A 57,671-nucleotide genomic window follows, 5' to 3' on the forward strand; every position below is an offset into this window, starting at 1 on the left:
GATGCCATGAATGGAATCCTTTAATTTCATTTACAATTCAGACGCCAAGTATGGCGTCTCTACCTTACACAAACATTTTTTTGTAACAATCCTTTTTTGAATCTATTGTATTCCAAATTAGAATCTGAAATTTTTGATTGTTTTCAAAAATAACAAAATATGTAAATATTAACCTTATTAGATTCGATTTTTCAAGTAATTGCTGCAGTTCAGCAAAACGCGAAAAAATACAGAGCTAAAAGAAAAGTAAGGGATACAAAGCGTTCATTCATGAGACAAAAGAAATCTCATTTTCAAGCAATTCTAAACGGGAAGCAAAATTTTAGTTTATTCAGACAGTACGCGTGATTCACTTTGTACCTCAAGCAAACTCTTTGCAGCCAATACGCGATTCACAAAAACTTCAACAGAGTCTTCAGACTGTATGCACTGGTCGTCGACATACAAGGAAAATGGTTTTGGGGCATCTTTATTCACCTCCAGGCGGTTACTGTCGTCCGGATTTGCTTTTACAAGCCTAACTCCTTTTCGGGATAAGGCCCGCCGAAGTAAAACATATTCGAATCCATGACCTTTTACTGCTACCTGTGAGTGTTGCGTGTGCATCACTTTAAACAAACCTGTTTTATTGTCGAACACAACTCCTTTGTGCTGAAACATTTTTTGAAAGGCATTTTTAAGCAGTAAGTCTTCCGGACTACCTGTAATTAAAGGACCTCCATTTTGCAGCAACCACAAGCGATCCGATAGCTGCAAAGCCAAATCCAGATCGTGGGTCGACATTAAAATGGATTTTCCGGATGTATTGGCAATATCCCGTAACAACTGCATGATCTCAACTCTGGCGGGCAAATCTAAAAAAGCAGTTGGTTCGTCCAATATAATTAGCGGCGTATCCTGAGCAAGAGCTTTGGCGATAAAAGCTTTTTGTCTCTCTCCGTCGCTTAAAGAAGTCAACAAGCTGTCTTTTTTGTGTGCAATTCCGCATTGTTCCATGGCACGAGCAACAATAATTTTATCTGCTGCGTTCAATCGTCCCAACATCCCTGTGTAAGGACTGCGGCCATAACCTACCAATTCCTGCACATTCGCATTCGGAACAACAACTCTATCGGTTAACACCACTGCAATCTGTTTCGACAACTCCTTTTCGTTCAATTGATGAACTTCCTGATTGTCAATCAGAATTAAACCTCCTAAAACAGGCTGAAAACCACAAATACTTCGCATCAAAGTACTTTTTCCTGTTCCGTTTGATCCCAACAGGCAAATTAATTCTCCTGACGGAATAATGGCTGATAAATTGCCGGCCACAATTTTGCTGCCGTAACCTATCGAAAGATTTCTGATGTGCAGTAGGTTTTTATTCATGCTAAAGGGCTAAAAATTTTCTTTGCGTTTTTTCCAGATTACTGAGATAACAACCGGTGCGCCAATAAAAGCAGTTACCGAATTAATAGGTAATTCACTCTCCATTCCTGGAAGACGGGCCAGCAAATTACAAAGCAATGCTGTTGCTGCTCCTAAAATGCAGGCATTACAAATTAAATATAAATGATTGCTTGTGCGGGATACCAGTTTTGCCAGATGCGGAACGGCCATGCCAATGAATATGATGGGACCGCAAAAGGCAGTTACAATAGCAGTTAATGTTCCTGCACATAAAATGATCAGCAAGCGTGCCCGCTTGATCTTTAAACCTAAATTGCTGGCGTACCGGTCGCCCAAAGCCATTAAATTCAGCGATTTACTTAAAAACAAAGCAAGTAAGGAGGGCACAATGGTAATCATCGCAAACAAATAAGCCCGGTCAACCGACATGCGCGAAAAACTGCCCAATCCCCATATTACATAGTTGTGCACATCTTCTTCCATGCTGTAGAATTTCAATACACCCACCACCGAATTAGACAGATAACCAATCATCACTCCGATGATAAGCACACTCAAGGTGCCTCCAATTTTATGAGAGATGAACAGGATCAAAGCTAAAACAGCAAAAGCACCTCCCAACGAGGCTGTAATTATTGCTAAATCGCCCCAAATGCCCAATCGGGAAAACGAAAATCCCCAAACCTGCCCTGCCACCAAAAGCACAAAGCCAACTCCCAAACTCGATCCCGAAGAAATTCCCAATACCGAAGGTCCTGCCAAAGGATTTCGAAAAAGTGTTTGCATCAGCAGTCCGGCTACTCCAAGAGCCATACCTGCACCTAAAGCAACTATGGTTTGCGGCAGCCGGGTTCGCAGCAGAATATTCTCCCAAATTACATTGGATGATCCTTTTCCTGTTACAATATCAACCACCCCGGCAATAGGAATATTGACCGATCCCATTGCCAGATTTAAGGCAGTCAAAATCAACAAAATACCAAGAGATAAAGGAATAAGAACTGATTTTCTCTGAAAAATAGGTATCATAGGATTCACTTTAAAACTTCATAAAATTCCGGTTTGTAATCGGGCAGCAAATCGGGATGAAAGAAATGAATGTAATCTGCCAATATCACATCCGGTTTCATAGCATTTTGCTCATAGTAGGGTTTCTCTCTGATGTTGCACATGATTACATTTCCTTTTTTGTAGGCTTTAAAATCGGCATAGCGTACATCTTGCTCAATCAGTGATTTGCGCCCGAAACCTAAGGGTTCGGGAACCAAAATCCGCCAAAAATCGGCATTGGCAGCTTTGGTGTAAACACTTTCGAAACCCAAAGGATATGCTCCTTGTTTATCGTCCTCAATAATATATTTGGCTCCTGCATCGCGGAAATAATTGGCATAAAAACTTTTGCCTCCCGGCACATACCAGGTTCCCGACTTCATTTTTCCTGAGAATACTGTTGGTCGTATTTTCACTTTTTTAGTGAGGGTTTTAAGGGAATCATAGCGAAAGGCAATTTTCTGAAACAAAGAATCGGCCTGCTTTTCTTTTCCAACAAAAGGTGCAATCATTTTTACCCATTCGGCTCTCCCCAACGGTGATTTTTCATCGTAAGCCGCCATAGGAACCAATGGAATACCCAGATTTTTCAAGGCATCGTAACCACCCGATTTGTAAGGAGAAACGATAATTAAATCAGGATTTAAACCCGCAATCAATTCGGTATTAAAGTGCCCCTCTTTTCCAACCCGTTTCACACTTCCATCTTCTATTCGCTTGTTGATGCCTTCGTGAAACAAGTGCCGGCTGCTGTTGGTTGCCACAATGCGGTTAATATCTTGTAATGCAAAAAAGTAGGTCAGTTGAGTGGACGATAAACAGATGATTTTTTTACAAGGAACCTGAATGGTATTCGGACTCTTATCTCCTGCCAATTTCTCTCTCACCAATTTAAATTCCTGATAAGTTGAATCATTCGCTTTGCCATTATAAATTCTTAGAACCTGATCCTTATCGGAATTAAAAATCTCAAAGCCTTTAGCATACTCTAAATCTTTCTTCTGATACTTTTGTATAAACCTTGAGTCCACTTTTTTTGAACTTTGATTGCAGGAAGTCAATACAAATAAGAGTACTAATAAATAGCAACAAATGGAATAATATCTTTTCATCGTTCTTCTCATAATACTTCTATTCTATTACAATATATTTTATAAAACCAACTTTTCGTCCATTGGAATCATATTCGTAAATCCGTTTGGAATTGGGCCTTTTCCCTGAATGATAATAAGTGAAACTTGTGCTTCTTTGAGATTCTTTATTGTAATCGTAATGATTCAACTTCACCAACTTCCCATTAGTATCGCGTGTGTACTTCTCACTCAATCTGCCATTTTTATCATACTTGTTTTCAGTGTAAAACAAAGAGGTTTGCTTTCCTTCAGCATTATAAGTTGTGGATTCAATCTGATGACCAAATTCATTAAATGCGTACTTCACCGTTTTTAACAATGTTTTATTAGAATAATATTCTGTTTTAATATTTCTTCCCTTGTCATCGTAAGTATAACGTTTACTGCTTACCTTATTCTTAAGGTGATCTATTTTAGAGCTCTTTGTTTTCTGTTTCTTCTCATTAAATTGATATTCATAGACTGTAATCAATTTATTGGTCACGTTATATTTTTCAGTCTTTATTTTATTTCCTTGCTCATCGTAGAAATAAAGCACTTTCTTTTTCAGTCTTTTTGGGCTGTCGAAACTTAATTTTCCTGAACACAAACCTTCTTCATTATAGGTATATTGCCCACATCCTATAAATTGATATTCTTTCGTTACTGCCTTTTCTTGTATCGAAGTAAAAGACAATAAAAGGATCAATAAGTTCATCATTCTTATTTTGATTTAAGTTCGATTAGTACTTCTTTCAGGTGTTCAATCCAAATGCGGACAACATTATCCTGATCTGCCATTCCTCTCAAAACTGCTTCTGTTTTGTATCCTCTGGCTTCCAATACTGATTTCCAGCTTTCTTCCTCTTCACCCGCCATATCGTTTCGGGCATGATCGCCGGCAATGGTCATAAAAGGAAGCAACCATACTTTGTTTACCTTTCGGGTTTCCAATTTCTCAATCACCTGATTCAATTCAGGATATCCCTCTACTGTAGCCAGAAATACATTGGAATGTTTTTGCCATAAATAGTACTGCATTCCTGGATAATATACGTTTGCCGGATGATGCGTGCCATGCCCCATAAAAACAACAACATCGCCTTCCACCATTCCTTTCGGTAAGTTTTGCAGCAAAACATCGCCTAGATTTTCAATGTCATTTTGATGATACAACAAAGGTTTGCCCAGTTGAACCTGATCAATTCCTTTTGGCATCCCCGAAAATGCTTCCACCGTTGTTTTCAAATTTTCATATTCTTCTCCGGGAATTACATGCAGAGACTGAACCGCGACATTTGTGAAACCTTCCTCTCCCATTTTGGCCAAAGCTTCGGCAGGCGAATCAATAGTTTCGCCGCGTGAGCGAAGTTTATTGCGAATTATTTTTGATGTAAAAGCCCAATGTATTTCCAAATCTGGAAACGTGGCTTTCACTTCCGCTTCGATGTGTTGAAAGGTTGCCCGGGTTTCGGGATAACTGGAACCAAAGGAGACCAATAGAATTCCTGTTTTATTCGCTTTTTTTGTGTGTGCAGCAGCCATAAATGAAAATGTTATTAGGAGCAGGAACAAGCCTGTCTTTAAATATTTACTGAACTGATATTTTTTAATCATTGGATTTTATTTTAACCGGTTTCAATCTTACCGGCAGTGATTTTTTAGCTTTTCTCCTGATCCATTTTATTCCCAACACAAAGCCTGATACACTTACCACGGTTCCTCCCAACGAAAGGAATAACAGCAAAAACTTTCTTAACCATTCGTGTTGTTTTAAAAATGGGAAATCCAAAGTGTGCAAAGATTTGTACAACCAACGGCGTCCTCTGTCGTTGCTGTTGTAGCTTTTGATGACTTCTCCCGTTTTCGGATGAATATACATGCAGGTATGATCGGCATCGTGCAAATTCAATTGCCATGCCGGCAAAGGGCGTTTCCACATCCCGGATTTTTGATAGTAGGCATCAAATTCGTTCAACTCTTTTAGATCGTAATTGGTGCCTGCAAATGCACTTTTGCACCAACTGCTGATTTCCTTTTCTGAATAGTCCGGTTTTGCAAAAACACCATCAGCTGCGGCAACATACACATCCGGCAATTCAAACTGATCCCGATACACCCAAAAGCAAGCTTGATTCATAACGGTTTTCCAAACTACTTTCCGGATCGGTTTATTGTCCTCAATTGCATTCCATAAATCAGACATTGATATTGCGGCATGCTGTTTCACATCAGTTTTCTGATTCCATACTTTTTTAGCAGAAACTTTTGCATGTACCGGCACCAGGCTTTTGGGAATGTCTACAACAGAGAAAAAACCACTCAAAATAAACGTGAATACAAAAAAGCCAAACAGAAAACCTGTAATGTGATGCCACTTGTACCAAAACTTTTTATAAGGACTAAATTCTGTCCACTGTGAATTTTTCTTTCGCTTCTTCAAACGAATAAAGCCTGCCACTAAACCCGTAATACTTACCAGAATACCCAGAAAAGAAATCCAGGCCACCACCTTCAACCAAAGTCCTTTTTGCAGACGCAGCGATTTAAAGTAAATCCAATGAGGAATGGCTCCCAATCGTGCGGCCCAACGGCTTTTTCTTGTTGTTTCCTGAATGATACTTCCTGTTTTTTCTGAAATATAAATCCGTGTATGATCCTTATCGTTTAAATAACACTTGTAGATAGGAAGTAAGGGATTGTAGTAGTCCCAAGGAATCCACTGATCTAATTCTTCAATCTTTTCAACTGATTGAAGCTTAGCACCCGTAAAATTCTCCGCTAAATTTACTGCCTCTTTCTTTGTTGTTTTTTCACTTTCGTTCAAAGAAACAGCATTGTATACTTTCTGCGATTTTCTTCCGGAATAAACTCTGTAAACCGGATTTCCATTCATTTTCTCTAATTCTATTTCGCCTGTAAAACTCTCCGAAGGAGCTTGAATGGAATCAAAATCAGACTTCGTTAAAAAAGACAAATGCAGAAACCTTTCCTCTTTTGAAGCATGAGGAAAACCTGCGAAAATCAGGACAAAACCTGATAAAAACCAAATCACAAACATCAGGCTGAGTACACTTCCCGATAGATTGTGAATTTGGAGGATAATATTTTTAAATCTGCTCATGATAGGGTATCAAAATTGGCAAAGAGCAAATCCCCTGATCAGGAATTTCTAATTTTTAAACAGTTCAGGGAATTTGCCTTATGCAGATAAATGTGTATTCTATTTTGCAAACTTGATGTTACAGCCAATAAATACGGTTCGTCCCGGATTTAAAGTACCGTAATGAGATCCGTACGGACTGTCATCTACGTAGTCGAAAATATTATCAACTCCGGCAGTTATTTCAAGAGATGTTCCTGCACTTGTAAACCGATGTGAAGTTGTTAGTTTCCATAAATTATACCCGTCGGCATTTTTTTCACCTTCATAAAATTTCTCATCCTGAATTCTGCCAATCAAGCTTACATTTAAAGCATAATCTTTCCAGTTTCTGTCATACAGCAAACGGAAATTGGCATAATTTTGAGCTGCATTCTCCAAACGAATGTCATCTGTCTCATTCATGGCATCTACATAGGAGTATCCTCCGCCAAGGGTAAAGCCTCCGCCAACTTTCACATTAAAAAGAAAATCGATTCCTTGTGATTTTGTTTCTCCAATGTTGTAATGCTGACGTGTTTTTTTAATTCCATCGGCTTTATCTGCAGCACTCGTTTCAACTGTCTGATAGGCAATCATATCATCAATACTATTTTGATAGGCCGATAAACTAAGCGATAATTTGGAAACAATGTATTCTGCCGAAAAAGAATAATAATCCGATTTTTGCGCATCAAGATCGGTATTTCCCAAATAGAGATTCCCTGCTTTTTCGTAATGATAATACAACTCTTTTAATGTTGGAGCCTTAAAACCTTTTGCATAAGTGGCTCTAAAATTAAAATTGTTGAATTTGTAAAGTGTGGATAATTTTGGCGTAAAATCATTACCGAATTCTTTGTGCTTTACGTAACGAACACCAGCTACCAAAGAGAGGTTCTTAATTAGTTTGATCTCATCCTGAGCAAATGCAGAAAGGGTATAAGCATCTTCTTTGGCATTTACCAACCGACCTTCCGATTTCAGACTTTCGTTTACGTATTCTCCTCCCAATGTAAATTGATGTGCCTTTTTTAGACTAAAAACATATTTTAGATTTACATCTTCGCGTTTTTGATCCGTATTAAGAACTTTTTCTCTTATTGAATGAAGGGTTTTCCCTGATTTTGAAGAGATATCATTCTGATTGTATTTGTAATAGTATTTAAATTGATCAGAATTAAAATCTAAAGTGATGTAGTCCTTCTTATTAATTAGGTACTTGGCTCCTGCCGAATAAGAAAAATCGTTGTAGTAATAACCATATTTTTTTACTGTTATTGGCTGCAGTACATCTTTCTCGTATTTCGATCCCATTGCATATACGCTTAATTTATTGGTTGCGGCAAAATCAAAGCGCTGACTGATGGTGTAATCTTCGAACGCATTCACTTGTTTAGCGTCTGTAACAACAAGTACATCATCCGAAGGATCATCATTACCCATATCATCGTCAATTTCGAACTTGCTTAGCTGCCACCCGTCCGATTCCTTTCTGGAATAAGTTGTAAGAGATGAAAAACGCCCTAGATTCAAACCTACTTTATTGAAGTACTGTCTGTTTCCATGTTCGCTTAAACGGGAATTGCTTTCCGCGTAGATTTTTCGTTTCGATTTTTTGGTTATCACATTAATTACACCAGCAATGGCTTCCGATCCGTACAATGATGACGATGCACCTTTAACCACCTCAATTCGTTCAATATCATCAGGATTAATGCGGTTGATGTCATTCTGACCTCCAACATCTCCGTACATTCTTTTTCCATCAACAAGTACCAAAATGTAATCGTTCCCCAAACCGTTTAGCTGCATAAAAGCTCCCATGCTGCCCGGAGTAAAATCAAATGATGGACTGATTCCAGTCATTAAATCATCAAATCCGGATGCCGAAACAGCCTTCACCATCTTGCTGCTGATTAGTTCGGTTTGAACGGGAGCACTTTTTAAATGATGCGGTGTACCGGTACCTGTAACAACCACTTCGCCCAATTCTCTCTCGGATTTATTCAACTGAAAATCAATAGTATTTGCTCCTTCCTTAATTTCGATGATTTCTTTTTTTCTTCCATATCCCGAATAGGAAACAACAATTTCGTACTCTCCCACCTTTAAGTTTCGAAACGAATAAAACCCATCGCTGTTGGTGGCTGCTCCAATGGTTGTTCCATGAAAATAAACATTGGCACCAATTAAAGGATTTGTCCCGTCCTTTTCTGTAACTGCTCCGGACAATGTCCCCACCTGAGCAACTAAACTCTGACTTACCAATATAAAAAGGCCAATCAAAATGTAATTTTTAAACTGCATGATCGTTTTGTTTTTTAAATTTTAAAACATCACATCTTGCTGCCAAATGTTTACACAAACAAAGAAATTGGAATAATAAATACTGAACACGCGCGTAAGTTCAATACATATACTTCGATTCCCGGAAGCAAAATGTTCTTTAGTTACGACTTGGCAGGTCTCCTGACTTATCTCAGTTATTACAGCCTTCCCCCCATTTCTGAGAGTGGCTTGCGGTGTAAAAACCATATTTTGCGCATGACAAAATGAGATTTACAGTAGCGGGTACTGTTCCGGATTCTCACCGGATTCCCTTTTCATTCCCTCAGACGATAGCCTGAGCAGAACACCAAAATCGATACAAATGTATTATATATATTTTTAACAACGGTCTAAACAGCTCTTCTAATAAATGTTTTTAAGCACATATCGTAATAACACATTATTTGAATAGCAGTGCCGTGAAAATTTTGCCTGAAAATCTGTTTCTTTCTAACCTACCCTCTTTGGCAAATTCTTATGTTTTTTTTAAGGAGCTGTTAAAGTATATATTAAACATACTTTAACAGCCTCACTATTGCTACAACTTAAATCCAACTGTAAGCATAACATTCCGTTCTTGTCCAGGAATGTACTGATTAGAATAAACCGAACTTGAATAATATTTTCTATTTAAAACATTATTGATTTTCAAATGCAGATAAGTTCTGTCTAATCCATAACCCAATACAGTATTAAACAGCCAATATTCAGGTAAACTATACTCATTAGACGAATTGGTATATAACTTATCAGTATAGTCAATACCAGCACCTACACTACAATTTTTTAACGCTCCTTTAAGCACCAGATAATGTGCCCATACAAACACATGGTTTTTAGGATTGTTCCGAATGTAATTCCCCTGTTTTGAGTCATGATATCCATTCGCTGAATACTTCCTGTATTTTGCCGTATTATAAGCATAACCAGCTTTTATACTTATCGAATTTACTGGTTTAAAAGTAGTTTCAACATCAAATCCTTTGGAATCAACAACGCCGATTTGTCCGTAAATTTTATTTCCCTCACCGGTTTTTCCAAGGTATTCTACAATGTTGTTCTTTTTAATGTAGTAGGCACTGGCATTTACAAACAGTTTCGAATTATAATTGTATTTCACACCCAACTCGGCTTGATAACCATTTTCGGGCTCGTATACTTCTTTACCATCATTTGGATAAAATTGATTCCCATCTTTATTTAAATACACATAGCTCTCATCGTAAACAGAACGTTTTGGTTTAAAGAAACTTGAATAAGATGCATACAATGCCAATGGCTCAATAGGTTCATAAACCACTCCGGCCCGATATGAAAAAGATTTATTTACAATCTCATTTTCTTTTGATTTGGATGTAATATTTCTTCCATTACTTACTATTCCAGACTGATACCTCATGTTAAAATAATCAAAACGCATCCCCAGCATGAATTTAAATTGTTTTGAAATCTCAATTAAATCCTGTGCATACAAAGCATTCACCATTTCGTGATAAATACTTGCACCTGAAAACTTTGTTGTTAAACCTCCTTGATTTAGTACAGGGTTACGAACAGCAATTTTTGCAAACAAACCTGCTCCTGCTACATCTCCTCCATCAAAATCATACCCTTTGTAAGAAATTCGATCGATATACATGAAAAAACAGCCCATTGTAAGATTGTGCTGTAACAAACCTGTTTTTATCTGAGTTGAATAATACAAATCATTTTGAAAAGTTTTTGTGTGATGAGAAAATCGTAAAGGATAAGTACGTTGCAAAGTATCTAAACTGATATGTATTTTTTCTCCTCCTTTTAAAAAATAAGTATCGTATATTGGATTTTCCGAATGCAAATAACTCAGCTCTTCTGTTGAAAAATAATCAATCAAATCGTCAGAATAGGAAGCTTGCATTTGCAATTTGGAATTCCCGGAGGTTTTCCGGGTGTATTTTATTGATGCGTTAACATTTTCATGATCCAAAAAATCAGCAGGATCGTTATAACGTTGTTTACGGTCGAAAGAAGTTGGTAAATCACCTTTTTTGTACAATAATTTGCCTTCTTTCGTATAAATATCATTTGTTACAGCTGGTAATCCTGTTTCGGTTCCGTAAAAATCGTCATTTACTCCCACCCTAAGTTCAAACTGATTTTTGTCATCCAAATCATAATTCAAAGCAAGGTAAGCATTGGATGTTTTATCACCTGCGTTTCGCCATCCCTTCTGATCGGACAATGCAGCATCAAAGCGATAGCTCAGCTTATTACTAATTCGGTTTCCTACACCAACATTAACTCTTTTGCTTTCCCAACTTCCGTAACTTGTCGAAAAATTAGCCCGTAAATCTTTCGACGGTTGCTTACGAACAATGTTAATGATACCTCCAACTGCTGAGTGCCCGTAAAGCACTGAAGCCGGGCCCTTTAAGAATTCGATTCGTTCTACTGCTGCCAAAGATGTTACAGGAGCACTGTTTGAAAAATTCATTCGTTCATCCCTTGCTCCATCCTGCATAATTACAGGAGCTCCAAAACCTCTCATCGTAAATGTCTGAAAACCGCCATAATTAAGCATCGGTTTTATTCCTGTAGAGTAATTTAAAGCTTCGTTGATGCTATTTACCTGAGTTTGCTCTATCAATTCAGCACCAACACTTGATGTTGTTAACGGAATATCTTTAAGTGGAACCGGTAGTTTTAAGGCTGCTTCCGTTTTTCGAATACATTCAGCAGAAATTTCGACACCATCAAGCAAAGTTGCTGTTTTTTCCAATTCAAACTCCAGCATTGGCATATCAGGTTTTACTTCAATTTTACTGATTTTTTTTTGGTAGCCAACAAAAGTAATCTCGACAATATGCTCACCTGGAGTAATGCCAAAAATTTGAAATATTCCTGAAGGATTTGTAACTGAACCATGATCAATATCTTTCACATACACATTTGCGCCGACAATTGGGACTCCATTTTCTTTAATAATTCCTTTTACATTCACATTTTGTGCTTTGGCCACAAATAGACTAAGCAAAACACAAAGCAGTAAGGACAACATCTTTTTTTGCATGATTGAGTTGTTTTTGATTTTAAACATCACATCTTGCCTCCAAATGTTTACACAAACAAAGAAAGAAATTAGAAAAATAAATACCGAACACGCGCGTAAGTTCAATACATATACTTCGATTCCCGGAAGCAAAATGTTCTTTAGTTACGACTTGGCAGGTCTCCTGACTTATCTCAGCTTTTACAGCCTTCCCCCCATTTCTGAGAGTGGCTTGCGGTGTAAAAACCATATTTTGCACATGACAAAATGAGATTTACAGTAGCGGGTACTGTTCCGGATTCTCACCGGATTCCCTTTTCATTCCCTCAGACGATAGCCTGAGCAGAACACCAAAATCGATGCAAATGTATTATATATATTTTAAGATATCGTATTCACATCAAACAAACCAAAAGTGTTTTATAGCATAAATATTCTGGTTTCCGAAAATCAGCACATAATTTATAATCCTCATTACAAGCAAATTAAGCTTCTGTTATTTTAATCAACATCCCAGAAAATCAAATTAGCTTCAGCAATAGATTACTTGTAAAATCCATACCTCTGTAAACGATCAGTTTCTTTACTTCTCCTTTTTTAATTGCCATGAAATCAAATTGATTCAACTTAAAGGAAATTTAAATTTGTTTTTTAGATACTTTTTTTGATAACTTTGCTTCCGAAAATAATTAAGATACCCCGTAAAAAGGGTTTAATAGGGAATCACGTTAAAATCGTGAGCTGACGCGCAACTGTAATTCCAAAACAGTTTGCAACATCAAGCCACTGTTCCAACATATGGAATGGGAAGGCGTTGTAAATGGAAAAGCCAGGAGACCTGTCTTATTTAATTAGATTGATGCTTTCGCGACATAAAGCTAAAAATCAGGACTCGCTAGTGAATTAAAAGTTCCTTTTTAATTCTATTATTCCTGTTTTTTTATTGATTAACGCAAAGCATACAGTTTTACCATTTAAAATGTATTGTTATGCAAAAAGTAAGCAGCACTCCTCGCGAAATGGAGAAAACAGTTAAGACTAAATACGACATGTATTTTGGCTTTACAACTAATCATTCCGAAAAAAATATTTTATTCTCCTTTCAACAAGTTTATAACATTCCTTATTGATTCCTGACCAGCCTTTGGATCAATTAAGTTGAGCCGGCACTTTCATTTGCCAATTCATAATATCCTGACTTCGTATCAAGGTAGATGGGAGTTCCGGCTCTTTTCATATCCCTTTATTTCTCACTAAAAAATGATCTTCTTTTGAGATCATATCGTTTAAAACACCAATAATTCAACATGAACATTATAGAACTATTAACTACACCAGGAACAGCATCTACAATTGTCATCATTTGTCTGGCCGCTGTTTTAGGTATTCTATTTGGAAAACTAAGGTTTTTCAAAATTAAATTGGGCATTGCAGGCATACTGTTTTCCGGTCTGTTAATTGGTCATTTGGGAGCTGCTACCGATGCACACGTATTGCACTTTATCAAAGAATTTGGCTTGATATTATTTGTTTATTCCATTGGTTTAGAGGTGGGGCCACGCTTTATCACTTCACTTAAAAATAATGGATTAAAGATTAACCTGCTCGCTTCAGGAATTGTTATTTCAGGTTTCTTTATTGCAATTGCCATAAAATTTATTTTCGATGTTCCCACTTCCGTGATCACCGGAATTATGTGCGGAGCTGTTACCAATACTCCAAGTTTAGGTGCTGCTCAGCAAACCATTGGCGATGTTATGGGCGCAAGCGAAAATATCGAAATTGCGGGCATGGGCTATGCTGTTGCTTATCCGTTCGGAATTTTTGGAATCATTATCAGCATGATATTACTGCGTGTAATTTTCAAAATCAATGTAAAACAGGAAGAAGAACGATACAATAAAGAAATTACCGGCCTCGATGGAAAACCAATTGCCATAAATGTTGAGGTTACCAACCAAAACCTTTTTGGCAAAAGCATACTTTTTCTGAAAGATACCTGCAGTAATAATTTTGTTCTCTCAAGAATTAAACGAAACGATGATTTTATAGCTGCCGATTCCGAAACAGTTCTTGAAAAAGGAGATGTTCTTTATGGAGTATCGGTAGAAGCAAATTTTAAATTCATTCAACTTAATTTGGGCAAAATAAATACAACCAAAGATGTTGAGGTGTCTGGTAAACTTGGAATGAAACAAGTGATGATCACCAATAAAAAGCTGGCGGGAAAAAGTATAAAGCAAATTGGGATCTCACGCCAATTCCCTGTAAACATTACCAGAATCTACAGAAATGGTATTGAGTTAATGCCGAAGGAAGAAGATAGTATTGAATTTGGTGACACCGTACGTATTGTAGGAGAAAAAAAAGCTCTGATTAAAGTTGCCTCTCTGCTTGGCAACTCTGTAAAAGAACTATCACACCCTAATATCCTCCCCATTTTTCTGGGAATATTACTAGGTGTTATTATTGGCTTGCTTCCGATAAATATTCACGGCCTTCCTGCACCTGCCAAGCTTGGTTTGGCAGGCGGACCACTATTAATTGCTCTTATACTTGGGCACAAAGGCAGAATTGGTAAACTTGATTTCTACATGACTCCAAGTGCCAATCTGTTTATCAGGGAACTGGGTATTGTTCTCTTTCTGGCATGTGTAGGAATTTCGTCGGGGAAATATTTTGTACAAACGCTTCTAAACGAAGGTTACATCTGGATGCTTTATGGCTTTGCCATCACCTTTATTCCTCTCCTTATCGTTGCCGTTATTGCTCATACCCTAAAAATCAATTACCTCACTATTTGTGGTTTACTGGCCGGATCCATGACCGATCCTCCAGCTTTAGAATTTGCCAATTCAATCGCTCCGATTCAGGCACAATCGACTGCTTACGCCACTGTATACCCTTTGGTCATGTTCTTACGGGTTTTACTCGCACAAGTACTGGTATTACTTTTTACCTAAATTCTATTTATTTGGAAAATATGCTCACAATGAATTCATTTAAATTTTACAACTAAAAATAATGAAAGACAACAGAATACCATTTCAAAAATATACAAGCCGACAAGAACAGTTAGCAGCACAATACAATTGGGAATATTTCTCGAAACAACACAAAAAGGGAAAACTAACTGCCAAAGAAAGAATTGAATTGCTGTTCGACGAAAACAGTTTTGAGGAAATAGACGCATTTGTTAAACCTTCAGGCAACATAGAAACGAACATATATGGAGACGGTGTAATTTGCGGACATGGCAAAATAAACGGTCGCAAAGTATTTGCCTTCGCTCAGGATTTTACATTTATGGGAGGTTCACTGGGATCTGTTCATGCCGCCAAAATCATGAAAGTTCAAGACATGGCCTTAAGTATGGGTCATCCAATAATCGGACTAATTGATTCCGGCGGAGCAAGAATACAGGAAGGTGTGGCAAGTTTAGCAGGATATGCCGGAATTTTCCACCGCAATGTAAAAGCATCAGGTGTAATTCCTCAAATTTCAGTCATACTTGGACCTGCTGCCGGTGGTGCCGTTTATTCTCCGGCTCTTACCGATTTTATTTTTATGACCAGACAAACTGCATACATGTTTGTAACCGGTCCGGAGATCGTAAAAGAAGTCTTAAATGAAGAAATAAATTCAGAAGATTTAGGAGGTGCGGATATACACGGTTCCAAAAGTGGGGTTGCTCATTTTGTTTACGATGATGAAGAACATACTCTTTTGGGGGTCCGAAAATTATTGCAGTATTTACCCTCTAACAATGTAGACTTTCCTCCTGTATCGGCTCAAGAAGCTTTAGCTCCTAATAATCCCCAAAAACTTGGTGTAATTATCCCTGAAGAGGCCAACATTCCTTACGATATGCTGGATATTATCAACAATATTACAGATAAGAACAGTTTTTTCGAAATATCTGAAAATTTTGCCGGTAATATCATCATAGGATTTGCACGCCTTCAAAACAAAGTAATAGGATTAGTTGCCAATCAGCCTAAGGTTTTAGCCGGAGTTCTGGACATTAATTCGGCAGAGAAAGCCGCCCGTTTTGTTCGTTTCTGCGATGCTTTCAATATTCCTATTTTGGTTCTGGAAGATGTCCCCGGCTTTTTACCTGGCAGCAATCAGGAACATTCCGGAATTATCCGGCACGGTGCAAAATTATTGTATGCATTTAGCGAATCTTCTGTTCCTAAAATAACAGTAATAGTAAGAAAAGCTTATGGCGGAGCTTATATTGTGATGAACAGTAAAAATATGGGAGGAGATTTTAATTTTGCCTGGCCTACTGCCGAAATTGCCGTTATGGGTCCCGAAGGTGCAGTAAAAATCCTTCATCGAAAAGAACTAATCCAATCGAAAAATACCGATGAACTAAAAGCAAAATTAATTGCTGACTATAAGGAAAATATTGCCAATCCATACATTGCTGATGAAAAAGGATATGTTGACGAAGTAATTGAACCCGCCAACACACGTAAAAAATTAATTTCCGCTTTCGAAGCTCTGGAAAACAAATACATGGAGAAAATTGCTAAAAAGCACGGAAATATTCCTCTTTAAATACAAACAAATTTGAACTGATATCTTAAAAATGATCAAATCAATATTAATCGCAAACCGTGGTGAAATTGCAATTAGAATTGCAAAAACAGCCACAAAAATGGGGGTTTTAGTGTATTGTATTCAGACAAACAGAGAGGCAAATGCTTTGTATCTCGACTTTGCCGATGAAATTATTACTCTTGAAGAAAATCCAAACGGATCCATTTTCTTAAATGCCGAAGAACTAATTCGTCTGGCAAAAGAACACCAAATCGAAGCCATTCATCCGGGCTACGGTTTTCTTTCCGAATCGCCTTATTTGGCAAGCAGATGCAAAGATGAAGGTATTCTGTTTATCGGCCCAAGCGAAAAAGCCATCTATACGATGGGAAACAAAGGGATGGCCCGCAATATTGCTCAAAAAAGCGGAATCCCCGTTTTGGCTGGCAGCACTACAAACATTACTAATTTTTACGATGCAAAAGCCTGGGTGGAACAAATTGGCTATCCGGTGATTATGAAAGCCGTTGCCGGAGGTGGCGGCAAAGGAATGCGCATTGTCCGTTCGGCTGATGAATTGGAACTGATGTACAAATTGGTTACAAACGAAGCTAAATCAGCTTTTAACGACGACTCTTTGTTAATCGAAAAGTACATTGAAAGTCCTAAACACATCGAAATACAGGTATTGGCCGACCAGCATGGAAATGCCATTCATTTATTCGAACGTGAATGTTCCATTCAGCGCAAACATCAGAAATTAATGGAGGAAGCTCCCTCAGTTGCTGTTTCCGATGATTTGAGAAATAAAATGGGAGAAATGGCTCTTTATCTTTGTCGGAAAATTAATTACCACACACTAGGTACGGTAGAATTCTTATTGGACAAAGATAATCGTTTCTATTTTCTGGAAATGAATACCAGAGTGCAGGTAGAGCATCCAATTACCGAGGCAATAACCGGAATCGACTTGATTGAGCAACAGATTAAAACAGCAGTTGGTGAAAAACTGGAACTTCAACAAGGCGATATTCAAAGAAAAGGCTGGGCAATTGAATTGCGTATTAATGCCGAAGATGTGCAAGCCGATTTTTCTCCTAATCCGGGAATTATTGATAGAATGGAATTTCCTGAATGCAGTTTCCTGCGTGTTGATACAGGTTTTGAAAACGGCAAATTAATTCCTCCCAGTTACGATTCTATGATTACTAAATTGATCATTACGGGAGATAACAGACAAGAAGCCATTAAGCATGCTTTAGCGGTAATTGAAAACACGGTAATAAAAGGTGTAAAAACAACAATTCCATTTTTTAAACTGGTGCTTAATCATCCCGATTTTATCAATGGATCATACAACACATCGTTTATATCAGAAAAACTTGATAAACCTTTCTTTCAGGAACAGGATGAAGAAAAAGCTGCAGCCATAATGGCTCTTCAGGCTTATTTAAACGAAAAACAAAAAATCGAAAGTAATTTGACTCACAAGGAGGATTCCGCGTGGGCTACTAAAATGAGAAATAAACTTTTTTAGCCATGATTACACTTAAAAAAAACAAGAACTTTGTGCTTTCCGGAGATCAATCGTACAGCTTAAAAACACAAAACTATCAGGTACTTTCTTCCCGGTCAAAAAACGAAAGATTTACATTAAAAGAAAAAGACAATGAATTTATCATTCAATACAAAGACAAAAATTTCATTGGTGAAATCGTTGAATTAAAACAGAATAAATGTACTGTATTAGTAAACGGAAACACCTATAACTTTACAATTGATACCGAAGCTACTTTTCAAAGAAAAGAGAAACTTCGTAAAAATAATCTCATCAAGCCCAATTGTAATTTACTTGCTCCTATGCCGGGCAAAATTACAGAGGTATTAACATCTGAAGGATGTATAGTTGAAAAAGGAAGTCCTCTGGTGTTGCTCGAAGCAATGAAAATGCAGAATCAGATATTGGCCGCACAAGATGGTACAATATCAAAAATCCTGGTTAAAGACGGCGATAGTGTAATGTCCAATCAGGTTTTAATCGAAATAGACTAGTTTTGGCAATTAGTTAAATCCCCTGCCGTAAAGGTATGTCCTTTGGCAGGGGATTAACCACAAACTAAAAAAACTTATATCAATTAACCAATCTGGCTAATATTACCATTTAAATCCTGGTTGGATTTAATGATCTCTTCTACCTCCAAATGAGTATAGCCTGAATAATTTGCAAAAGATGAATCCAATACTTTTACGGGTGAAAACGACTGTAAAGTGTATTTGTAATCTCCTTTAAGCACTTCGCACATTTTACGAATATCGGCTTCGGAATGACACTCACGAATTAGTGTTGTTCTAAACTCAACATCAATCGGCGAATCTTTGAGAATAGCAATCGACTTTTTCACATTCATCAGTTGAATTTCTGTAAACTGATTTCCAACAATTCCTTTATATGCAGATAATTCAGGCACAGTCTTCAAATCCATTGCCACATAATCAATCAGATTCTGCTGCATCAGAATTCTTAAAAGCTTGGGATTGGTCCCATTCGTATCTAATTTTACAAATAGTCCCAATTCCTTCACTTTACGTATAAATGCGACCAAATCTGACTGAACAGTTGGTTCACCTCCGGTAATAACAAGGGCATCAATAAATCCCTTCGCTTTTTTTAAATAATTCAACACCTCAGTTTCACCAACTGAATCTCCCATAGGGTGATATTTCGAAATCAGCTCCCAATTGTGACAAAACCTACATGCCATATTACAAGCTTGAGTGAAAATCACCGAAGATACCTTTCCAGGATAATCAATTAAGCTGTTCTTTATAAATCCTGATATTTGCATTGAAATAAATTAAGATGGTGAAAAATCAGCTAGCAAACGACCTGTTCTTCTTCCTCAACATGAGCCTTTTTGTCAAATAATTTTCTTTCCTTAAATTCCTGTCTTTTGCCGTCATTCCACTGATGTATGGGACGCAGATAACCAACAATCCTCGAGAACACTTCACATTCCGTCCGTTGACCGGAATTAGCACATTTCGGACACAATTCATGTTCTCCGTAAATGTATCCGTGTTCGTGGCAAATACTAAATGTAGGTGATAAGGTAATATATGGGAGATGATAATTATTGGTTATTTTTTGCAGCAACAACTTTACGGCATCAACAGAAAGCTGTTTTTCTCCAATAAATGTATGAAACACAGTTCCTCCGGTATATTGCGTCTGCAACTTGTCCTGCAATGTTAAAGCTTCGAATAAATCATCGGTATATGCAACCGGAAGCTGCGAAGAGTTGGTATAATAAGGTGCTGCCCCTTTTCGGAAGTTTTCCTGATTGGCAACAATTATATCATCGTAAGTTTTGGTATCAAGCTGAGCCAAACGATAGGTTGTTCCTTCGGCCGGAGTCGCTTCCAAATTATAGATGTTACCTGTTTCCTCTTGAAAACTAACCAGTTTTTGCTTCATAAAATCAAAAATCCGAAGTGCAAAAGCATTTCCCTCTTCCGAAACCAAATCACTTCCAATAAAGTTCAGGCAACACTCATTCATTCCAACAATGCCTATTGTTGAAAAATGATTTTGCCAAAATTTGCCATTCCTGTTTTTCAAATGACGCAAATAAAATTTTGAATAAGGGAACAATCCTTTTTCCGTTAAATTTTCAATCATTTTTCGTTTGATCTCCAGACTATTTTTCGCCAAATTCATCAGATGCTCCAACCGCTTAAAAAATTCGGCTTCGTTACTTGCTTCGTAGCCCAAACGAGGTAAATTTACAGTTACCACTCCAACCGAACCGGTTAACGGATTTGCACCAAACAGACCTCCTCCACGTCGTGCCAGTTCACGTTTATCCAAACGCAGCCTGCAACACATACTTCGCACATCATCAGGCGACAAATCAGAATTTACAAAATTAGAAAAGTACGGAATTCCATATTTAGCAGTAATTCTCCAAATGTTTTCATACGCTGGTTTATCCCATTCAAAATCGGATGTGATATTATAAGTTGGTATTGGGAAAGAAAAAACACTTCCATTGGCATCTCCTTCTTCAATCACCTGTGCAAAAATTTTATTAAAAAGATCCATCTCAACCTGAAAATCCCCGTAAACTTCGTTCATCAATTTGCCGCCAATAATTACCGGCTGATCACTCATAAATTTTGGAACATTTAAATCCATGGTCACATTGGTAAATGGTGTTTGGAAACCTACCCGGGTAGGAACATTCATATTATAAAGAAACTCCTGAAGAGCCTGTTTAATCTGATTTTCATCCAATTGATCGTACCTTATGAAAGGAGCCAATAAGGTATCGAAATTCGAAAATGCCTGGGCTCCGGCGGCTTCTCCCTGCATGGTATAAAAGAAATTGACCACTTGTCCGAGAATGGTACGAAAATGTTTGGCCGGCCGGCTAACCAATTTGCCCGATGCGCCTTTAAAACCTGTTAATAAAAGATCTTCCAGATCCCACCCTACACAATACACACTTAAGAATCCAAGGTCGTGAATGTGAAACGCTCCTTTCTTGTGAGCATCTCCAATTTCCTGCGGGTAAATCTTATTCAGCCAATATTGTGAACTTACAATGGTCGAAATATGTTGATTCAATCCCTGCAGAGAATATGACGAATTCGCGCTTTCTTTTATTCTCCAGTCCTGAAGATTCAAATAATCGTCAACCAAGTTTAAATTGGAAAATAATTCCTTGGTATCGCGAGCCAATTCATGCTGTTTCCGGTATAAAATAAATGCCTTCGCAACTTCAAACAAATCATATCTGAATAATGTTTTCTCTACCAAATCCTGAATTTCTTCCACATTGGGAATTCCCGAAAAATCAATCTCTTTCATGATCTGACTGACACAAAATTCGATTAGTTCAACGCGTTCTTCACCTACTGCCTGAAATGCTTTATTGATTGCATTTTTAATTTTATCAGGCTTGAATTTAACAACCTGACCGTTTCTTTTCCGAATTTGAGATTCGGATACACTACCATTCATTTTCATTTTATTGTTTTTTGATTTTGAAAAAAATGATAGCTTCTGAGGAAAATATAGAATAGGAAGATACATTTAATTGTGTATCCTCATTCTCTGCCTTTCTCCCGAAAGCTACGAATAATCATTACAGGCAGGTCTTCTGGCTTGTCCTCTTTTGGTTTGCCTTCCCATTTTAGTTGAGATAAAACAGTGGCTTCAGAAACCAAAAATATGAGGATTTACAGCTGCGGGGACAGCTCACGAATTAAACGTGATTCCCTATTATTCCTTTCGGAACCTATAAATCAACACAATAGTAAGAAGAAAAAATATGATAATCAATCTGAGTTATTAACAGTTATTGGTCAATAAGCTATGAAAGAGGAAGAAACACGGTTCAATTCTTTTTCAGGAAAGAATATCCTCAATAAAGAAAGCTCAGTAAATTGAATTTATCTACTACTATGCAAGGAAGTATTTGAGAATTCATCTTATAAATGAGATTTAAAGCAAACCAATTTGTATCCTACTTTTTGAATTTACCTTAAAGAAAAACTTCAAATACGAATTTGTCTAAGTACAAACTAAGTGAAAAAATACAAAAGTACAGGTATAATAAAACCAATCATCATTAACCAAATGCCTCTTTTCTTAAATCCATTTTTCCCTTTCACCATAACAGCTCCGGAAATGGCAAAAAAGATTAATACAATTGCGTAAATAATGGCTATTGATGAAAACCTTTTGCCTGAATTGTAGTGAATATCATTCACAAACTTATACACCGGCACCTTTTTATATGTTGTTAGTAAAACCTTACCGTTATTAGGGTAATACTCTCCCAACCCACCTTTAATATAGATATTATAAATTCCATTTGCCGGAATTACCTGTGTTAACTTTGGCAAGTCTTTAAAATGGTTTTGAAAGTATAACTTAAATTCCTTTGGACTTAAATTTGGTTTAGCTTTTTTCTCCAAAACTATTTCCTGATACGAAGGATCTTTCTCATTTTTTTTCAAGATTAATAAGACTCCCGACACAGCATAAATCAAGGTTAATCCTATAAATAAATAGCCAAGATCTCTATGCAGAGACCTTATGCTTTTATTCAACTTTTTACTATTCCACAATTTCATACGAAGTTCCGTTTACGAAATAAACTAAATAAAAATTTCTATTTGCCTTTTTCATCCATTCGCGCATTTGATTAATATTTATCATTTCTGAGGCACAATGTTCTCCCCCTTCTTCGGCATCTTCTTTAGCCTTTACTTTTGCTTCCCAATCGTTAATAAACTTTTCAGATAAACGGTTCTCTTGAAGCGTTCCTTTAACCGCAATTGTAGAACCTGATAATTCCCGGTTAAAACCCTTAATATCTCCCGTAGCTTCAACTCTTAACGACAGTTTACCTGTTTCATCCAGTAATATCACTCTACGACCCGAATGAGCACATACATGTTTTACTATTCCTTCAAAATAAACCTCTTTCCCTACATTCTGCTCTGCTGTTTCCATTATCTGAGCAATGGTTTTAGCGGCATGTTCCTTCCCATTTTCTTTTTTTAGTGCCTGTTTTTTATTGATTTGATTACAAGAAACCAATACACTTAAAGCAACAAATGCTGTAAATATTAACTTTTTCATTTCTAAATTGTTTAACGATTAAATATAATGTTTGCGATAAAACCATAAATACCTGTAATTGCAATCCAAACCACTGAAAACAATTGTATTTTTTGTTTCCGATATCTCGTAATGAAAACAAATACCAATGTCAATAGTAAATTGGTTAGTAATACCCAATAAGATCCAAAATAAACCATAGGTTTGATGTATTTGGTATTGGCATTTGTAAATCCAACTGCGAATGGTAAAATAAATTTACTATAAGCAGATTCTGTAATATCCTGCTTAAATGTTACTTCATCAACCACCTGTTTTGTATCTGCATTAAGAGCTAAAACTGTTTTCCCTTTCGATGATATTACATTGACATTCCAGAACAAAGGATTTGCCATAATCAACAATTGATCTTTATTGATATCGAAAGCTGATGTTGGAATTTCCTGTAGTTTGTAAGCTTCAGTTGTGATAATGTAGAGCCTTTTATTTGTATCAAATACAAAGGCATAAAAGCTTCTGTCGTCTGGTTCCATTGTTGCAATGTATTCCGGAACTACACCTGCAGGTAAAGAAACTTTCCTCAAAAAAGGCATTGCATTCACCATTTTTAAGTGGAAAATCTGATCGTCATTATCGATAATAAAATAGCCTTCATCGTAGGCTTTTCTGGTTGATGGATTACCCGCTGCCATTTTAGCAGGAAATCGGAAACCCCTTTTCTCAAAAATCTTATTAAAACATTGACTTTTTTCTTCATTTACCCGATTGGTTTCGGGATTGATAAACTCAATTTTAGAATTTAAACGAAAAACATCACCAGGCATTTCAATTCTAACTCGTCCCGACATGGACTCAAACAAAGTATAAAGACCAATGTGCGGCTTATTTTTATCAGTAGGATTTACTTTAAAAAAGAATTTCTTAGAATTCACTTCCCTTGGATTAATAAGCTTGCCATGAATACTTTTTGGCATTCTTCCGTCTGCCATTAATTGTCTGGAATAAAACATTGGTAGTATACTGTCGAATTCTGATTCAGAATACACTCTATTGGTATTCATGTTTTTGCGAATCAAACGTTCTTCCTTATCATCAAAATCGATGGTGCAGAAAGCTTTGTCAACAGAACTATAATAAGTAAATATATTTTTTGAAGCTGTATCGGTAACCAGATGATAAGATTTAGGCAACAACCATGCTAATAGCAGGGTGCCTAAAATAACTATTAAATAATTTATTGAATATCTATTTTTCATGCGTTTCTATTTTCTCAGTTGCAGCATACTACTCTCATGAATATTTAATCACTCTCTTGTGTGAATAATTGAATCATTAAATTTCGCATGCTTTTTTTATATCTATTAAAAGCGAACATATTAATCCTGAATTCCAACTTTAAAACGTTGAACCGAGAAGTAGCCAAACGGTAAGACATAAAATGGAATAATAACAACACTTACCACTACAAAACTGTATGCTCCGGGGAAATCGGTCAGATAAAACAATTGAAGGCTTGCAAACATGATTAAAGTATTGAAGATCCTTCGTTTCCAACTTGGCTCCAAACAAATCCATGACATCATTGCATAAGCCGCTAATCCGGCAATATACCATGGCAGTAAAGTATATATCATGCTCGCGGTTATTTCCACAGGAAAATAAATTCCAGAGAATGTCAGAAGTATTAGTAAGTGCATCGCAAAAATTATCATCAGCAATGTCATTCCAAATCCTAACATTGTGAAAACAATTTTACGATTGGACAATGGCAGATGTAAACTTAACTTGATTCGCTTTTGAACCATTTCAGGAACAAACTGTGCTAAAGCCAAACAAAATCCGACCGCAGGAGGAAAGAATTTTAAATCTCGGAATAGAAACTGATCTCTGTTTACAATTACATCCCAAAGATGTTCTAAACCTACCATGCGAAACGACCTGCCTAGTTTTAAAAACAGATATGTCAAAAGAATTACTCCGGCAATAAATGCACCTATGGCAAACCATTTGGTTTTTTTCCATTCTTTAAATAATAATGCTCTTATCATCTCTTAATATTTTCCGGTTAATCCAATAAATGCCTCTTCTAAACTCAAACTTTCTTCCTGTATAGAATTGGTTACCTTAACATTACCGCTTAGTAATTTTTCCAATTCATTTTTCGACAGTAATGAATAAAGTTCTGTTTTCCCTTTAATGCTTACTGAATTATAAATGTGATTGCTATTGTCCAACAACTCAGGCTTTTCGCATGTAAATCTGTATCGTTTAAATGACTCAAGAAGTTCACTAACTGGCTTTTGCATCACAATACGACCATAATCCATAATCAAACAATCATCAATCAATCGTTCCATGTCCTGAATAATATGAGAGGTGACAAAAACGGTTTTATTTTCCGCTTTAGCATATTCACTTAAATAGTCAACAAACAACATGCGGTAACCAGGATCCAAGCCCATCGAAAAATCATCGAGAATTAAAAGCTCTGGATCTTGTGCCAGAATTAACCCCAAGGCTACTTGCGATCTTTGTCCGCACGACATTCGGGATATTTTCTGTTTGGGATCAATTTTCAGCAGTTTCATTAACTCATAGTAAGCATCCTTTCTCCATTTGGGATAAAAGGCAGAATAAAACTTCTCAATCTCCGAAATGTTCATGAAAGAATATTGAACATGCCCTTCAATTAATAAACCAACTTTTTGTTTGGTTTCTGGTGAAAGGTTTGCCGAGCTTTCGCCAAACATTAAGCATTCTCCGCTTCGTGGTTGTAAATAGCCGTTTAAAATGTTGATTGTAGTGGTTTTTCCTGTTCCATTTTTTCCTAATAATCCTAAAATTCGTCCTTTCGGGATTTCAAAATTCAAATTCTCATAAATACAGCGTTTGCCGTAATAGTGAGTTAGGTTTTTGCATTCAACAATAGCTTGTTGCATAAAATATATGTTTAAAGTGTTAATCCAATTGCAAAATTGAAACTGTATTGTGATTTAGAATTTTCTATTATCATGTATTGATAAGCTAGTTTGGTATAAATACCATAAGTATTTTTTGTGTCGAAATCGTATCGAATATTCGAAGCCAAGCTCAGCCAATCACTTTTTAAATACTCATAGTTTGGAACAATCAAACTTTCATTTGCCTTTCCTTTTGCCAAAGATGAAGTTGTTAAATCACTATTAATGCAGTATTGGGCTAATGCCTCGAGTTTTATATTCAAGCTAGATTTACTAAACTGAAAGTTTCTTCCTGTATTTAGCCTAAGCGTTACATGTTCTACTTCTTGTTTGGGATTTTTAGAATTAGCTATCTTATATTCTGACTCATCAGAAGAGTATTTAATTTCCATTTGATACAAAGAACTGTGCTTAATACCCCTTACCAATAAAATACTTGTAAAACCTCCATCTAGATACTTGGCTGAATATTTTTCGATGACACTTAAAAGTTGTCTATTATAATTATAGTTGTAATCAGACCCTGTTTTACTTTGATAAGATGCGAAAGAATTTATTTTGAATATTTTATTAGTGAACTGATACTGCTTTCCTAAAGTGAATTGAAACTCCTTAGCATCTAAATCATTCACAATATCATAGCCTGTCCCAACTATTTTTAATAATTCCAGTTTCGACTTTTTGTATGAGAATGACTGATACCATCCTGTTTGGCCAATAGGAATCAATTGTGTACCCAGTGAATACCCTTTCTTTTCATAAATATTACCAACACCTCCACTATTGGTTACAACCGTTGAGAAATTCTCATCGCTAATACCTAATCCTCTCAGATAAAAAACTTTAATCCCTGTACCAGGTCGCAACGCATCTACTTCATGATCTTGCTGATAATCATGATATCCTGCATACAGACCAATCATATATTTTGAATTGATTTCTCTTGTACCTCCTAATTTTATTTCTAAATCAGAAACGGTAGATTTTGGTCGTGGATCTAATTTTCTGTAATCTTCTGAGGATCTATATTTGGCCTGAAGGGCATAAGTACTTTTCTTTTGAATCAGACTGTATATTCCTTCGAATGAATAATTTTCGCCGTACGTTTTTCCACCAATAGTATCCGCCACGATATATGGAGCCAATTCACTGTAATCGCTTACTGTATTCCATTTAATATTATCCATATTGTTTTTGCTGTAACTTGCTCTTCCAAACACAAAGTTTTTCTCACGTCTTTTAAACGAATAAGCATCAAAATCAATTGAGGATGTTTTGTTTCCAGTTTCAATTCTGTACAAGCCATTTGCTTTCCTCTGTTTCCAAGCCAAAGAAACATCGGTAAAAGATTTATTGTATTGATGACCTAGCATAGCAGGATTATCCCAAATCCCACTTTGTATTTGAATTAATTCCTTTTCAAAATCAACGGCATTCGCATTTCTATCTTGAGCAAATGCTGATGCTGTTAAATTTAAGAGAATGACAATTCCAAGAATGGATTTTAACTTTTGTGTTAGCATGTAAACAATAAAATTAAAGAAGACCCTCAGAGACAAGTCCAACGGATCTTCTTTAAGGTTAATATTGGATTATTCCTCTTCGATTATACCTGGTGTAGGATCAGCAGTAGGAATAAAGTCGAATTCTGAGTTGTTGGTATCCAATAAAACAATACGATTACCTTCTTTGTGACTTACCTTACGCTTCACACATTTTCCGTAACGAGCATCATCCCCGTCACCAGCATGAGTCCAGGTAAGGTCTAATGATGGATCGAGAGCTTTCCATTCGTAATCAGAAACAGTAGAACATTCTACTGCATCGATAATTATATTATTTGGAACTTTCCAAGCATCAAAATCCATAACTTTCACAAAGTCACCCCATACAAAAGTATATTGATAGTGGTAAGCGTTATCAGTATTAAATTTCTCTGGTGTCATATCATCCATCTTAAAGATCACATAAGAAGTAAATCCACGATTGTGAAGTCCCCAAACAGAAGCTGAAGTAGAAACCATTTTTTCCATATTAGGAACTTCCGGTACGTCTACATCAACATCAGCACCATCGAACCATTCAAAATCTGCAATCGATAAATCAAATGAATTCGCATTCTCAGCAGAGTGATCAATGGCTACGTCACATACAATAATAGATTTTCCAGGTTCAACAGGATATTCTTTTCCTGATCCGGGAATTCTATAAACTGAACTAACAGGTGTATATTCTTTTCGTACATCAGGAGTATATTCATTCAATGACTGAGCTGTATTTAGTTCAGATTCCGCAATACATAAACCATCAGCATATAAGATTTTATCCGTATTGTTATAAATTTCAAAGTATTTATCATCATTATACTGTTTTCCTTCTGGTGTTTTTGTTCCACTGAAGAAGATTTCTGAAATCACAAAACTGGTATTCTTTCTGTACTCAAATAAGTCGATAGTAAGATCGAAAGATCCTCCTGTAACTTCAACATTCTCGCTAAAGCCTCTAATCCCCGTGGTAGCATAAATTATTTTATCATCAACATCTCTAGTAAAATAATCCACTTCGGCTTCTACAGTAAAATTGTAAAGACCATCTTCCAGGTTCAATGTTGGAAGCATGAATCCATATAAATCCTTGGAAATTTCTTCTCCGGAATTAACATTAGTAACAGTTACCGTACCATTCTTAAATGTTGGTGCCTTTAGTTTTGCAGGTGGATTCAACACCAAATTCAAATCTGATTGCAATATTGGATCATCATCATCGCTGCAAGAGAACAAGGATACTACCATTAAAAGGCTTAAACCGAATATCAGTTTTTTCATTTTTTATTATTATTTAAAGATTAATATTAAGTTCCATTCCAAAGTATGGAGATACTTTTCGAGTTACTTTAGTGCCATCACTACGCGTATAATCCGGATGATAATCTAAAATTCTATTTACATAAAAGGATAGTTCCATCTGATCACCTATGCTCTTTGATACGGTAAGATTCACATCAATACCAATAGGAGTTTTATACAAGTCAAAGTCATTTGGACTTGGTTTGTGATATAAGAATCGCAATAACGGATCTGTTGTGTGTGATTCATTGTATTCAAACTGATTTCCATCCATATCAAAATAATACTCAGGCATACCATCATGAGGATTATATCTAAATTGATGATACCACATACACTGTATGGCTGTTGAGAACATTAAACCAAATTTTTCAATATGAGTATCCGCTCTAAAATTGGTATTGAACTGTTCATATTCTTTCCCTCTGTCCCAGTTGTAATATCCTATGTATGGATAATCCTTTCCATCGATTACTGTACTTGGGTGTTTGTAAGTTGCATCGCTTAAATCGTATTTAGCTCTCATCCAAGCACCATTAATTGAGACCCTTGAGTGTATGGCATCAATTTGTCCCAAATCAATTTGATACTCAACACCTACTTTCTCTTCTCGTGCGCCGTTTGCTCTTTTACTATAGTAGATAAATTCTTTTCTTGATTCATAATCGAATTGTTCTACTGTTGGTGGTCCACTTAATTCATCGGGATGAGGTCCTGATGATACATCGTATAATTTAAAACCCATTGTTTCGTAATATCCCAATCGCTTAAATCCATTCTTAAGCAATTCGTGATATGCTGTTACATAAGCTCTGGCCTTTCCCAATTTTAAATTAAATCCAAATTCAAACTTTTCATTTCTATTGGGTTTCAACTGATAATTGATTGGATCAATCATTTTGGTTTTATACTGTACTTGTCTTAAATCTTTATTTTGAGAAAAATAATTTAGCTGAACGATATCGAGATAAAGCATATCTGGATATAGGTGTGTCAGCCCTGGGAATTTGGTATGCATCCCATATCCACCAGTTAACTCAACATATCCACTTCTATTAAATAAATTGAACTTAGGAAAGCGCCATCTCATGTTAGCTCTGGGATCGAAATAGAGTTTCCCTGAGAGAGCATAATCCGATGCCATATTCAAGGCCTGTGTTGCTCTTACACCCCCTTGTAGATTTAACCTGTGATTCGCAATAGGAATACTTAACTTATCTTCCATATAGAATGACAGTCGTTGAATAGAAGGAATATCTTTTGAAACCCTTGATCTGCCATTTCCTGGATACAATGGACGGTTTACGTCATACACCTCTCCATCTCCAAAGTTTTTGTTGTATCTCCATTCTGCTCCGATTAGAATGTTTTGCTTTACATTGAAAATATCCAATTGGAAATCCGATGAAACATCTGCAAACAAATAAATAGGTTTGCCATCAACCACAAGGTGAGACAAATAGGATGAGGGCAAATACTCACTGTAAAATTCTCCTTCCTCTCTATTGGTCATGATGGGTGTATTATTTCCCAGTACCGACTTATCTATGACCTTTTGATTGTGTGTGTAACTACCATTGACTCTAGCCTCAATTCCTTTAAAGATTGAAGATTTATAAGACTGCCATGAAAGAGTGGTACCTGCACTCACTTTATTGTATTTACTCTTATACTTATCAGTTTCTGGTAGGTCTATCTCCGGGTCTTTCTTAGTTTCATCAAACGATCCAGTATAATCAATATTTGCATTAAAAGTAAATAAGCCATTTTCGGATTCTGATCTGCTTCCATAACGCACTGATCCAGTTATTCTACTGTAATTTACCTTCGGATTTCTGGGATCGGATTTATAATCCAAATAATCAATATCGGCATTCAAGCTTTTACTTCCTCCCAAATTCACACCTTTTCCTATCGAGAACAATTTAGAACCTGGATCTGCTTTAATTCTTGCAGTCAAGGGCTTTGCTTTATAAGCCCGTGTGATATTGACCAAACCACTGGTGAGATCCCCATATTTTACAGAAGGAATTCCTCGAACAATTTCTACAGATTCAATATTATCTGTAGAGATCAATCTCATATCAATACCTTTACCAGTCGTATTTCGTCGCCTTATGTAACGATCTGAACTATAAGATCCGGTTACATTTTGCAATTCTGCATCATTGGAAATTGCCTGTCCGTCAATCACAAATGATGTTCCAAAGGATGAATTATAATCATATGAATCATTACTAAAGCTAGAGGCACTACCAGGCTCTCTCAATGAAATCAATTTCATCGTGGTCATCGAATTCTTTTGGCTTACGCCTCCGGGAAGCAATTCCAAAATATCTGCAAAGCTGGAAGGCTGTAGATGTTTTAAGGCCTCTTTCTTAATGGTGGAAGATGTTCCGTTCTCTCTCGATTCTTCCGCAATTACAATTACCTCTGATAAATCCTGCGATTCTACACTCATTTGCAATGTGAATGGCTTTCTTTGTGCTGTAAGTGAAATGGTATCTTGTATTTTTTGGTACCCCAAGCACGAAACCATAATGGTATATTCTCCATTAGGTACATTGTCAATGCTAAACTCTCCATTTAAATTGGTGGTTGACCATTTTAATGATTCTTTCAGCACAACCGTTGCAAAAGCAATGGGTTTGCCCGATTCTTTTGCCACAAGCCTGCCCTTTACAGCTGGGTGTGTTTGAGAAATAGCTTGTGAAGGTATAAATGTTATGCCAAGCACAAACAATACAATAAGAGAACTTAATTTCATGTCAATCCAACATTTTTTGCCATTAGTTAGCCCTTTATTCATGGGCTTTCATCTTCTTATTAAGATTTACTCTTAATAAGTGGGACAAAGGTATATTGGATTACAAGTCTGCACAATCCTCATAAATAATGATATTACCTGAGGTTACTCATTGTTTATGATGATTTAATAAAAATCCCAGCGAGAGCTTAATCCAACAGGGACTTTCATATACAACTATAAAGAAAATAGCATTAATTATTTATTCGGTTCAGCATACACCTCATAATAAGTGTAATCATATCTTTCCACATGACATTTAAGCAACGCTATTCGGGAATTAGAGGTAATCCACATGTTTGTTGGACTCGCATCATCTTTTTTATAATGAAACAATTCATTGTATTTCTCCATTAAAAGTTCTTCGTCTTCAAGTGTGTAATCCGGATCAGAATACAATTCTTTCATAAAATCCAAAAAGATATGCTCATGGATTTCATCTTCATCTCCTATCCCAAAGGTAACAGATGGCACATCATCATGTTTATCTTGATAGGTAGTAAATCGAAGCATATTTGGGAACATGGTAAAGTAACCTGTTCCATGTCCGATTGAACCTTTAATTTCTGACCAATAATAGCTCAAAAATTCTCTGTAGTTTGTGACTTCTATGGCAGTAGTATCGCTATAAAATTTATCTTCATCTTTATAGCCTATTAAAAATGTATCAAACTTACCTGGCACGAAGAAATTATAAGACCATGAGTATACGGTATGCCCCCATTCAAAAACTTTAGTTTTCCCCTTTGTATCAACATGCCATTCAATAGAGTCATAAGTATCATAAAGTTCATTGTAAGAATGTCCCGCATTGGGATTCATTTCAAACTCCATTCGCTCAAAAATATTCTTACGCGTTTGTTTAACTTTCAAAGCAAAATTTAATTGAGTGGATTCTTTTTTATCAACATTTGGTAAAACATTGTCATGATCATCATCACAAGATACAATCTACCAAAAGTTTAACCACATCCACAAGTCTTTGTTTTCATTGTCAAATTAAATATGTCTCTGCACTTGCGATATATTTAAAGTTTCATGTCTTTTAATTGGGTGTTTATCATGAATGTGAATATATGAAAAACGCCCTGAGGGCGTAATTATATTTTATTCATTAACACGTTTCACTGTCATCGAAAATTTTGTTTTCTTTTTAAAACCCATTATTTCAACTTTATCCCTAGAAATACTAACGATTTCCCAAACTGAACTTATCTTATCAGGTGAATCCCTGTGATTCCTTATCGAGCCGTTAGAACCCTTCACCGTACGAGAGGAAATAATAATATACTTACCATCAACTCTCTTACCAATATTATCACAATTGAAAACTGTTGGTACAAAATCACTTAAATAGTAAACTGATTTAATAGCATCAATATCATTAATATACGTAAATACACTATCAGATATGAATTTATGACCGTAAGTAATTTCTACACTGTCAACTTGCCATCGATGACCATTCTCAAGTAATTCCTTCACGGATTGGCCAAAACTATTTAAACCAACCAATACTAAAATCAATAAAATAAAATGCTTTCTCATAATAATCAATTATTTACATCCACTAATTACAAAATTATAGTTGTTATTAAAATAACCAGGATGAGCTTCCATCCATTTACCAACTTCAGGATCCATATAAATTAAATAACCATTGTACTTATAACCAACAATAACAACATTGTGAAATACATTGGACTGACTGGTTGCCATATCTGTCATAACAACATATCCCTGATCAATTGTGTTAGTAAAACTACCAAAGTTATGCGTATAAAAATAATGATTCACTAAATCATCCATGTACTGTAACTCAACACCTTGAGTTATATCAACATTACCAGATAATTGCATATAGTAAAAAGCTGCTGCATCTTGAGTTACTCCTCCATCACATAAATTATCACCTAAATAACCCATAATAGAAACAACACACAAACCCTGTATTTGAGTAGTCATAATCTTAGACATGTTAGTGTCCGCTAAACTGTCATTAGGTACAGGAGTATACAATTTAGGATTACCTATAGGATCTCCCCCTCCAAGAGGTGTGCCACCAGAGTTAATGTCATAAATAGCCCCTACAGGACAATATGGTACGCACTCACCACAATTATCACATTTCATTTTTTAGGTTCAGTAGGCTTACTTGGATTCCCCTTTTCTCTTACTACAAATTTTACTGACATAATAATTAAAATTTTAAATGATTGGAACAGATTCTCTTTTATTTAGACAAATAAAACTAAGTATGAATAAAACATAAGTAAATCATTAAAAATGATGATATTTAATAGAGATCCTTTTTACCTGTAAAAAATGTTGTTAAATTAACAAAGGTTTGAAATCAGTATTATTTCGCATTTTAGTTTATGTGAAAATGCCGGAACTGATGATTTCTTTCATGCTAATCATTATTAATGATAACAAATCAATCAGTACTCTAGTTCATAAAAAAAATACTCACTAAAGAATAATCGGATTATCTAAAGTGAGTATTGAATTAGCAGCAAAAGAAAATCTTTTAACCTACTTGTCTGGAGTTTGTAATTGGTGTGACAATCCCTTTTCGTTTCATGTATCTTTCATATTGCAGAGTTCTGTCGTAGCCAAGCATAATACCAAGAATAAAATCCTCCTCATCAGAAAAATGAGATAAAGATTTTTCACCAAATGACAAAATAATCTGAATACACTCCTCTTTACCAAAAAAAACATTAATCTTATTTTCGTTAACCGTATGCAAAAAATAATTAATCCCCTTTCGAATTAACAACTCTTCTGTTTTATCTTTTTCTTTACTATTCATCGTGTGTAAAACGAGGCTTCTTAATCCTTTTTTATACTCGTATACATGATGAAGCAGTATCTGCATGTCAGCAGTTTTATAATCCAAGCAAGTAATTTTCATTTTCTTCAATTGAATTGAGAGCCAATTTGTTCAACCCAGGATTTTATTCTTTTACTTGTTAATTCGCTTTGATTATCCTCATCTATAATTAATCCAACAAATTGACCTTCTTTTTCTGCTTTTGAAGCATCATATTCGTATCCTTCAATTGATGTTTTACCAATTAATTCAGAATTTTTATCTTCCAGAAGTTCATAAATTTCCCCCAATCCATCAACAAATGAATCGGAGTAAGAACACTGATCACCCAGTCCAAACAGAGCAATTTTTTTTCCTGCTAAATTCGAATTCAACAACTCAGCTAAAAAGCATTCAAAATCATCCTGTAAATCGCCGGTTCCCCAGGTTGACGTGCCAAAAATAAGATTATTAAATTGCTCAACATCACTAGACTTGGCTTCTGAAACATCAAAAATCACCGCTTTATCTTCTCCTAATTCTTTCTGAATTAATTTTGCTGCTGATTCTGTATTACCGGTTGATGAACCGTAAAAAATTCCAACATTCTGCATCTTTTATTTTTATTTATTATTAATATATATTCCCGGAAAACCTCTTGCAATAGCTATTAATTATGATTTTAACGAAACCCCGAAAACATTATACAAGGCTAATTATCTAACACTTACAATATCGCCATCAACATTTCTTGCTAATAAGTTCTAATCACCTTACTTCCTCAGCTTTAATAATATGATTCATTAAGGCATAGACTGTTAATCCTGAAATAGTTTTTATTCCTAATTTTTGGGTAATATTTTTCCGATGAGTAATCACCGTGTTGATGGAAATAAACAATTGATCAGCAATTTCTTTATTTGAATAACCTAAAGCTACCGCCTTTAAAACATCAATCTCCCGATCACTTAAAGTACCAGAATCATGATTTCCAAAAGTGGAGTCCGACTCTTGAAAGAAGAGTTGTAATTTTTCAACCACCTGTTTTCTGTTATAAGAATGGAGAATAAAATGCTCAAATACGCAATTTGGTATTTTTTGCTGACCAATTATTATTGCCTTACAAAAACTACAAGAACCTTTAATACCTTTTAAACAATCTTGCTTTTGTTTGGGTAAAAGATCTTCACTAAGAATTAAATAATTTAAATCCGGAACATCATTCACAAGTCGTTCCAACTCCACAAAACTATCTGCTTCGTATAAATCCGATTCTATTCCAATCACATTTAAAAGTGTTTTAACTCCTAGTCGAACCAAGTATTGGTCAGAAGCAATTACTGTTTGTATTTTTTTATCCTCAAACTCCATAATACTCAAGTACTTTACGTTCTAACATTTTAACTTTAGGAATTAATACTTTCTCTTCCATTCTTGTGTGATCCTCAATATCACATTCCAGTTGAAATAATTCTGTAAGTAAATGTTCACAATCGTCTTCACAATGTAAAGGGGGCAAAAACCTTATGATTAGATTTTTCATATCAGCCAGTTTCACTTCAAGACTTTCGTGGTTACGTTCATATATCTCTATTGGTTCACGTTTTATTTTTTCTATTAATTGCGGTGAACAATTATTTGATTTTAAGGCTTTTTCTAAAGCGAGTACATAAGGAAATACATTTTTTTCTTCTTCACTAAAATGATGTTCGATATCAATTTTATACTCATTAAAAAACTGTTTTAACAAAGCAACATTTCTACTATTCTCAAATTGAGCTGTCTGATCCATCCGATCAATAAATAGCTCTATATGCGGTACTTTTGAATTTAAATAGTAAGAATGAGTATTGGTTAAATAGGAAACCATAACATCGGCTTTAAAATCGCACAAATGATTTTCCGGGAAATAATCAATACTGTGATAAGAATTTAATATTTCTAAAAAGAATGGAAGATCTACATTCCGATCTGTACAAATCTCTTCAATGCTCTTATTACCGAATCCTAATTTTATTCCAAATCGAGATATAATGGGTAGCAACTGATAATCTCTTAAGATCACCTCTGCCATTTTACTGTTTTTTGTAAAAGCAACCATCTACTTCTTTTTTATACGTTTTTATTGAGTTTTGTGAATAGCATAATCACGATCTAAATTATTATACATTCTTCTTGACAAAAATAGCTCATCCAAATGTTATGTGAAATCCCCATTTATAATGATTTTTTTACAGATAAAATCAAAAGAAAATACCTGACAAAATAAACTCTATCCTTTCGACATGTATTAGAAGTAGTGTCTTTTCTATAAAAAGAAGAGATAAAAAAAATCCCCCTATTTCAAGGAGGATTAACAATTCAACTCATTTTATCTTTTACTAACAAAAACCTTTCAATGCTTTTTGCACTATTTTCAGATCGTTTTCTTCGTTGCGGATAATTTTATTTTTATCGTCGTACTCAAAATCAGAATAAGAAATTACGACCAAAGAGATATCATTCTCTGGAAGAACTTTAGCTCTTCGTTCATCGTATATTCTTCGTTGCTCTTCTCGCGACACAGTCTTTGTTTTTTCTTCTTCTTCCTCGTCCTCGTCGTTGTTTTTGTCAAAGCCGGCAACAGGTCTAAAATTCTGTATTTCTTTGTATTCAATCACCAATTGCAATTCTTCATAATAAGCATCTACAGGCAACATGGTTTGTTTTTTCCCATTTTTATGCAGATCTCCCAAAAGGAAATCAAATCGTTTTTGACGATCCGATGTTAACGATAAAACTTTATCGCATAAAGCAATAACATAGGTTTCATCACTGTTTAAACGAATGGCTATCGGATCATTTTCCGGCTTCTTTTTTTCCTGTTTGTAGGGTGCATCCGGAGCAGGTGCATTGGCCGGAACAAAATACCAATAAGTATGTTCTCCATGTCTTTCGGCATGAACAAAAGGTATTAAAGCTAACTGATCTTCGGCATCTAGTTCCCTAAGGATTAAGCGAATTGGCAATCCTTTTTTCACATCTTTTGCAAAAATTCCGGCTTTAATAAAGGCTGGCATCAAATCTTTTACCGGTACTATTGTAAGTGAAGCATTCGAGTTAAAATATTCTTCAACTACTTTGTTTATCTTTTCTATTTTGGAAAGATCTTTCATCTGTTTATAATTTTAAGTTTTTGTCAGATGGTCCCGAAAGCTTTCGGGATTACCATGCTGGAATAATCATTTCCCTGTGTATAGAAAGCTTTATACATGGACGTTTTATATGTCTAAATTTGTTTTTTATTGCCACATAGCCTGTCCCGAACTTGTTTCGGGAGAACTCACCAACTTAGTCATCCTCGTGTGTGAGAAAAGTCTTCTCATGGCTCGTTTCATCTGTTTATAATTTGTTTTTTTAGTTCCATATGGTCACAAAAGCTTTCGGGATTACCATGCTGGAATAATCTATTGCCAGTAAGAGACACTTTTCTTCTTTCGTTTCTTAATGGCGTACAAAGATAGATTTAAATTCCCTGATAAAGACTATTCCCTTTTCGGTTGCCTTGATTGTTTTGTATGTATTTCTATTCAATGGTAAGAATCAAGATCACGAAAGTGGCTTTGTAATGCAAAACAAGATTAGAATTATCTATTTTTGTACTCACCAAATTTTCAAAAAAAGATGACGAAACGCAATTTCCGGCATAAAAACGACGAAGAAATTACAGCCTATCTTGCTGACAATAAACTGGAAGCCCAAAAAAGCGATTCCGGCATATATTACCACATATCCAAAGAAGGAGAAGGCGAGCATCCCACCTGCACTTCAAACATTACGATCAGCTACATTGGCTATTTTACCGATGGCAATACCTTCGATCAAAATGAAAGACTGGAAATTAATATGGCAGATGTTATTGCAGGCTGGACAGAAGGAATCCAATATTTTAAAGAAGGAGGTGAAGGAATCTTATTCATCCCTTCGCATTTAGCATACGGAAATACCGATTTTGGATTCATCCCTGCCGGAACGGTTCTTATCTTCGATATTCAATTGATTGGAGTTGACGCAGTCTAAAAAAAATCGAAATATTCTTCAACAAAAAACCTGACAGATTTTTGAAAATCTGTCAGGTCTAATTATATCATTTGCAATCGAATTATTCTAAAATCTGAGTAAAGAAAAACTTAGATGCGTTTCAGCATGCCTTCTATTTCTCTGATTTGTGCCGTCAACATTTTTTGTTTGTCCAGTTTTTTGGCATCCTGTAAATAATATGTTGCCAGTTTCTTGTTTCGTTTCGAGAGAGCTATTCCTGACAAATTTAATTTAGCAACTGCCTGATCAGTTTTCAAACGAAGACCAGTTTCCAAGGCTTTCTTAAAATGTTTTTCAGCCTGTGCATTTTTTTGCTTTTGTGCTTCAACCAAACCGGAAAGATAATAGTAATATGCTTCCTGACTTTCAATCATCCTTTCGGGATGCTTTACCTTTGCTAATACCTTACCTGCAGACTCAAACTTATTTTTTCGAACAAAATAAAATGCAAGAAGGTTCATTTCATTTTTAAAATAGCTTAATACAAACAATCCGGAAAGTAAAAGAATCCATATTCCCGAAGACACTAAACTATTAATAAAAAGAGCGATAGATCCTAAAAATAAGATTCCAGCAATTATAAGACGTAGATATTTTCTAATCATGATTATTATTTTTTAGTTCAAGGCTACAAAACAAAGCATTTTTTGATAAAAAACCAGCATTATCGAACTTAGTTTTTCCTATTTAATAAAGTATATTTTTTTATTCTGCTTTATGAAGAAGAATAAACTCGCTGTATAAGATTCAACTCAACTTACAAGCTAATAATTTATTCAAAAAAAAATCCAGACCTGTTTTCAACCAGTCTGGATTCTTTTATATTTTGTATGATAAACCATATAGCTTATCGTTTATTATTTTATTCTCCTATTGCTTTACGAAATGAATTTGCTCTTTCAACAAAATCTTCAAATTCTCCGTATTCAATAAAGCGGCTTACATAACCTTCGCACTTTTTACAAACCCCTTTGATTAAAATATCATTCATATCATTAAGAATATTTTCCCTCACCTCAACTCCTTCAACGCATACAGCCTTACAATGAACACAGTAAGTACCTTCCTGCACAATATAGCGATAGGCTTCTTTCTCTTCTTCGTCCAATAATATATTTAACTGAAACTGATTTAAATGTATTTCTTTTAATAAATTCATAGTGTGTTTGCCTATTAATAACTTAACCAAAGTGAAAACAAAAAAACTAAACTAGTTACGAATTTTCCTTCAATAATTTTCTGCCGGATTCAATATGCCTATCCCAAAAATAGTAAAATTCAGCAATATGCTTTCTACTGCTCCTAAGCATCTTCATTATCCATAAACTTAGTAATGAAAACAAGGTAGAAAGCCATAGCAGCAAATTAAATAAACCCGGACTTTTGGTAACAATTTCCTGAATGCTTTCCATCCCTAAATCCTTTCCTATCACCTGACCAATATTTATAAAATTCCCGCTTAGCAATACTAGTATACAACATATAGCAATCAGTACGAATAAAGCTCGTAATACATTAAGAAAATTCTTCATCCTTTCTGTAGAATGACCTTTCGTGTAGATCACTACAAATTTACCCGCGGATGATTTCAACCAGCTTTCAAAATCATTTTTAATCATCATACTTCTGTAATTTCTTATTGTTTTTTAGCTTAATTAACTCCCAATTACAGGAGGTATTTTCAAAACGACTACGAAAGTATAAAAATAATCATTAAAAAAAAAGTTATGTTGACTAATTATCATACTGTTATTTGCCAGGTAATTTCTCATCATAAACAAACAATTAAGACTTAAAACTCTTTTTCTATTCATATTCCTTACTATCTTTGTTTAAAATTTATATTTAGATGAGTTTATACCGATTATTGATACGCCCCTTTTTAATTCAGTTCAATCCTGAAACAATTCACAGATTTACATTTACCTGTTTTAAGGCTTTCCAGAAATCGAAAATTATCCGTTCTATTGTTTCTGCGCAGTTTAGAGTTGAAAGCTCATCCCTTGAAAGGGAGCTTTTTGGCTTAAAATTTCCAAACCCCGTTGGTTTGGCCGCAGGATTGGATAAAAATGCAGAAGCTTTCGATTTTTTAGGAAGTATGGGCTTTGGATTTGTTGAAATTGGAACACTTACTCCAAAAGCACAGCCAGGAAATCCAAGACCTCGTTTGTTTCGTTTTGTTAATGATAAAGCATTGGTAAACCGTATGGGATTTAACAATGAAGGTGTTGAAGAGGCTGTTGAACGCTTGCGGAAAAAAAGAACCAATATAATAATTGGTGGAAATATTGGCAAAAATAAAAATACACCTAACGAGGAAGCTACTGATGATTACTTAAAGTGTTTTGATGCCTTATATCCTTATGTAGATTACTTTGTAGTAAACGTAAGTTCTCCCAACACTCCTAATCTGAGAGAACTGCAGGGAAAAGAACCTTTAAAGAGGCTTTTGAATGAAATTATGGAGGTAAACAGAAACAAAGAAAAAACGAAGCCTGTCCTTTTAAAAATTGCACCGGATATTAACAACTCACAATTGGATGATATCATCGAAATTGTTCAGGAAACTAAAATTGATGGCATTGTTGCGACAAACACAACCATTTCACGGGAAGGATTGTCGTATCCGGAAAGCAGAATAAAACAAGTTGGTGCCGGCGGATTAAGCGGACAACCACTTCGTGAAAGATCTACGCAAGTGATTCGATACATACATGAAAAATCCGGCGGGAAAATTCCTGTTATTGGTGTTGGAGGTATCCTAACAAAAGAGGATGCTTTGGAAAAATTAGAAGCTGGAGCTTCGCTTGTGCAAATTTACACCGGCTTTATTTACGAAGGACCTGCTTTGGTGAAAGCAATTAATAAGGAGTTGGTAAGAAACAAAGTCTAGAAAGGTCGGGAAAAGTCAAACAGTCGAATGGTCTAAAAGTCATAAAACAACAATAATCGAATGTTTTGCCGTGTGGCCTTGGCCCAGGGTTAAAATAAACCTCATCCTTTTTAATTACTAATTAATAACTCATAATTACTTTGTCACATCGTCTAAACTCAAATTTGGCATCCGTTCCATTTTGCTCACTTCAATGCTTAAAAATCCATATTCCACAGTTACTTTTCCTTCTATGCAATAGCAACCGGGCCCGCGAAATGGATACTCTTTGGCAACAGGTGGAAAATGAACAGTATCGATCCAATGTCCATCCAAATCGATCCAGGTTCCAAAAAACATGATTTTTCCATTGCTGGCCTTGGTTGGTTTTCGAGTAATCAAAAAGCCAACAATGCGAACATACCGATTAATAAGCTGAGGTAAATGACATGCTTTTAAATCGGAAGGAAGCTCATCTTTCAGCAATTCGAAAGGCGACTGTATGGATAAACCCAGCAATTCAATTTCATCAAAGGCATCTTCCAATTGATGTTTCCATAGATCCGGAAGCTTGAACTCTTTCACCTCAGTCTGGAACAAGGTTTTTTCGGACTTGATCTTTTTACTATGCCCCAATAGAAAATGAGCATCCCAAAGCAATTCTTTTTTGCCTTTTCCGGTAAAACGGAAGGCTCCCACCCGTATCAAAACAATTAATTGCTCCAAACTAACAGGAAATCGATTCACAAAATCGCGCAAGCTTGTAAATATGCCATTCTCATTCCGCTCATTAATCAGATTTTTTCCGATTGTTCTTTCCAAATCATGCAAAAGATAGAAACCCAACCATATTGTTCTTCCCTGAATTCGATTCTCCCAAGAACTTCGATTTACACAAGGTGCTTCAACCGTGGCTCCATGCATTACCGCTTCATGCAAGTAGAGTTGTGCAGAATAAAAACCACCGCCATTGTTCAGCGTTGCCACCATATATTCTAATGGATAATATGCTTTTAAATACAGCGCCTGAAAACTCTCCACCGCATAACTGGCCGAATGTCCTTTTGCAAAGGCGTAATTGGCAAAGCTTTCAATCTGCCGCCAAATATCCTGAACAATTGCATCTGCATAGCCTTTTTGCCTGCAATTGGAAAAAAACTTATCCCGAACTTTCGCAAATTCATTTCTTTGCTTAAACTTCCAGGACATTCCTCTGCGCAAAACATCTGCTTCGTCGAGCGATAAACCGGCAAAATAATGCGCTACTTTAATCACATCTTCCTGATACACCATCACACCATAAGTTTCCTCCAATATGCGGTATAGGTCGGGAATTTCACGTCTGGCCTCTTCCCTTCTGTTTTCATCCTGAAAGCGGAGAATGTACTCGCGCATCATTCCACTCTTAGCCACTCCCGGTCTGATAATGGAACTTGCAGCAACCAACCGCTTGTAATCTTCGGCCTTTAATTTGGTTAAAAGCATACGCATGGCCGGCGATTCCACATAAAAACAGCCGATAGCTTCACCTCTTTTTAACATGCGCTTTATCCGCACATCTTCCATAAACAATTTGGTATTGTGAATGTCGATATCAATGCCATGATTTTGCTTGATAATGGCAAGAGTGTCTTTAATTTTACCCAATCCCCGCTGACTCAGAATATCGAACTTGTGCAAGCCCAAGTCTTCAGCAATGTACATGTCGAATTGAGTGGACGGGAAACCTTTTGGCAAAAGTTCGGTTGCTGAATAGTTGTTTATTGGTTCATCTGCAATTAAAATCCCACTGGAGTGGATGCTTCCATGACTCGGAAAACCTGCAATATACTGGCTGTAACGAATTACCCATTTTCCATATTCATCAGCCTGATCGGGATTGGGATTTTTTTGCAGGCGGGTAATCTCTTCATCGGGCAAACCAAATACCTTACCAATTTCACGAAAGGCTGATTTATGATTGAAAGTGATAAAAGTACCAAGCAAAGCAACTCTGTCCCAACCATATTTATCAAACAAATAGTGAGTCACATCATCACGATCGGTCCAGGAAAAGTCGATATCAAAATCGGGTGGCGATGTTCGGAAGGGATTAATAAAACGCTCAAAGTAAAGATCTAAGTCAACCGGGTCAACATTAGTGATTCTCAGAAGGTAAGCAACCAGACTATTGGCACCGCTTCCCCGCCCTACATGGTAATATCCTTTACTCATAGCATATTTTACCAGATCCCAATTAATCAGAAAATAGGAACAAAAGCTCAACTCCCGAATTACCTTCAATTCCTTGTTCAGGCGATCCAAAATCTCATCGGTTATCTGATCGTAACGATATTTTAATCCTTCGCAGGCCTCGCGCTTCAACAGTTCAAAATCTTCCTCCTCCGAAGAGGTAAAGTGCTTTTTGTTTTTGTTGCTTCCAAACTCAAACTCCATATTGCAGGAATTCAATAGATTTTCAGTATTTTCAATAATTTTTGGATATTCCCTGTAAATCTCTAAAAGTTCACTTCTACTTCGGTATCGATCCTCAAAATCAGCTTGTTCAGACTTGGGCAGTTTGCTTAACAAAGTATTCTTATCGATGGCCCGCAACAAACGGTGAATGTTGTAATCGCGTTTGTTTCGAAAGCTCGCTGTTTGCAAAACCACCAACTTATGCTGATGGTTTTTCCACTCAGTAAACGGCAAACGAAGTAAATCCTGAGGGCTCACACCTACATATTCATATTCTTTTAAATCACAAAGCTCTGACGTAAAAGGATAAACGACACAGGCATGTTTAAAGCTGGGTGCATTCGGTAAAAACGCTCTCTTTTCGTGCAAATGAAGGGTTAAGAACGCATTCAGTTCACGAAATCCATCTGTATTTTTAGCAATTGCAACATACTGTTGCTGAGTTCCATTCCGAAAATCGATTCCCACCACAGGGCGAATACCAAACGCCGCACATTGCCTTACAAAATCAAGACTTGCTGCGGTATTATTGATATCCGTTAAGGCAATAGTCGTAAATCCTCCTGCAGTAACCTCTTTTAAAAGATCTTCAACAGAAAGTGTTCCGTATTTAAAACTGTAGTAGCTATGGCAATTTAAAAGCATGGTTGTAAAGTCTAAAAAGTCTGGAAGGGTTTAAGAAGTCTGGAAAGGTCGAACAGTCAAACAGTCGAATGATATAAAAGTCTTGAAACAACAATAATATAATGCATTGCCCTGTGGCTTTAGCCCAGGGATAATGAGAATATCTTCTTTCACCCTGTTAATTCTTAATTCATCATTACTAATTCATAATTCTCATTCATCGTCTTTAGTGTGCCGGAATAATTGGTGTCTTACCATTGAAAGGGTTCATCCCTCCAATTGTTGTTGAGCCCATTCCAATGGCGCGCTTCACGGCACTTTGTCCGTAACGGTTGCGCACAAGGTCCATGGCCTGATACAATTTAATCAGCTTCTCCGAATCCTCGAACAAACGAATTTGATACGTTCCGCCCACCAAATAGCTAAAACAAACACCAATCAAACGAATCAATACTCTGCGCTCATACATCTTCTCAAACAAATCAAGTACTACAGCGATGAGTGTATGATCTAAAGATGTGTAGGGAATTCGCTTCTGTTTTGTATACGTCTGAAAATCGGAATATCGGATCTTAACCGTCACACAAGCAGTTAGTTTGTTTCCATTTCGCAGTTGATAACACAGATTTTCGGCCATAGCCACCAACAAACTGCGTAACTTGGTCACATCAGTGGTATCTTTCTCGAAAGTCCGCTCGCTGGATATGGATTTTCTCTCGTTCCAGGCCACTACAGGAGTATTGTCAATTCCTTGTGCCTTTTTCCAGATTACCGTGCCGTTTTTACCCAATACCCGTTCCATCAATTCCATGGGCATTTCCTGTACGGTTCGTATTTTTTCTACCCCCATACTTCGTAACTTGTGATAGGTTTTATCGCCCACCATGGGTATTTTCTTTATGGAAAGAGGCGCCAAAAAAGGCATTTCGTTTCCTTCCGGAATTTCGATGTGATTATTGGGTTTGGCCTCTCCTGTTCCCACCTTCGAAACCGTTTTGCTCGTAGAAAGGCCAAAAGAAATGGGTAAATTTGTCTCTTTTAAAATCTTCTCCCGTAATTCCCTCGACCACAAATAACTGGTCTGCACAAAACGATCCATTCCGGTAATGTCCACGTAAAACTCATCAATCGATGATTTTTCGAAAACAGGTGCACGTTCCTTTACAATTTCAGTCACCATGTCGGAAAACTTACTGTAAGTCCCGCTATCTCCTCTTATCACAACAGCACCCGGACATAATAGCCTGGCCATTTTCATAGGCATGGCAGAATGAATGCCATACACACGCGCTTCGTAGCTACAGGCAGCCACAACACCTCTGTCTGATGTTCCTCCAATCAGTACCGGACGATTATTCAACCTGTTGTCTAAAAGCCGTTCACAGGACACAAAAAAAGTATCCAAATCCATATGCAATATTGTCTTTCTCACTAATTGTCGATATTTTCGTCATTATTCTGACTATAATTTAGTCATTAATTGCTATCTTTGAAAAAAAGAAGCTATGTTTTTTGCAGAAAATATTAAGTTCCTGCGTCAGCGGAGAAAGAAATCTCAACTTAGTTTAGCTGAACAACTGGACATTACAAGAACTACTTTGGCAGGATATGAAAAAAATGTTCAGCCACCGTTTAAGGTATTGATTAAATTCGCTGAATACTTTGGTGTATCAATAGATGCATTGCTGCGCTACAATTTAGCAGAGCTGTCGGAATTTCAGCTTTCGCAGATAGAAGATGGATTCGATATTGATGTTACCGGAAAAAAATTACGCCTGCTCACCATATCCGTAAACAAAGATGGAGAAGAGAACATTGAAATGGTTCCGCTAAAAGCACAGGCAGGCTATACAAACAGCTACGGCGATTTGGAGTTTATCGGCTCACTGCCAAAATTCTTATTGCCCTTTCTTCCTAAAGACAAAACCTACCGAACGTTTCAAATTGCAGGAGATTCGATGCTGCCAATTCCCGAAGGTGCATGGGTAACTGCTTCCTTTATTCAAAACTGGGAGCAAATTAAAGATGGTACTCCCTGTATTATAGTAACACTTGAAGATGGGATTGTTTTTAAAGTAGTTTACAAACAGTTGGAGAAAAACCAAACACTCCTTTTGGTATCCTCGAACCGAAACTACAAGCCTTACGAATTGCCTATTAAGAACGTAATTGAAATCTGGAAATTTGAGACTTTTAACGGGTTTGAAATTGAATAACAAACAGAAGAACAAAAGCTTCAAGTCTAAAAATTCAGATTATAAAAACAATAATTTAACTTTACTACGAATAAAAAATAAAGTAAGACTAAAAACCAACGTTATTTAATAGAAATATCATGATCATCGTAAATGTAAAAATAAGACCTAAGGCCGGCTGTAAGCAGGATTTCATTAATGCATTCAATAATGTGGCTGAGCTGGTGAGACAAGAAGACGGATGTTTGGAGTACGAACTTCACCAAAAGCTGACTTCTGATTCGGAACTTTTTCTATTCGAGCGATGGGAATCTAAACCAGCTCTCGACAAGCATTTAAATGCTGAGCACATGACTAAATACATCGCTGAAGTGAAAGGTTTTCTTGAAGCAAAAAACGAACTGAATATTTACGAAGCTGAGAAACTGAATTAAATAACAAAAAGACGATACCGTACTTAATGATTGATTAAGGCCTTTAAACACAGTTTCGTGAACAGTCTCTTTTTCCTTGTTGATATCAGCACTCGAAAAATTATTTAACAGCTTATTATTGATAAGTTTTCATATTACACAGGACTTACAGAGTACACGAGGGTGGCATTTTCGAAACTCCGAGGCATGTGTGTGTTACAAAAATGGGCATCCACGAAAAAATATGAGTATTGTGCGTCACTAAATCCGGCATTCTTGAAACTCCGAAAGACTTGTGTGGCTCTAAAATGGGCATCCACGAAAAAATATGAGCATTGTGTGTGACTAAAACCGGCATTCTTGAAACTCCGAAAGACTTGTGTGGCTCTAAAATGGGCATCCACGAAAAAACATGAGCATTGTGCATCACTAAAACCGGCATTTTTAAAACTCCGAAGGGTTTGTGTTTTGCTTCAATCAACATTCCTGAAACTCCGAGAACATTGTTTGCCGCTAAAACCGGCATCCACGAAAGTGAGAGGGCTTTGTATTTTGCTAAAATGGGCATCCACGCAAGCAGATGCCCATTTATATAAAGTAAAACAGCCATTTTCAAAACTGATCCTGCAAAGGGAATAATGCTCATTTAAATAATCAGAAGCCAAACAACACGATAAATGTAATATATACATGTCCATCAATGCTTTCAACCATTCGAAGTGTAGTTTAACAGTTTATTATTGAAAGTTTTCATATTACACAGGACTTGCAGATTAGACTCTCCCGTCGAATTGAATTCAAACAAAAAAAACCGCCTCAGTTTCCCGAGACGGTTTGTATTTTTATACATCAAGTAAATCAGTATGATTACTATTTACTTTGTACTAATTTCCAACCTTACCAAATTTTAGCTCTTTGCTCTTCGGTACGGTACAAAGGAGCTTCAGGACCAATATTAAAAGTAGTGTAGAATTCTGGAATATTGAATAATCCACCATTCACACGATATTTTCCTGGTGAGTGAACATCTTCTTTAATCAATTTTCTTAGATAAGTATCTCTTACATTTCCTCTCCACACCTTTGAATAAGAAAGGAAGAAGCGCTGCATGTTATTAAAACCATCCACATCTGCAGGTGTTTTTCCATTCAACGACATTTTGTAGGCTTCCAATGCAATTGTTAATCCTCCATAATCGGCAATGTTTTCACCCAATGTTAATTTACCGTCAACATGAACATCATCAAATGGCTTAAACCCATCAAACTGGTCGACTAATTTCTGTGCTTTTGCATTGAATTTATCTGTGTCTTCTTCTGTCCACCAGTCTCTCATGTTTCCTTCCTTATCGAAACGGCGACCCGAATCATCAAAACCGTGAGTCATTTCGTGACCAATTACCACACCAATTGCTCCGTAGTTTACAGCATCGTCGCCATCCTTATAAAAGAAAGGAGGTTGAAGTATTGCAGCCGGAAATACTACTTCGTTCAACATCGGATGATAGTAGGCATTTACAGTTTGCGGAGTCATGCCCCATTTCTTGGTATCAACAGGCTCGCCTAATTTTTTAATATTTTTCTCGTACTCAAATTCGGAAGCTCTCCACATGTTCTGCACATACGAATCGGTACTTACTTCCAGTTTCGAATAATCTTCCCATTTATCAGGATAACCAATTTTCACACCAAAAGCATCCAATTTTGCCAATGCCTCTTTTTTGGTGTCTTCACTCATCCAATCCAACTTCTCAATTCTTCCACGCAAAACAGTTTTCAGATTGTCAACCAATTTAATCATTCTCTCTTTTGCCTCGGCAGGAAAATATTTCTCAACATACAATTGACCAATAGCTTCGCCCAATACTGCACCTGTTGCTGATGACATACGTCTCCATCGTGGCAGCTGCTCTTTTGTTCCCGAAAGAACTGTTCCAAAAAAGGCAAAGTTTTGCTTCTCAAGCTCAGTATTTAAATAACCGGCCGATTCATCAAGAACTCTCCATTTCAAGTACAATTTAATGTCTTCCAGTTTTTCATCTGCCAACATCTTATTTAACTCTGCTGTGTATTTTGGGTGAGTAACAATTACATACTCTTTAATATCAGCACCAATTTCTTTGAAATAGGCAGCCCAGTCGAAATTTGGATATTCTGCAGCCAATTCTTCAACTGTTTTAGGGTTGTACATGGCTGGATAATTTCTGTTTTCCAGATTAGTATTGAATTTGGTCGCCATGCGGGTCTCAAATTTCATAATTGTTTCCGCATTTGCTTTTGCTGTATCCGCATTTTCACCAATCAATTCAAGCATCTTAGCAACGTGCTTCACAAACTCAACACGAATGTTCGCGCTCGTTTCGTTATCTGCTGTGTAATAATCACGATCCGGTAAGGAAATACCATCTTCAGACAAATACATCCGATTAACAGTTGTGTTTTTCATGTCCTGCTCAACACCGGCACCAAACAAAGTACTTATGCCCATTTTATGCAGATGAACCAATGCATGACGCAAATCAACAGGATTGGAAACAGCCGCAATTCTTTCAAATTCGGGCAGCAATGGTTTGATTCCAACAGAATTAATTTTTTCAACATCCATACCTGTTGCGTAGAAATCCTGAATCTTTTTCAGATTGCTTCCCGCTTCGGCATTTTCTGTTTTTGCTGCTTCTTCCAACAAATCATGTACAGCACCATTGGCACTTTCCCCTAAAATATCGAAAGCACCGTATCGACTTCTATCTTCAGGAATTGGAGTATTTTTCATCCAGGTTCCATTGGCATATTCAAAAAAGTCATCACCTGGATTTACTGCAAGGTTCATGTCTTCTTTTTTAAGTACTCCTGTACCTTTTGGTGCCTTTTCTGCACATCCTACCATAATGGAAAGAGCCAAACCTGCGCTCAGAATTCCACCTGACAATCTTTTAATGTTCATTTTATGCGATTTGTTGTTAATACTTATTTTATTAAGCCCAAAAATAGGAAAAAGCCACAAAATCCTCTTATTTTTTCGATAATCATTATGATTCGCCCGACAAGACTTATTTTGTTATCAGCTTTTAAAGAGATATTTTTGCATCGGATTACAAAATGGAGAATTATATGAACGAGGAGATGGACAAAAAAGCCGGAGTAGTGTTGGGAATGAGCGGAGGAACCGATTCGTCGGTAACAGCCATGATTCTAAAGGAACAAGGTTACCATGTTATTGGTGTTTCTCTTTGGTTTTTTAGTACCGATAATTCCTTTAATCCTGGTGATCCACTGCCCGATTTTATTGTTGATGCTCAAAAGCTGGCACAGCAATTAGGTCTCGAACATCATGTGATTGATGCACGCAGAGAATTTCGTGATACCATTATTCAATTCTTTTTGGATGAATATATGGCAGGCCGAACCCCCAGTCCTTGTATTCAGTGCAATCCCCAGTTAAAATGGAAATTGCTTTTGGAAAAAGCCAATGAATTAAACTGCGAATTTATTGCTACCGGTCATTACATTCAGATTTGCAAAGAACCCAACGGTTACTATATCTGCAAAGGCAAAGATCCGGCAAAAGACCAATCGTATTTCCTATGGAATTTAGGACAGGATATTTTGTCGAGAACTCTTACTCCGCTTGGAAAATATACCAAAACTGAGGTTCGGGAAATAGCCGGGAATTTTGGTTTCGAAGAAGTGGCAAAAAAGAAAGAAAGCATGGGCATCTGTTTTATGGATCGTATGGATTACCGCGATTTTTTACAGGAAATGATTCCTGATTTGGATCAAAAAATAGGCCGTGGAAAAGTAACCGACACAAAAGGCAATCATTTGGGTTGGCACGATGGATATCCATACTACACAATCGGTCAGAAACGAGGGCTGGAACTGAAAGAAAAATCAGGTTTGATGGTAAGCCGGATTGATGCCGGTACCAATACGCTTATTCTGGAAAAGAAAGATGATTTGAATCGAATGAACTTAAAAATTTCCAATTATTATTTTAATGATATTGAGGATAGTAAATTACCGAACATCAGCACCATTGTGCGGGGCTTGGGCCGAAATCCACAAAAATACAGCAGTCTTCAAATTAACAACGATACAGAACTGGAAGTGAAACTGGAAGATCCGGCATGGGCCATTGCACCCGGACAACCCGTAGCATTCTATATTGGCGATAAATTGATAGGTGGTGGTTTTGCCGAATAGTTCCGGTTAAGAAATTGAAGAATTCCGAATGATATTATTCTGCTCATCAATAACCAAATCCGATTCGATACTTTCCTTGAAATGATCGACCAATTTATGATCCAAATCATCAAATTCTCTGCATTCCTTATTCAACACACAGAGCGTTCCGAATAATTCCTCATTCGGATAACAAATTGGCATTCCAAGATAGCAGGACATTCCACTGTTATACGTCATTTTATCTTTCCATAAATCATCTTCAGCAGCATCCTTAATGTGAACTTTAGTTTTGCCGGCTACAACCGAATCGCAGTAAGAACCAATACTTAACTCTCCTCTATCTCCTATCAAGTATGGGTTGTTCTCGTTTTGAGAACTAACTAATACTTCCAGCTCGTGAGGATGCAGTTTCATAATCAGAATTGCTGACACCTTCAACAAATCCTCCAGCAGATCAATTTTTTCCTGCCATTTCAACAAAATATTCAGATCTATATATTGTTTTTCTATTGCATTCATCTCTATCCGTTTAAAAATCATTAGTAAATGATTAGTAAAGTTATGGAAAAAATAAACAGAATGTCAATAGTAAATTTGCTGCATAATTTTCTTATTATAATAAATTCTAAAATATCTTTGTGCAAAACAATCTACAAAAAGATATGGACAATATAGATGGGGATTTAATGAACGAAGAGTTAATCAAATTAATTCGAATGAGAATGCCCTATGGAAAATACAAAGGAAGATATCTGATTGATATTCCTGAGCCTTATTTGGTTTGGTACAGGCAAAAAGGTTTTCCTCCCGGAAAATTAGGAGAAATGCTTGCATCCATGTACGAAATAAAACTAAACGGATTAGAGGGAATGCTGCGTCCGCTTTGCAAAAAATACCAGTGAGTAATGAGTCTAAATTAAATTTTTCAATTCTTAATTTCTAATACCTAATTAATTTAGGTATTTGTTTGCAAGGCCATCGATTTAAACAAACACCAAACATTTTTCCCTTCGGAAAGTTCCATTTTTAAAAGGGAAGCGTGAGTTATCGAAATCAATAATTTAAAGCCAACATCAACAAGACAATAGTTGCGATTCTCTTTTTGAATCACTTTTAGGATCGTTCCTGGCAATTGATTTCGAATTGAAATATTAGGGATTTTCTCCAATGTTAAAGCAATATCCTCAGGACGAAGCGAAACGTTCATTTCATCACCAATCTGACAACAATCCAAAACCATTTCCCTCTCAATGCTTATTTCTTCACTGGCATCTTTGTTCGATAAAATAGTTAATCCGTTTTTCTTATCGTGAGCTTCAACCTTAAATTGGATTACATTCATTAAACCGGCACCCCGCATTACATCAAGCATATTCTCCTGCTCAATCAAATCAAGATAGTTTCCTTGTCCAAGAACGCGTCCGTTTTTGAGCAAGAATAACTCCCGCGTCAAACTTAGTAAATCAGGCAAATCATGACTTACTACAAGCATGGGGATGTTAAATTTTCGATTGATCTTAATCAGGTAAGGAATAATCTGCCGGCGCAGCTTCACATCCAGCGATGAAAAAGGTTCATCCATCAGCAAAAGCTTGGGAGAACTAAGTAAAGCACGCCCTATGGCTACCCGTTGCTTCTCTCCTCCTGATAATTGTTTGGGTCTTTTTTCAAGTAAATTGTTTAGTTCCAGCAAATTAACCAATTCCTCAAATTCTATTACTTGTTTCCCTTTCGGGATGTACTTTGCTGCAAAAAGTAAATTTTTCCGAACATTCATGTGCGGAAACAATCTTCCTTCCTGAAACACATATCCAACTTTACGATTTCGGGCCGGTTCATAAATGTTTTTAAAAGTATCTACCATAGTAGTTTCTTCAATTTTCAGAAAACCTTCATCGGGCTTCTCTAAACCAACCAATAAGTGCATTAAAGTTGTTTTTCCTGCCCCCGACGGCCCAAAAATCCCTGTAATTCCTTGAATAAAATCCACTTCAATATCCAGAGAAAAATCGCCCTTACTACGTTTTAAATGTGCCGACAAAGCGTGCATAAACAATTGATTATTAAATTAGAACTAATTCTCACAACCGGATTCTCAAACTTAGTTTCGCTTGTGTAATTTTTTCACTAAATATTCAGAAAAAGCCATAGCCAAAAAGGAAAAAAGCACTGCAACCAAAAGCAATCTAAATGCCGAACTTTCCATACCAGGCATTTGAATCTGGTTGAACAAAGCCAATGGAATGGTTTGAGTTTCACCGGAAATATTTCCTGCAAATATAATGGTGGCGCCAAATTCGCCCAATGATCTTGCAAATGAGAGCACAAAACCACTGATAATACCTGGCAATGCCAATGGTAAAGTCACTCTAACAAAACTTTGAAAAGTACTGGCTCCCAAAGTTTTCGCGGCTTCTTCAAATCCAGGATCAACCATTTCAATGGAAAGCCGAATGGCACGCACAGCCAATGGAAAAGAAACAATCATTGAAGCAATTACTGCAGCATAATAAGTAAAGGCAATTCTGATTCCGAGGAGTTCGTTCAACCAGTGACCAATCAGTCCTTTTGTTCCTAATAAAAGCAACAGAATAAAACCTGTAGCAACAGGCGGTAAAACCAAGGGTAAATTTATAAATCCTTCAATTAAAGATTTTCCCCGGAAAGTTTTACGAGCCAACCACCAGCCCATCAAAACAGCAATGGGTAAAACCAAAACAGCACACCACAAAGCCACTTTAAAAGAAAGACCGATTGCACTCATTTCTGTTTCCGAAAATACGAACCAATGCTCCATAATTAGTCTATTTTAAAACCATTTTTTTTCCAAATAGATTTGGCTTTATCCTCATTTAAAAAGACAACGAATGCCTTCTGTTTTTTATCTGAATTTATTTTGCCTGCACCGCAATACTGTATTGGATCACAATCTGTCACAGCAAATTCATAAACTGTTCTCACTTTTTTAGATTTCTTTGCATCTGATAAATATACCATCCCCATTTCAACCTCTCCCATCTCAACCATAAAGAGTGCATCTCTAACATCCTTAGCTGGTAATATTCGTTTGGCAAATTTATTTTCCCATGAATTATTTATCATGATTTGCCTGGCATACTTCCCTGCTGGAACATGAGCCGGATCGCCAATGGAGATTCGACCTTTGAATAAATCGGGGAAATTAACTATCGAAACAGAATCCAGATACAAATCTGTATTCTCGATGGGTACAATAGCCACCATTCTATTTTCAACCAGACTTCGAATCGAATTTCGATCCACCAATTGCAACGAATCCAAATAATCCATCCAGTCTTTACTCGCCGAAACATAGTAATCGAACTCAGCACCGCTTTCAATTTGTCTGGCCAATATACCCGATGACGCAAAATTCAGACGAACACTTATTCCTGTCTCCTTCTTAAACTCCTGAGCAATTTCATTCATCACATCAATAACGCTTGCTGCCGCAAAAACACTAATCGAGTTAGTGGATTTATTGTGAGATGAGCACGATAATAAAAAAACAAATAGGAGCAAAAAGAGATACTGTTTCTTCGATTTCAACAATAATTTCATAGGGCATTATTAAATTAGTTGGGGTTTGAAGACATGAAAATAGCAATTTTTCCTAAGACTAAAGCTTTCCATAATTAGAAGAGCATGGAATTAAAATTGAAGATGAACGTGAAATCCGGTTAAACCTAACGCATCAAGATATTGCAAACCTTGCTGTCACAACACGACAAACGCTTACATCTATTTTTAACGAGTTAGTACAAAACGGCATTATCAACTACAATAGAAGAAAAATTCTTATACGAAAGCAAGAGGAATTGCTGTAGGCTTTTTACAGACTAAACATTTAAATATAAACCTAAAGCCCGTTAGCTTTTTTCATTCGTAATTCTTCCAAACGCGAACGTATTGGTTTATATCTGATTATAAAACCCAACCCCAATAAACAAACATAAACAATCCAGTCTTCTTCCAGCAGTATTACATGCAAAACGACCAAACCTGCTGCCACATAAGCCAATTTGTGAAGTTTTTTCCAAGCCTTTTTCAATAACTTCATAGACCTTTTATTGGATGTAATCATTAGAGCAAATACAATAATTCCAGCCAAGAATCCGGCTACAAGTTTTACTTCACTAAAAATGGCTGAAAATCCTTCGTACTTAATAAAAAACGAAAAATGCAAAAGGGCATAAACTCCTGTTGTTATACCAATTGCCTGACGGGTACGCAAATTGCTTGTCCATCCAAAAAGAATACGTACAGGTGTACACATTAAAATGGCTATCAGAAAACGAATACCCCATTTTCCTGTAGTATGAATCGCATATTTAATACCCGGTATTGCATCAACATCCATTTCCGCAGCTAGTTCGGGAGATAATTCGTAATCATCAAAAATGAGAAAATCATAATTGTTATTCTCAAAATTAAAATTTGCCAATTCATACAAGCTCAACAAAGGAACAAACGCAATGATGCAAACTAAAATCCATCCCCTGTTTTTCTTCAGCCAATTCATATAAAACTCAAAATTAATAATTCAGAATCTCTTTCCAAAGGTAGAATAAAGCCAGAAACATCATGTTAGGCTCTTTCAATAAGTAAAGATGGGGAAAAAACAAGAGATGATAAATACCAACATTTAGGTATTAAAAAACAAATGAATTACCCTACACGGCTAATTTGCTTTAGTTTATCCATATCCAGTATTGAAATACAACGGCCATTTACTTTTATGATCTTATCGGATTCAAAACCGCAAATCTGCTTCGACACACTTTCCCGACTGGTTCCAATCATGCAAGCAATTTCTTTACGGCTAAGTGGCAAAATAAAATTCGGAGAATTAAAAATCACACATGAAAAATACAAAAGAGCATCGGCAACTTTGCCAAAAATCTTTTTTTGATGCTGATCGATAAAACGATGATAATTCCTCACACTATCATTACATACAGAAGACAATATTTCATAACCAAACCTTCCATTTTCTTTAATAAATGTTGAAAAAACAGGAAGCTTGATATAACAAACAGTTACATTGTTTAAAGCCATGTAAGAATAGTGAGTTATATTGTCACTAAAGATAGAATGTAAGCCCAAATAAGAATGAGGCTTAATAACCTGCAGAATATATTCCTGATGCCGATCACCTTTTCCATATTCTTTCACAAGACCACTTCGCAGATATACAACATGATCGGCCCAAGCACCTTCCAACAATATTATTTCTCCCCTTTCAAATGAAACTTCATGGCAGTTATCACTCAACAAAGACAAGTCATCACCAGAAAGCATTTGAACTGCACAGGATTTGTCTGTACAAGTTTCACAATTCGAAAAAATAGAGGCATTAGACTTTAGCAACATAATGATGTAATATATCTCACAAATATATGATAAAACATTCACAATAAGTAATTATTACACCCGTAACTTCGTCTATTACTTTACAGTAAGCGAAAAAATTATAAATAAAACAATCCTCCTTCGCTCAATATTGTTTATTGAATATGCAATACTTTTCCTTTGAATTGTCAGCTTTTGAGTTGGGAGCTCAGGATAAATTTTACTGCGGATTCTATTGCAAATTTGCGCTGTATCTTGAGATTTTCTTTTGTTGTGTGTTGCTCTTTTCAAAAGGTTTTTTCACAAAAACAGCTCCAAACATTTAGGATTATGTCGTCTTTACTAATAAAAAAAAGATCGACTGTTCAGTCGATCCTCTATTACTTTTGTGAAATTAGATTATTACAAACCTAAATTCTTATTCTTTATCACTTCATCCTGAAGTTTCCTTGCCAATTTTTGCTCACGCACAAGAGCATTCTTACGATGAGTATCGAATTCCTCACGTACATCTTCTAAAGTTTCTTTGGTTTCTATTGTTACAACATTACTTCTTTTAAACAAAAAGAAACACAAACCAGCAATCGCAAGCGATCCAAAAATTAAAATCCACATAATGGTATTGTAAGTCGATTTTGGCAATTGCATTCCCAACAGACTCATACTATCTTTTGAATTAATAGTTTCTTCCAATTGATTTTTTACTGTTTGCAATTCTTTTTTTAGAGAACCAATTTCTGTATTTTGATTTTCAAGCAAAGATTTTGTATCCGACAAGTTCTTTTTTACAAAATTCAACGAATCTGTAACATTAG

The 57,671-nt window shown here is 36.2% G+C and carries 52 protein-coding genes, 1 pseudogene and 4 riboswitches (1 of these 57 only partly in view); of the genes and pseudogenes, 12 read left to right on the forward strand and 41 right to left on the reverse strand.

What is annotated here, in order from left to right; all coding sequences use genetic code 11:
* Window positions 1-327: 327 nt before the first annotated feature.
* The 8 genes from GQR60_RS14615 to GQR60_RS14650 form a co-directional block, all read right to left on the reverse strand.
* Window positions 328-1,371, reverse strand: coding sequence for an ABC transporter ATP-binding protein (locus tag GQR60_RS14615; protein WP_124993639.1), 1,044 nt, complete (start codon window positions 1,369-1,371; stop codon window positions 328-330).
* A 9-nt stretch (window positions 1,372-1,380) separates the two neighbouring features.
* Window positions 1,381-2,421 carry a FecCD family ABC transporter permease gene (locus tag GQR60_RS14620; RefSeq protein ID WP_124993640.1) on the reverse strand — a complete coding sequence of 347 codons (1,041 nt, stop codon included), beginning with the start codon at window positions 2,419-2,421 and terminating at the stop codon, window positions 1,381-1,383.
* 5 nt (window positions 2,422-2,426) lie between these two features.
* Complete coding sequence (locus GQR60_RS14625; protein ID WP_306597735.1) at window positions 2,427-3,473, reverse strand: ABC transporter substrate-binding protein; 1,047 nt, start codon at window positions 3,471-3,473, stop codon at window positions 2,427-2,429.
* A 100-nt stretch (window positions 3,474-3,573) separates the two neighbouring features.
* Entirely contained in the window at window positions 3,574-4,275 is a 702-nt protein-coding gene (locus tag GQR60_RS14630; protein ID WP_124993641.1) for a hypothetical protein, read from the reverse strand.
* Between the two features lie 2 nt (window positions 4,276-4,277).
* Window positions 4,278-5,171: a sirohydrochlorin cobaltochelatase gene (locus tag GQR60_RS14635; RefSeq protein WP_124993642.1), complete on the reverse strand. Its 894-nt coding sequence runs from the start codon at window positions 5,169-5,171 to the stop codon at window positions 4,278-4,280.
* On the reverse strand, window positions 5,164-6,678 hold the full coding sequence (locus tag GQR60_RS14640; protein WP_124993643.1) for a PepSY domain-containing protein: 1,515 nt from the start codon (window positions 6,676-6,678) through the stop codon (window positions 5,164-5,166). The genes GQR60_RS14635 and GQR60_RS14640 overlap by 8 nt, the downstream gene beginning before the upstream one ends.
* Window positions 6,679-6,777: 99 nt before the next feature.
* Complete coding sequence (locus GQR60_RS14645) at window positions 6,778-9,006, reverse strand: TonB-dependent receptor (protein WP_124993644.1); 2,229 nt, start codon at window positions 9,004-9,006, stop codon at window positions 6,778-6,780.
* A gap of 135 nt (window positions 9,007-9,141) precedes the next feature.
* A riboswitch (cobalamin riboswitch) is annotated at window positions 9,142-9,354 on the reverse strand.
* A gap of 211 nt (window positions 9,355-9,565) precedes the next feature.
* On the reverse strand, window positions 9,566-12,076 hold the full coding sequence (locus tag GQR60_RS14650; protein ID WP_160463493.1) for a TonB-dependent receptor: 2,511 nt from the start codon (window positions 12,074-12,076) through the stop codon (window positions 9,566-9,568).
* A 136-nt stretch (window positions 12,077-12,212) separates the two neighbouring features.
* A riboswitch (cobalamin riboswitch) is annotated at window positions 12,213-12,425 on the reverse strand.
* Window positions 12,426-12,730: 305 nt separating this feature from the next.
* Window positions 12,731-12,915: riboswitch (cobalamin riboswitch) on the forward strand.
* A 129-nt stretch (window positions 12,916-13,044) separates the two neighbouring features.
* Here GQR60_RS14650 and GQR60_RS14655 point away from each other — a divergent pair.
* The 5 genes from GQR60_RS14655 (at window position 13,045) to GQR60_RS14675 (ending at window position 18,655) form a co-directional block, all read left to right on the forward strand.
* A complete protein-coding gene (locus GQR60_RS14655; RefSeq protein WP_154675810.1) occupies window positions 13,045-13,185 on the forward strand; it encodes a hypothetical protein in 141 nt (46 codons plus the stop codon).
* A 177-nt stretch (window positions 13,186-13,362) separates the two neighbouring features.
* Complete coding sequence (locus tag GQR60_RS14660; protein WP_124993646.1) at window positions 13,363-15,018, forward strand: putative transporter; 1,656 nt, start codon at window positions 13,363-13,365, stop codon at window positions 15,016-15,018.
* 61 nt (window positions 15,019-15,079) lie between these two features.
* The gene (locus GQR60_RS14665; protein WP_124993647.1) at window positions 15,080-16,621 is read left to right on the forward strand and encodes an acyl-CoA carboxylase subunit beta; all 1,542 of its coding nucleotides are present in this window, start codon (window positions 15,080-15,082) and stop codon (window positions 16,619-16,621) included.
* A 31-nt stretch (window positions 16,622-16,652) separates the two neighbouring features.
* Window positions 16,653-18,140, forward strand: a complete 1,488-nt coding sequence (locus GQR60_RS14670) for an acetyl-CoA carboxylase biotin carboxylase subunit (RefSeq protein WP_156195299.1) — start codon at window positions 16,653-16,655, stop codon at window positions 18,138-18,140.
* A gap of 2 nt (window positions 18,141-18,142) precedes the next feature.
* Complete coding sequence (locus tag GQR60_RS14675) at window positions 18,143-18,655, forward strand: acetyl-CoA carboxylase biotin carboxyl carrier protein subunit (protein ID WP_124993649.1); 513 nt, start codon at window positions 18,143-18,145, stop codon at window positions 18,653-18,655.
* An 83-nt stretch (window positions 18,656-18,738) separates the two neighbouring features.
* On the opposite strand, the gene GQR60_RS14680 is transcribed toward GQR60_RS14675, so the two are convergent.
* The 19 genes and pseudogenes from GQR60_RS14680 to GQR60_RS19985 form a co-directional block, all read right to left on the reverse strand.
* A complete protein-coding gene (locus tag GQR60_RS14680; RefSeq protein ID WP_124993650.1) occupies window positions 18,739-19,449 on the reverse strand; it encodes an anaerobic ribonucleoside-triphosphate reductase activating protein in 711 nt (236 codons plus the stop codon).
* Between the two features lie 29 nt (window positions 19,450-19,478).
* Entirely contained in the window at window positions 19,479-21,632 is a 2,154-nt protein-coding gene (locus GQR60_RS14685) for a ribonucleoside triphosphate reductase (protein ID WP_225441429.1), read from the reverse strand.
* Between the two features lie 106 nt (window positions 21,633-21,738).
* Window positions 21,739-21,922, reverse strand: a riboswitch (cobalamin riboswitch).
* A 267-nt stretch (window positions 21,923-22,189) separates the two neighbouring features.
* Window positions 22,190-22,744 carry a PepSY-associated TM helix domain-containing protein gene (locus GQR60_RS14690; RefSeq protein ID WP_124993651.1) on the reverse strand — a complete coding sequence of 185 codons (555 nt, stop codon included), beginning with the start codon at window positions 22,742-22,744 and terminating at the stop codon, window positions 22,190-22,192.
* Window positions 22,728-23,255, reverse strand: a complete 528-nt coding sequence (locus GQR60_RS14695) for a hypothetical protein (protein ID WP_124993652.1) — start codon at window positions 23,253-23,255, stop codon at window positions 22,728-22,730. Before GQR60_RS14695 ends, GQR60_RS14690 begins: the two co-directional genes overlap by 17 nt.
* Window positions 23,256-23,266: 11 nt before the next feature.
* A complete protein-coding gene (locus tag GQR60_RS14700; RefSeq protein WP_124993653.1) occupies window positions 23,267-24,490 on the reverse strand; it encodes a DUF4857 domain-containing protein in 1,224 nt (407 codons plus the stop codon).
* 120 nt (window positions 24,491-24,610) lie between these two features.
* Window positions 24,611-25,282, reverse strand: a complete 672-nt coding sequence (locus GQR60_RS14705; protein ID WP_124993654.1) for a hypothetical protein — start codon at window positions 25,280-25,282, stop codon at window positions 24,611-24,613.
* 3 nt (window positions 25,283-25,285) lie between these two features.
* Complete coding sequence (locus GQR60_RS14710) at window positions 25,286-26,173, reverse strand: ABC transporter ATP-binding protein (RefSeq protein WP_101308524.1); 888 nt, start codon at window positions 26,171-26,173, stop codon at window positions 25,286-25,288.
* 11 nt (window positions 26,174-26,184) lie between these two features.
* The gene (locus tag GQR60_RS14715) at window positions 26,185-27,717 is read right to left on the reverse strand and encodes a DUF6850 family outer membrane beta-barrel protein (RefSeq protein WP_124993655.1); all 1,533 of its coding nucleotides are present in this window, start codon (window positions 27,715-27,717) and stop codon (window positions 26,185-26,187) included.
* A 69-nt stretch (window positions 27,718-27,786) separates the two neighbouring features.
* Window positions 27,787-29,019 (reverse strand): DUF4876 domain-containing protein, encoded by a 1,233-nt coding sequence (locus GQR60_RS14720; protein ID WP_124993656.1) that lies wholly within the window; start codon window positions 29,017-29,019, stop codon window positions 27,787-27,789.
* 13 nt (window positions 29,020-29,032) lie between these two features.
* Window positions 29,033-31,849: a TonB-dependent receptor gene (locus GQR60_RS14725; protein WP_124993657.1), complete on the reverse strand. Its 2,817-nt coding sequence runs from the start codon at window positions 31,847-31,849 to the stop codon at window positions 29,033-29,035.
* A gap of 195 nt (window positions 31,850-32,044) precedes the next feature.
* The gene (locus tag GQR60_RS14730) at window positions 32,045-32,719 is read right to left on the reverse strand and encodes a hypothetical protein (protein WP_124993658.1); all 675 of its coding nucleotides are present in this window, start codon (window positions 32,717-32,719) and stop codon (window positions 32,045-32,047) included.
* A 234-nt stretch (window positions 32,720-32,953) separates the two neighbouring features.
* The gene (locus GQR60_RS14735; protein ID WP_124993659.1) at window positions 32,954-33,394 is read right to left on the reverse strand and encodes a hypothetical protein; all 441 of its coding nucleotides are present in this window, start codon (window positions 33,392-33,394) and stop codon (window positions 32,954-32,956) included.
* Between the two features lie 9 nt (window positions 33,395-33,403).
* Window positions 33,404-33,811 (reverse strand): C39 family peptidase, encoded by a 408-nt coding sequence (locus tag GQR60_RS14740; RefSeq protein ID WP_191991630.1) that lies wholly within the window; start codon window positions 33,809-33,811, stop codon window positions 33,404-33,406.
* Between the two features lie 111 nt (window positions 33,812-33,922).
* Window positions 33,923-33,979: pseudogene (locus GQR60_RS20425) on the reverse strand (4Fe-4S binding protein); the annotation flags it as partial.
* Between the two features lie 397 nt (window positions 33,980-34,376).
* A complete protein-coding gene (locus GQR60_RS14745; RefSeq protein ID WP_225441430.1) occupies window positions 34,377-34,763 on the reverse strand; it encodes a DUF2023 family protein in 387 nt (128 codons plus the stop codon).
* A 5-nt stretch (window positions 34,764-34,768) separates the two neighbouring features.
* Complete coding sequence (locus tag GQR60_RS14750; protein ID WP_124993661.1) at window positions 34,769-35,275, reverse strand: flavodoxin; 507 nt, start codon at window positions 35,273-35,275, stop codon at window positions 34,769-34,771.
* Between the two features lie 154 nt (window positions 35,276-35,429).
* On the reverse strand, window positions 35,430-36,032 hold the full coding sequence (locus GQR60_RS14755) for a helix-turn-helix transcriptional regulator (protein WP_124993662.1): 603 nt from the start codon (window positions 36,030-36,032) through the stop codon (window positions 35,430-35,432).
* Window positions 36,022-36,762, reverse strand: a complete 741-nt coding sequence (locus GQR60_RS14760; protein ID WP_124993663.1) for a hemerythrin domain-containing protein — start codon at window positions 36,760-36,762, stop codon at window positions 36,022-36,024. Before GQR60_RS14760 ends, GQR60_RS14755 begins: the two co-directional genes overlap by 11 nt.
* A 280-nt stretch (window positions 36,763-37,042) precedes the next feature.
* Window positions 37,043-37,816: a hypothetical protein gene (locus GQR60_RS19985; RefSeq protein WP_191991629.1), complete on the reverse strand. Its 774-nt coding sequence runs from the start codon at window positions 37,814-37,816 to the stop codon at window positions 37,043-37,045.
* 508 nt (window positions 37,817-38,324) lie between these two features.
* On the opposite strand from GQR60_RS19985, the gene GQR60_RS14770 reads away from it, so the two are divergent.
* A complete protein-coding gene (locus GQR60_RS14770; RefSeq protein WP_124993664.1) occupies window positions 38,325-38,720 on the forward strand; it encodes an FKBP-type peptidyl-prolyl cis-trans isomerase in 396 nt (131 codons plus the stop codon).
* A gap of 110 nt (window positions 38,721-38,830) precedes the next feature.
* Here the strand turns inward: GQR60_RS14770 and GQR60_RS14775 are convergent, their stop codons facing one another.
* The 3 genes from GQR60_RS14775 to GQR60_RS14785 form a co-directional block, all read right to left on the reverse strand.
* A complete protein-coding gene (locus tag GQR60_RS14775) occupies window positions 38,831-39,346 on the reverse strand; it encodes a DUF2892 domain-containing protein (RefSeq protein WP_124993665.1) in 516 nt (171 codons plus the stop codon).
* A gap of 257 nt (window positions 39,347-39,603) precedes the next feature.
* A complete protein-coding gene (locus GQR60_RS14780) occupies window positions 39,604-39,900 on the reverse strand; it encodes a hypothetical protein (RefSeq protein WP_124993666.1) in 297 nt (98 codons plus the stop codon).
* A 55-nt stretch (window positions 39,901-39,955) separates the two neighbouring features.
* On the reverse strand, window positions 39,956-40,363 hold the full coding sequence (locus GQR60_RS14785) for a hypothetical protein (RefSeq protein WP_124993667.1): 408 nt from the start codon (window positions 40,361-40,363) through the stop codon (window positions 39,956-39,958).
* Window positions 40,364-40,590: 227 nt separating this feature from the next.
* Between GQR60_RS14785 and GQR60_RS14790 the strand changes: the two genes are divergently transcribed.
* Complete coding sequence (locus GQR60_RS14790) at window positions 40,591-41,634, forward strand: quinone-dependent dihydroorotate dehydrogenase (protein WP_124993668.1); 1,044 nt, start codon at window positions 40,591-40,593, stop codon at window positions 41,632-41,634.
* A gap of 135 nt (window positions 41,635-41,769) precedes the next feature.
* Here the strand turns inward: GQR60_RS14790 and GQR60_RS14795 are convergent, their stop codons facing one another.
* Window positions 41,770-44,715 carry a DNA polymerase III subunit alpha gene (locus GQR60_RS14795; RefSeq protein ID WP_124993669.1) on the reverse strand — a complete coding sequence of 982 codons (2,946 nt, stop codon included), beginning with the start codon at window positions 44,713-44,715 and terminating at the stop codon, window positions 41,770-41,772.
* A 205-nt stretch (window positions 44,716-44,920) separates the two neighbouring features.
* Entirely contained in the window at window positions 44,921-46,126 is a 1,206-nt protein-coding gene (gene dinB / locus GQR60_RS14800) for a DNA polymerase IV (RefSeq protein ID WP_124993670.1), read from the reverse strand.
* A gap of 73 nt (window positions 46,127-46,199) precedes the next feature.
* On the opposite strand from dinB, the gene GQR60_RS14805 reads away from it, so the two are divergent.
* Both GQR60_RS14805 and GQR60_RS14810 read left to right on the forward strand, forming a co-directional pair.
* Window positions 46,200-46,910, forward strand: coding sequence for an XRE family transcriptional regulator (locus GQR60_RS14805; protein ID WP_124993671.1), 711 nt, complete (start codon window positions 46,200-46,202; stop codon window positions 46,908-46,910).
* A gap of 119 nt (window positions 46,911-47,029) precedes the next feature.
* Window positions 47,030-47,323 carry a putative quinol monooxygenase gene (locus GQR60_RS14810; protein WP_124993672.1) on the forward strand — a complete coding sequence of 98 codons (294 nt, stop codon included), beginning with the start codon at window positions 47,030-47,032 and terminating at the stop codon, window positions 47,321-47,323.
* A gap of 145 nt (window positions 47,324-47,468) precedes the next feature.
* Here the strand turns inward: GQR60_RS14810 and GQR60_RS14815 are convergent, their stop codons facing one another.
* Together GQR60_RS14815 and GQR60_RS14820 are read right to left on the reverse strand one after the other, a co-directional pair.
* Window positions 47,469-47,912 carry a hypothetical protein gene (locus GQR60_RS14815; RefSeq protein WP_124993673.1) on the reverse strand — a complete coding sequence of 148 codons (444 nt, stop codon included), beginning with the start codon at window positions 47,910-47,912 and terminating at the stop codon, window positions 47,469-47,471.
* 287 nt (window positions 47,913-48,199) lie between these two features.
* Entirely contained in the window at window positions 48,200-50,245 is a 2,046-nt protein-coding gene (locus GQR60_RS14820) for a M13 family metallopeptidase (protein ID WP_124993674.1), read from the reverse strand.
* 167 nt (window positions 50,246-50,412) lie between these two features.
* Between GQR60_RS14820 and mnmA the strand changes: the two genes are divergently transcribed.
* A complete protein-coding gene (gene mnmA, locus GQR60_RS14825; RefSeq protein WP_160463494.1) occupies window positions 50,413-51,504 on the forward strand; it encodes a tRNA 2-thiouridine(34) synthase MnmA in 1,092 nt (363 codons plus the stop codon).
* Window positions 51,505-51,510: 6 nt separating this feature from the next.
* On the opposite strand, the gene GQR60_RS14830 is transcribed toward mnmA, so the two are convergent.
* A complete protein-coding gene (locus GQR60_RS14830) occupies window positions 51,511-52,005 on the reverse strand; it encodes a GAF domain-containing protein (protein WP_160463495.1) in 495 nt (164 codons plus the stop codon).
* A 119-nt stretch (window positions 52,006-52,124) separates the two neighbouring features.
* Between GQR60_RS14830 and GQR60_RS14835 the strand changes: the two genes are divergently transcribed.
* On the forward strand, window positions 52,125-52,388 hold the full coding sequence (locus GQR60_RS14835) for a DUF3820 family protein (RefSeq protein WP_289531015.1): 264 nt from the start codon (window positions 52,125-52,127) through the stop codon (window positions 52,386-52,388).
* A gap of 53 nt (window positions 52,389-52,441) precedes the next feature.
* Here GQR60_RS14835 and modC read toward each other — a convergent pair whose 3' ends face one another.
* The 3 genes from modC to modA are packed head-to-tail and all read right to left on the reverse strand — an operon-like array spanning window position 52,442 to window position 55,065.
* Complete coding sequence (gene modC, locus GQR60_RS14840; protein ID WP_124993677.1) at window positions 52,442-53,536, reverse strand: molybdenum ABC transporter ATP-binding protein; 1,095 nt, start codon at window positions 53,534-53,536, stop codon at window positions 52,442-52,444.
* 51 nt (window positions 53,537-53,587) lie between these two features.
* The gene (gene modB / locus GQR60_RS14845; protein ID WP_101308546.1) at window positions 53,588-54,283 is read right to left on the reverse strand and encodes a molybdate ABC transporter permease subunit; all 696 of its coding nucleotides are present in this window, start codon (window positions 54,281-54,283) and stop codon (window positions 53,588-53,590) included.
* 2 nt (window positions 54,284-54,285) lie between these two features.
* Window positions 54,286-55,065, reverse strand: a complete 780-nt coding sequence (gene modA, locus GQR60_RS14850) for a molybdate ABC transporter substrate-binding protein (protein ID WP_124993678.1) — start codon at window positions 55,063-55,065, stop codon at window positions 54,286-54,288.
* 113 nt (window positions 55,066-55,178) lie between these two features.
* On the opposite strand from modA, the gene GQR60_RS20430 reads away from it, so the two are divergent.
* On the forward strand, window positions 55,179-55,331 hold the full coding sequence (locus GQR60_RS20430) for a helix-turn-helix domain-containing protein (protein WP_394367643.1): 153 nt from the start codon (window positions 55,179-55,181) through the stop codon (window positions 55,329-55,331).
* Between the two features lie 32 nt (window positions 55,332-55,363).
* On the opposite strand, the gene GQR60_RS14860 is transcribed toward GQR60_RS20430, so the two are convergent.
* The 3 genes from GQR60_RS14860 to GQR60_RS14870 form a co-directional block, all read right to left on the reverse strand.
* The gene (locus GQR60_RS14860) at window positions 55,364-56,026 is read right to left on the reverse strand and encodes a ferric reductase-like transmembrane domain-containing protein (RefSeq protein WP_124993679.1); all 663 of its coding nucleotides are present in this window, start codon (window positions 56,024-56,026) and stop codon (window positions 55,364-55,366) included.
* A 146-nt stretch (window positions 56,027-56,172) separates the two neighbouring features.
* On the reverse strand, window positions 56,173-56,877 hold the full coding sequence (locus GQR60_RS14865; RefSeq protein WP_124993680.1) for a Crp/Fnr family transcriptional regulator: 705 nt from the start codon (window positions 56,875-56,877) through the stop codon (window positions 56,173-56,175).
* A gap of 381 nt (window positions 56,878-57,258) precedes the next feature.
* A protein-coding gene (locus GQR60_RS14870; RefSeq protein WP_124993681.1) for a hypothetical protein crosses the window boundary here: on the reverse strand, window positions 57,259-57,671 show its 3' portion. Its footprint extends 292 nt past the window's final position; only the last 413 of its 705 coding nucleotides appear in the window; its start codon lies beyond the right edge, outside the window; its stop codon occupies window positions 57,259-57,261.

This window comes from Labilibaculum euxinicum (assembly GCF_009795715.1).
Classification (GTDB): Bacteria; Bacteroidota; Bacteroidia; order Bacteroidales; family Marinifilaceae; genus Labilibaculum; species Labilibaculum euxinus.

What these genes read in the sequence shown, in the direction of transcription:
- GQR60_RS14615 (WP_124993639.1), bottom strand. Translation starts at nt 1,371, where the DNA reads ATGAATAAAAACCTACTGCACATCAGAAATCTTTCGATAGGTTACGGC.
- GQR60_RS14620 (WP_124993640.1), bottom strand. Translation starts at nt 2,421, where the DNA reads ATGATACCTATTTTTCAGAGAAAATCAGTTCTTATTCCTTTATCTCTT.
- GQR60_RS14630 (WP_124993641.1), bottom strand. Translation starts at nt 4,275, where the DNA reads ATGATGAACTTATTGATCCTTTTATTGTCTTTTACTTCGATACAAGAA.
- GQR60_RS14635 (WP_124993642.1), bottom strand. Translation starts at nt 5,171, where the DNA reads ATGATTAAAAAATATCAGTTCAGTAAATATTTAAAGACAGGCTTGTTC.
- GQR60_RS14640 (WP_124993643.1), bottom strand. Translation starts at nt 6,678, where the DNA reads ATGAGCAGATTTAAAAATATTATCCTCCAAATTCACAATCTATCGGGA.
- GQR60_RS14645 (WP_124993644.1), bottom strand. Translation starts at nt 9,006, where the DNA reads ATGCAGTTTAAAAATTACATTTTGATTGGCCTTTTTATATTGGTAAGT.
- GQR60_RS14650 (WP_160463493.1), bottom strand. Translation starts at nt 12,076, where the DNA reads ATGCAAAAAAAGATGTTGTCCTTACTGCTTTGTGTTTTGCTTAGTCTA.
- GQR60_RS14655 (WP_154675810.1), top strand. Translation starts at nt 13,045, where the DNA reads ATGCAAAAAGTAAGCAGCACTCCTCGCGAAATGGAGAAAACAGTTAAG.
- GQR60_RS14660 (WP_124993646.1), top strand. Translation starts at nt 13,363, where the DNA reads ATGAACATTATAGAACTATTAACTACACCAGGAACAGCATCTACAATT.
- GQR60_RS14665 (WP_124993647.1), top strand. Translation starts at nt 15,080, where the DNA reads ATGAAAGACAACAGAATACCATTTCAAAAATATACAAGCCGACAAGAA.
- GQR60_RS14670 (WP_156195299.1), top strand. Translation starts at nt 16,653, where the DNA reads ATGATCAAATCAATATTAATCGCAAACCGTGGTGAAATTGCAATTAGA.
- GQR60_RS14675 (WP_124993649.1), top strand. Translation starts at nt 18,143, where the DNA reads ATGATTACACTTAAAAAAAACAAGAACTTTGTGCTTTCCGGAGATCAA.
- GQR60_RS14680 (WP_124993650.1), bottom strand. Translation starts at nt 19,449, where the DNA reads ATGCAAATATCAGGATTTATAAAGAACAGCTTAATTGATTATCCTGGA.
- GQR60_RS14685 (WP_225441429.1), bottom strand. Translation starts at nt 21,632, where the DNA reads ATGAAAATGAATGGTAGTGTATCCGAATCTCAAATTCGGAAAAGAAAC.
- GQR60_RS14690 (WP_124993651.1), bottom strand. Translation starts at nt 22,744, where the DNA reads ATGAAATTGTGGAATAGTAAAAAGTTGAATAAAAGCATAAGGTCTCTG.
- GQR60_RS14695 (WP_124993652.1), bottom strand. Translation starts at nt 23,255, where the DNA reads ATGAAAAAGTTAATATTTACAGCATTTGTTGCTTTAAGTGTATTGGTT.
- GQR60_RS14700 (WP_124993653.1), bottom strand. Translation starts at nt 24,490, where the DNA reads ATGAAAAATAGATATTCAATAAATTATTTAATAGTTATTTTAGGCACC.
- GQR60_RS14705 (WP_124993654.1), bottom strand. Translation starts at nt 25,282, where the DNA reads ATGATAAGAGCATTATTATTTAAAGAATGGAAAAAAACCAAATGGTTT.
- GQR60_RS14710 (WP_101308524.1), bottom strand. Translation starts at nt 26,173, where the DNA reads ATGCAACAAGCTATTGTTGAATGCAAAAACCTAACTCACTATTACGGC.
- GQR60_RS14715 (WP_124993655.1), bottom strand. Translation starts at nt 27,717, where the DNA reads ATGCTAACACAAAAGTTAAAATCCATTCTTGGAATTGTCATTCTCTTA.
- GQR60_RS14720 (WP_124993656.1), bottom strand. Translation starts at nt 29,019, where the DNA reads ATGAAAAAACTGATATTCGGTTTAAGCCTTTTAATGGTAGTATCCTTG.
- GQR60_RS14725 (WP_124993657.1), bottom strand. Translation starts at nt 31,849, where the DNA reads ATGAATAAAGGGCTAACTAATGGCAAAAAATGTTGGATTGACATGAAA.
- GQR60_RS14735 (WP_124993659.1), bottom strand. Translation starts at nt 33,394, where the DNA reads ATGAGAAAGCATTTTATTTTATTGATTTTAGTATTGGTTGGTTTAAAT.
- GQR60_RS14740 (WP_191991630.1), bottom strand. Translation starts at nt 33,811, where the DNA reads ATGACTACTCAAATACAGGGTTTGTGTGTTGTTTCTATTATGGGTTAT.
- GQR60_RS14745 (WP_225441430.1), bottom strand. Translation starts at nt 34,763, where the DNA reads ATGAAAATTACTTGCTTGGATTATAAAACTGCTGACATGCAGATACTG.
- GQR60_RS14750 (WP_124993661.1), bottom strand. Translation starts at nt 35,275, where the DNA reads ATGCAGAATGTTGGAATTTTTTACGGTTCATCAACCGGTAATACAGAA.
- GQR60_RS14755 (WP_124993662.1), bottom strand. Translation starts at nt 36,032, where the DNA reads ATGGAGTTTGAGGATAAAAAAATACAAACAGTAATTGCTTCTGACCAA.
- GQR60_RS14760 (WP_124993663.1), bottom strand. Translation starts at nt 36,762, where the DNA reads ATGGTTGCTTTTACAAAAAACAGTAAAATGGCAGAGGTGATCTTAAGA.
- GQR60_RS19985 (WP_191991629.1), bottom strand. Translation starts at nt 37,816, where the DNA reads ATGAAAGATCTTTCCAAAATAGAAAAGATAAACAAAGTAGTTGAAGAA.
- GQR60_RS14770 (WP_124993664.1), top strand. Translation starts at nt 38,325, where the DNA reads ATGACGAAACGCAATTTCCGGCATAAAAACGACGAAGAAATTACAGCC.
- GQR60_RS14775 (WP_124993665.1), bottom strand. Translation starts at nt 39,346, where the DNA reads ATGATTAGAAAATATCTACGTCTTATAATTGCTGGAATCTTATTTTTA.
- GQR60_RS14780 (WP_124993666.1), bottom strand. Translation starts at nt 39,900, where the DNA reads ATGAATTTATTAAAAGAAATACATTTAAATCAGTTTCAGTTAAATATA.
- GQR60_RS14785 (WP_124993667.1), bottom strand. Translation starts at nt 40,363, where the DNA reads ATGATGATTAAAAATGATTTTGAAAGCTGGTTGAAATCATCCGCGGGT.
- GQR60_RS14790 (WP_124993668.1), top strand. Translation starts at nt 40,591, where the DNA reads ATGAGTTTATACCGATTATTGATACGCCCCTTTTTAATTCAGTTCAAT.
- GQR60_RS14795 (WP_124993669.1), bottom strand. Translation starts at nt 44,715, where the DNA reads ATGCTTTTAAATTGCCATAGCTACTACAGTTTTAAATACGGAACACTT.
- GQR60_RS14805 (WP_124993671.1), top strand. Translation starts at nt 46,200, where the DNA reads ATGTTTTTTGCAGAAAATATTAAGTTCCTGCGTCAGCGGAGAAAGAAA.
- GQR60_RS14810 (WP_124993672.1), top strand. Translation starts at nt 47,030, where the DNA reads ATGATCATCGTAAATGTAAAAATAAGACCTAAGGCCGGCTGTAAGCAG.
- GQR60_RS14815 (WP_124993673.1), bottom strand. Translation starts at nt 47,912, where the DNA reads ATGGCTGTTTTACTTTATATAAATGGGCATCTGCTTGCGTGGATGCCC.
- GQR60_RS14820 (WP_124993674.1), bottom strand. Translation starts at nt 50,245, where the DNA reads ATGAACATTAAAAGATTGTCAGGTGGAATTCTGAGCGCAGGTTTGGCT.
- mnmA (WP_160463494.1), top strand. Translation starts at nt 50,413, where the DNA reads ATGAACGAGGAGATGGACAAAAAAGCCGGAGTAGTGTTGGGAATGAGC.
- GQR60_RS14830 (WP_160463495.1), bottom strand. Translation starts at nt 52,005, where the DNA reads ATGAATGCAATAGAAAAACAATATATAGATCTGAATATTTTGTTGAAA.
- modC (WP_124993677.1), bottom strand. Translation starts at nt 53,536, where the DNA reads ATGCACGCTTTGTCGGCACATTTAAAACGTAGTAAGGGCGATTTTTCT.
- modB (WP_101308546.1), bottom strand. Translation starts at nt 54,283, where the DNA reads ATGGAGCATTGGTTCGTATTTTCGGAAACAGAAATGAGTGCAATCGGT.
- modA (WP_124993678.1), bottom strand. Translation starts at nt 55,065, where the DNA reads ATGAAATTATTGTTGAAATCGAAGAAACAGTATCTCTTTTTGCTCCTA.
- GQR60_RS14860 (WP_124993679.1), bottom strand. Translation starts at nt 56,026, where the DNA reads ATGAATTGGCTGAAGAAAAACAGGGGATGGATTTTAGTTTGCATCATT.
- GQR60_RS14865 (WP_124993680.1), bottom strand. Translation starts at nt 56,877, where the DNA reads ATGTTGCTAAAGTCTAATGCCTCTATTTTTTCGAATTGTGAAACTTGT.